Source organism: Fusobacterium sp. SYSU M8D902, from assembly GCF_040199715.1.
GTDB lineage: Bacteria > Fusobacteriota > Fusobacteriia > Fusobacteriales > Fusobacteriaceae > Fusobacterium_A.
The window spans coordinates 56,945-114,615 of sequence record NZ_JBEFNA010000003.1; the positions used below are offsets into that span (position 1 = coordinate 56,945).

55 protein-coding genes (2 of these 55 running past the window's edge) are annotated in these 57,671 nt (G+C 28.0%); 40 read left to right on the plus strand and 15 right to left on the minus strand.

All coding sequences use genetic code 11. The features are described 5' to 3' along the window. Nucleotides 1-47 carry the 3' portion of a mechanosensitive ion channel family protein gene (locus tag ABNK64_RS02805; RefSeq protein ID WP_300341508.1) on the plus strand. 853 nt of this gene lie to the left of the window's left edge, so the window shows 47 of its 900 coding nt (coding positions 854-900); its start codon lies off the left edge, out of view; its stop codon occupies nucleotides 45-47. Nucleotides 48-129: 82 nt separating this feature from the next. On the opposite strand, the gene dhaM is transcribed toward ABNK64_RS02805, so the two are convergent. Genes dhaM through dhaK form a run of 3 tightly spaced genes read right to left on the minus strand, consistent with a single transcriptional unit; the run spans nucleotide 130 to nucleotide 2,147 of the window. Next, nucleotides 130-525 carry a dihydroxyacetone kinase phosphoryl donor subunit DhaM gene (gene dhaM, locus ABNK64_RS02810; protein ID WP_300341506.1) on the minus strand — a complete coding sequence of 132 codons (396 nt, stop codon included), beginning with the start codon at nucleotides 523-525 and terminating at the stop codon, nucleotides 130-132. A gap of 9 nt (nucleotides 526-534) precedes the next feature. Beyond that, nucleotides 535-1,143, minus strand: coding sequence for a dihydroxyacetone kinase subunit DhaL (gene dhaL / locus ABNK64_RS02815; RefSeq protein WP_349763391.1), 609 nt, complete (start codon nucleotides 1,141-1,143; stop codon nucleotides 535-537). Between the two features lie 11 nt (nucleotides 1,144-1,154). After that, nucleotides 1,155-2,147 (minus strand): dihydroxyacetone kinase subunit DhaK, encoded by a 993-nt coding sequence (dhaK, locus tag ABNK64_RS02820; RefSeq protein WP_349763392.1) that lies wholly within the window; start codon nucleotides 2,145-2,147, stop codon nucleotides 1,155-1,157. A gap of 280 nt (nucleotides 2,148-2,427) precedes the next feature. Here dhaK and ABNK64_RS02825 point away from each other — a divergent pair, with 280 nt between their 5' ends. Continuing rightward, nucleotides 2,428-3,930, plus strand: coding sequence for a DUF1846 domain-containing protein (locus ABNK64_RS02825; protein WP_291255758.1), 1,503 nt, complete (start codon nucleotides 2,428-2,430; stop codon nucleotides 3,928-3,930). A gap of 104 nt (nucleotides 3,931-4,034) precedes the next feature. After that, a complete protein-coding gene (locus tag ABNK64_RS02830) occupies nucleotides 4,035-5,072 on the plus strand; it encodes a glycosyltransferase family 9 protein (protein ID WP_349763393.1) in 1,038 nt (345 codons plus the stop codon). 76 nt (nucleotides 5,073-5,148) lie between these two features. Here the strand turns inward: ABNK64_RS02830 and murI are convergent, their stop codons facing one another. From murI to ABNK64_RS02850, 4 genes are all read right to left on the minus strand, one after another. Beyond that, on the minus strand, nucleotides 5,149-5,940 hold the full coding sequence (gene murI, locus ABNK64_RS02835; protein ID WP_349763394.1) for a glutamate racemase: 792 nt from the start codon (nucleotides 5,938-5,940) through the stop codon (nucleotides 5,149-5,151). 24 nt (nucleotides 5,941-5,964) lie between these two features. Next, nucleotides 5,965-7,152 (minus strand): sodium/glutamate symporter, encoded by a 1,188-nt coding sequence (gene gltS / locus ABNK64_RS02840; RefSeq protein WP_291255761.1) that lies wholly within the window; start codon nucleotides 7,150-7,152, stop codon nucleotides 5,965-5,967. A 303-nt stretch (nucleotides 7,153-7,455) separates the two neighbouring features. Next, nucleotides 7,456-8,334: a YegS/Rv2252/BmrU family lipid kinase gene (locus tag ABNK64_RS02845; RefSeq protein WP_349763395.1), complete on the minus strand. Its 879-nt coding sequence runs from the start codon at nucleotides 8,332-8,334 to the stop codon at nucleotides 7,456-7,458. Between the two features lie 8 nt (nucleotides 8,335-8,342). Further along, entirely contained in the window at nucleotides 8,343-8,852 is a 510-nt protein-coding gene (locus tag ABNK64_RS02850) for an Mn2+dependent serine/threonine protein kinase (protein ID WP_349763396.1), read from the minus strand. A 144-nt stretch (nucleotides 8,853-8,996) separates the two neighbouring features. Here ABNK64_RS02850 and ABNK64_RS02855 point away from each other — a divergent pair, with 144 nt between their 5' ends. The 17 genes from ABNK64_RS02855 to rfbD all read left to right on the plus strand — a co-directional run bounded on the left by ABNK64_RS02855 (nucleotide 8,997) and on the right by rfbD (nucleotide 27,232). Further along, a complete protein-coding gene (locus tag ABNK64_RS02855; protein ID WP_349763397.1) occupies nucleotides 8,997-10,136 on the plus strand; it encodes a glycosyltransferase in 1,140 nt (379 codons plus the stop codon). Then, on the plus strand, nucleotides 10,133-11,131 hold the full coding sequence (locus ABNK64_RS02860; RefSeq protein WP_349763398.1) for a polysaccharide deacetylase family protein: 999 nt from the start codon (nucleotides 10,133-10,135) through the stop codon (nucleotides 11,129-11,131). Before ABNK64_RS02855 ends, ABNK64_RS02860 begins: the two co-directional genes overlap by 4 nt. Next, nucleotides 11,128-12,234, plus strand: a complete 1,107-nt coding sequence (locus tag ABNK64_RS02865; RefSeq protein ID WP_349763399.1) for a glycosyltransferase family 9 protein — start codon at nucleotides 11,128-11,130, stop codon at nucleotides 12,232-12,234. Before ABNK64_RS02860 ends, ABNK64_RS02865 begins: the two co-directional genes overlap by 4 nt. Before the next feature lie 9 nt (nucleotides 12,235-12,243). Beyond that, complete coding sequence (locus ABNK64_RS02870) at nucleotides 12,244-13,275, plus strand: glycosyltransferase family 9 protein (RefSeq protein ID WP_349763400.1); 1,032 nt, start codon at nucleotides 12,244-12,246, stop codon at nucleotides 13,273-13,275. Between the two features lies 1 nt (nucleotide 13,276). After that, entirely contained in the window at nucleotides 13,277-14,332 is a 1,056-nt protein-coding gene (locus tag ABNK64_RS02875) for a glycosyltransferase family 9 protein (protein WP_349763401.1), read from the plus strand. Beyond that, nucleotides 14,329-15,516: a glycosyltransferase gene (locus tag ABNK64_RS02880; RefSeq protein WP_349763402.1), complete on the plus strand. Its 1,188-nt coding sequence runs from the start codon at nucleotides 14,329-14,331 to the stop codon at nucleotides 15,514-15,516. Before ABNK64_RS02875 ends, ABNK64_RS02880 begins: the two co-directional genes overlap by 4 nt. Nucleotides 15,517-15,528: 12 nt before the next feature. Continuing rightward, nucleotides 15,529-16,284, plus strand: a complete 756-nt coding sequence (locus ABNK64_RS02885) for a lipopolysaccharide core heptose(II) kinase RfaY (protein WP_349763403.1) — start codon at nucleotides 15,529-15,531, stop codon at nucleotides 16,282-16,284. Then, nucleotides 16,281-17,501 carry an O-antigen ligase family protein gene (locus tag ABNK64_RS02890; RefSeq protein WP_349763404.1) on the plus strand — a complete coding sequence of 407 codons (1,221 nt, stop codon included), beginning with the start codon at nucleotides 16,281-16,283 and terminating at the stop codon, nucleotides 17,499-17,501. The genes ABNK64_RS02885 and ABNK64_RS02890 overlap by 4 nt, the downstream gene beginning before the upstream one ends. Then, entirely contained in the window at nucleotides 17,479-18,678 is a 1,200-nt protein-coding gene (locus ABNK64_RS02895) for a glycosyltransferase (protein WP_349763405.1), read from the plus strand. The genes ABNK64_RS02890 and ABNK64_RS02895 overlap by 23 nt, the downstream gene beginning before the upstream one ends. Before the next feature lie 17 nt (nucleotides 18,679-18,695). Beyond that, nucleotides 18,696-19,742, plus strand: coding sequence for a glycosyltransferase family 2 protein (locus tag ABNK64_RS02900; RefSeq protein ID WP_349763406.1), 1,047 nt, complete (start codon nucleotides 18,696-18,698; stop codon nucleotides 19,740-19,742). Between the two features lie 9 nt (nucleotides 19,743-19,751). Continuing rightward, nucleotides 19,752-20,738: a glycosyltransferase family 52 gene (locus ABNK64_RS02905; protein ID WP_349763407.1), complete on the plus strand. Its 987-nt coding sequence runs from the start codon at nucleotides 19,752-19,754 to the stop codon at nucleotides 20,736-20,738. A gap of 19 nt (nucleotides 20,739-20,757) precedes the next feature. Next, entirely contained in the window at nucleotides 20,758-21,624 is an 867-nt protein-coding gene (gene rfbA / locus ABNK64_RS02910) for a glucose-1-phosphate thymidylyltransferase RfbA (RefSeq protein WP_349763408.1), read from the plus strand. 236 nt (nucleotides 21,625-21,860) lie between these two features. Next, nucleotides 21,861-23,237 carry an AAA family ATPase gene (locus tag ABNK64_RS02915; RefSeq protein ID WP_349763409.1) on the plus strand — a complete coding sequence of 459 codons (1,377 nt, stop codon included), beginning with the start codon at nucleotides 21,861-21,863 and terminating at the stop codon, nucleotides 23,235-23,237. A gap of 5 nt (nucleotides 23,238-23,242) precedes the next feature. Further along, the gene (locus tag ABNK64_RS02920; protein WP_349763410.1) at nucleotides 23,243-23,953 is read left to right on the plus strand and encodes a hypothetical protein; all 711 of its coding nucleotides are present in this window, start codon (nucleotides 23,243-23,245) and stop codon (nucleotides 23,951-23,953) included. Between the two features lie 219 nt (nucleotides 23,954-24,172). After that, the gene (locus ABNK64_RS02925; RefSeq protein ID WP_349763411.1) at nucleotides 24,173-25,252 is read left to right on the plus strand and encodes an AAA family ATPase; all 1,080 of its coding nucleotides are present in this window, start codon (nucleotides 24,173-24,175) and stop codon (nucleotides 25,250-25,252) included. Then, nucleotides 25,239-25,799, plus strand: coding sequence for a DUF6661 family protein (locus tag ABNK64_RS02930; RefSeq protein ID WP_349763412.1), 561 nt, complete (start codon nucleotides 25,239-25,241; stop codon nucleotides 25,797-25,799). Before ABNK64_RS02925 ends, ABNK64_RS02930 begins: the two co-directional genes overlap by 14 nt. 23 nt (nucleotides 25,800-25,822) lie before the next feature. Then, on the plus strand, nucleotides 25,823-27,232 hold the full coding sequence (gene rfbD, locus ABNK64_RS02935; RefSeq protein ID WP_349763413.1) for a dTDP-4-dehydrorhamnose reductase: 1,410 nt from the start codon (nucleotides 25,823-25,825) through the stop codon (nucleotides 27,230-27,232). Here rfbD and ABNK64_RS02940 read toward each other — a convergent pair. Both ABNK64_RS02940 and ABNK64_RS02945 read right to left on the minus strand, forming a co-directional pair. Next, nucleotides 27,220-28,890, minus strand: a complete 1,671-nt coding sequence (locus ABNK64_RS02940) for a BCCT family transporter (RefSeq protein ID WP_349763414.1) — start codon at nucleotides 28,888-28,890, stop codon at nucleotides 27,220-27,222. The genes rfbD and ABNK64_RS02940 overlap by 13 nt on opposite strands. A gap of 323 nt (nucleotides 28,891-29,213) precedes the next feature. Continuing rightward, entirely contained in the window at nucleotides 29,214-30,272 is a 1,059-nt protein-coding gene (locus ABNK64_RS02945; protein ID WP_291255779.1) for an acyltransferase family protein, read from the minus strand. 151 nt (nucleotides 30,273-30,423) lie between these two features. Here ABNK64_RS02945 and ABNK64_RS02950 point away from each other — a divergent pair, with 151 nt between their 5' ends. From ABNK64_RS02950 to ABNK64_RS03025, 16 genes are all read left to right on the plus strand, one after another. Further along, nucleotides 30,424-31,218, plus strand: a complete 795-nt coding sequence (locus ABNK64_RS02950) for a TIGR00282 family metallophosphoesterase (protein ID WP_291255780.1) — start codon at nucleotides 30,424-30,426, stop codon at nucleotides 31,216-31,218. Between the two features lie 10 nt (nucleotides 31,219-31,228). After that, the gene (prmA, locus tag ABNK64_RS02955) at nucleotides 31,229-32,158 is read left to right on the plus strand and encodes a 50S ribosomal protein L11 methyltransferase (RefSeq protein WP_291255781.1); all 930 of its coding nucleotides are present in this window, start codon (nucleotides 31,229-31,231) and stop codon (nucleotides 32,156-32,158) included. 12 nt (nucleotides 32,159-32,170) lie between these two features. Continuing rightward, nucleotides 32,171-32,833, plus strand: a complete 663-nt coding sequence (gene cmk / locus ABNK64_RS02960) for a (d)CMP kinase (protein WP_349763415.1) — start codon at nucleotides 32,171-32,173, stop codon at nucleotides 32,831-32,833. Between the two features lies 1 nt (nucleotide 32,834). Beyond that, nucleotides 32,835-34,061, plus strand: a complete 1,227-nt coding sequence (locus tag ABNK64_RS02965; protein WP_349763416.1) for a 3-deoxy-D-manno-octulosonic acid transferase — start codon at nucleotides 32,835-32,837, stop codon at nucleotides 34,059-34,061. Nucleotides 34,062-34,071: 10 nt separating this feature from the next. Beyond that, nucleotides 34,072-34,767 (plus strand): tRNA (guanosine(46)-N7)-methyltransferase TrmB, encoded by a 696-nt coding sequence (gene trmB / locus ABNK64_RS02970; RefSeq protein ID WP_300343632.1) that lies wholly within the window; start codon nucleotides 34,072-34,074, stop codon nucleotides 34,765-34,767. A 15-nt stretch (nucleotides 34,768-34,782) separates the two neighbouring features. Further along, nucleotides 34,783-36,063, plus strand: a complete 1,281-nt coding sequence (locus ABNK64_RS02975) for an adenylosuccinate synthase (RefSeq protein WP_291255785.1) — start codon at nucleotides 34,783-34,785, stop codon at nucleotides 36,061-36,063. Between the two features lie 95 nt (nucleotides 36,064-36,158). Beyond that, nucleotides 36,159-37,439, plus strand: coding sequence for a hypothetical protein (locus ABNK64_RS02980; RefSeq protein ID WP_349763417.1), 1,281 nt, complete (start codon nucleotides 36,159-36,161; stop codon nucleotides 37,437-37,439). 209 nt (nucleotides 37,440-37,648) lie between these two features. Next, nucleotides 37,649-38,464: a DUF3100 domain-containing protein gene (locus ABNK64_RS02985; RefSeq protein ID WP_291255787.1), complete on the plus strand. Its 816-nt coding sequence runs from the start codon at nucleotides 37,649-37,651 to the stop codon at nucleotides 38,462-38,464. 1 nt (nucleotide 38,465) lies between these two features. Continuing rightward, nucleotides 38,466-38,930 carry a hypothetical protein gene (locus ABNK64_RS02990; protein ID WP_291255788.1) on the plus strand — a complete coding sequence of 155 codons (465 nt, stop codon included), beginning with the start codon at nucleotides 38,466-38,468 and terminating at the stop codon, nucleotides 38,928-38,930. Between the two features lie 10 nt (nucleotides 38,931-38,940). Continuing rightward, complete coding sequence (locus ABNK64_RS02995; RefSeq protein ID WP_291255789.1) at nucleotides 38,941-40,260, plus strand: M20 family metallopeptidase; 1,320 nt, start codon at nucleotides 38,941-38,943, stop codon at nucleotides 40,258-40,260. A gap of 94 nt (nucleotides 40,261-40,354) precedes the next feature. Beyond that, nucleotides 40,355-41,572: an ABC transporter substrate-binding protein gene (locus tag ABNK64_RS03000; RefSeq protein ID WP_349763418.1), complete on the plus strand. Its 1,218-nt coding sequence runs from the start codon at nucleotides 40,355-40,357 to the stop codon at nucleotides 41,570-41,572. 1 nt (nucleotide 41,573) lies between these two features. Beyond that, a complete protein-coding gene (locus ABNK64_RS03005) occupies nucleotides 41,574-42,296 on the plus strand; it encodes a GTP-binding protein (RefSeq protein WP_291255791.1) in 723 nt (240 codons plus the stop codon). A 202-nt stretch (nucleotides 42,297-42,498) separates the two neighbouring features. Further along, nucleotides 42,499-43,305, plus strand: a complete 807-nt coding sequence (locus ABNK64_RS03010; protein ID WP_349763430.1) for an ATP-binding cassette domain-containing protein — start codon at nucleotides 42,499-42,501, stop codon at nucleotides 43,303-43,305. Between the two features lie 73 nt (nucleotides 43,306-43,378). Then, nucleotides 43,379-47,470: an autotransporter outer membrane beta-barrel domain-containing protein gene (locus ABNK64_RS03015; protein ID WP_349763419.1), complete on the plus strand. Its 4,092-nt coding sequence runs from the start codon at nucleotides 43,379-43,381 to the stop codon at nucleotides 47,468-47,470. Nucleotides 47,471-47,637: 167 nt separating this feature from the next. Further along, nucleotides 47,638-48,468 (plus strand): Fic family protein, encoded by an 831-nt coding sequence (locus ABNK64_RS03020; protein ID WP_349763420.1) that lies wholly within the window; start codon nucleotides 47,638-47,640, stop codon nucleotides 48,466-48,468. A gap of 258 nt (nucleotides 48,469-48,726) precedes the next feature. Then, complete coding sequence (locus tag ABNK64_RS03025; RefSeq protein ID WP_349763421.1) at nucleotides 48,727-48,924, plus strand: hypothetical protein; 198 nt, start codon at nucleotides 48,727-48,729, stop codon at nucleotides 48,922-48,924. Nucleotides 48,925-49,169: 245 nt separating this feature from the next. Here the strand turns inward: ABNK64_RS03025 and deoC are convergent, their stop codons facing one another. The 6 genes from deoC to udp all read right to left on the minus strand — a co-directional run bounded on the left by deoC (nucleotide 49,170) and on the right by udp (nucleotide 54,278). Further along, a complete protein-coding gene (deoC, locus tag ABNK64_RS03030; protein WP_300390938.1) occupies nucleotides 49,170-49,838 on the minus strand; it encodes a deoxyribose-phosphate aldolase in 669 nt (222 codons plus the stop codon). Between the two features lie 15 nt (nucleotides 49,839-49,853). Further along, on the minus strand, nucleotides 49,854-51,044 hold the full coding sequence (locus ABNK64_RS03035; RefSeq protein WP_349763422.1) for a phosphopentomutase: 1,191 nt from the start codon (nucleotides 51,042-51,044) through the stop codon (nucleotides 49,854-49,856). A 15-nt stretch (nucleotides 51,045-51,059) separates the two neighbouring features. Further along, entirely contained in the window at nucleotides 51,060-51,770 is a 711-nt protein-coding gene (gene deoD / locus ABNK64_RS03040; RefSeq protein WP_349763423.1) for a purine-nucleoside phosphorylase, read from the minus strand. A 10-nt stretch (nucleotides 51,771-51,780) separates the two neighbouring features. Further along, nucleotides 51,781-52,197: a cytidine deaminase gene (gene cdd, locus ABNK64_RS03045; protein ID WP_291255798.1), complete on the minus strand. Its 417-nt coding sequence runs from the start codon at nucleotides 52,195-52,197 to the stop codon at nucleotides 51,781-51,783. A 66-nt stretch (nucleotides 52,198-52,263) separates the two neighbouring features. Next, nucleotides 52,264-53,466, minus strand: a complete 1,203-nt coding sequence (locus ABNK64_RS03050; protein ID WP_291255799.1) for a NupC/NupG family nucleoside CNT transporter — start codon at nucleotides 53,464-53,466, stop codon at nucleotides 52,264-52,266. Nucleotides 53,467-53,495: 29 nt separating this feature from the next. Next, nucleotides 53,496-54,278: a uridine phosphorylase gene (gene udp / locus ABNK64_RS03055; RefSeq protein ID WP_291255800.1), complete on the minus strand. Its 783-nt coding sequence runs from the start codon at nucleotides 54,276-54,278 to the stop codon at nucleotides 53,496-53,498. 293 nt (nucleotides 54,279-54,571) lie between these two features. Here udp and ABNK64_RS03060 point away from each other — a divergent pair, with 293 nt between their 5' ends. The 4 genes from ABNK64_RS03060 to glmU all read left to right on the plus strand — a co-directional run. Further along, a complete protein-coding gene (locus ABNK64_RS03060; protein WP_349763424.1) occupies nucleotides 54,572-55,324 on the plus strand; it encodes a MipA/OmpV family protein in 753 nt (250 codons plus the stop codon). Between the two features lie 125 nt (nucleotides 55,325-55,449). Beyond that, entirely contained in the window at nucleotides 55,450-56,028 is a 579-nt protein-coding gene (locus ABNK64_RS03065) for a tetratricopeptide repeat protein (RefSeq protein ID WP_349763425.1), read from the plus strand. Beyond that, complete coding sequence (locus tag ABNK64_RS03070; RefSeq protein ID WP_349763426.1) at nucleotides 56,018-56,569, plus strand: J domain-containing protein; 552 nt, start codon at nucleotides 56,018-56,020, stop codon at nucleotides 56,567-56,569. The genes ABNK64_RS03065 and ABNK64_RS03070 overlap by 11 nt, the downstream gene beginning before the upstream one ends. 89 nt (nucleotides 56,570-56,658) lie before the next feature. Beyond that, nucleotides 56,659-57,671, plus strand: partial view of a bifunctional UDP-N-acetylglucosamine diphosphorylase/glucosamine-1-phosphate N-acetyltransferase GlmU gene (gene glmU / locus ABNK64_RS03075; RefSeq protein WP_349763427.1) — the 5' portion only. It continues 337 nt past the right edge of the window; 1,013 of the gene's 1,350 nt are visible here — the first part of the coding sequence; it begins with the start codon at nucleotides 56,659-56,661; its stop codon lies beyond the right edge, outside the window.

The following is a 57,671-nucleotide window of genomic DNA, read 5'->3' on the forward strand; positions in this document are numbered from 1 at the left end:
TCAATGGAGTTTTACTCGAACAGAGAGAGGATAAACAGAGTCAATAATTTGTTCTCTATTGAGAGTCGTATATGTATTGTAAAAAAGGAGTCATCAACTATTTTGTTGGGACTCCTTTTAATATAAGATTTATATTTTACTAAATGTTTTAAGTTCTTGAAGCTCTTCTAGTATAGCTTCAAGAGATGTTTTTCCATCATTTATAGCCATTGCTGCTAGAGTTCCTTCCACAAGTGATGTATCTGCAATTTTAATCTTATCTTTATTGTATGAATCATCTAAAAACTCAATAGCCATTTCACTATTTAGAATAGAGCTACCAAGATCTCCAATGATAAGTACTCCATCAGGTGAGTAAACACTTTCAATAGCTTTTTTGATAATCATAGGATCAGATCCCAAATGATCACCTTCAGTTCCACTTCCATTTACAACTGGAAAATCATATCTTTTCATCTCGTTACAGAGATTAATAACTTCATCAGCTAACTTTTTACTATGTGAAACAATAACAAAACCTACCATTTAAACCTCCTAAAGTGACTCTGCAATAGTTTTTATAATAAGATATGAAGATGTAGCTCCAGCATCAATATGTCCAATACTTCTCTCTCCTAAATAAGTAGCTCTTCCTTTAGTAGCTAACATATCTTTTGTAGACTCCATACCAGCTTTGGCAGATTTTTCTGCAACTTCAAAAGCAACTTTTAGATCTTTACCAGATTCAATCTCACTCTTAAAAGCTTCATAAGCAGGGATTAAAGTATCTAGCATAGTTTTTTCACCCTTTGTAGATTTACCACGACTCTCTATCCCTAAGATCATATCGTTCCAAGTGTTGACAACATCTTCAGGAAGTACCTCGTCTTTTCCTTTCAAAGCAGCAGCTCCCTTCATAAGAGCAGTAGCATATAGGGCACCAGATGCTCCACCTACATTGGACATCAATAGCATTGCACACTTGTTAAGGACTTCAAAAGGTTTTAGTCCTTCCATTTTTGGAATCTCTTCTTTAACTTTTTCAGCTCCTCTAGATAGATTTACTCCGTGGTCACCATCACCTATAACTCTGTCTAATTCAGTTAAGTTATCTCTATTTTCAATAATAATTTCACAAACTTTATTTAAAATATCTAGTCTCATATAATCAGCTCCTAAACTTTTTTGAATGCTGGTGTATCAGCTTTTGCCATAAGAAGTTCTTTTATCTCATCATCTAATTTTAGAATTGTGATAGAGAATCCACCCATATCTAGAGAAGTCATATAGTTACCAACAATTGTATCAGCTACTCTTATATTTTTTTCTTTTAAAACATCAGCAACTCTATTATTGATAATGAATAACTCCATTAGAGTAGTTTCTCCAAGTCCATTTACCAAAACAGCAACCTCTTCACCATTTAATTTAGATTCAGTTAATATTTTTTCCAATAGATAATCAACATGAGTATTAGCATCTTGGAATTTTTCTCTGTGTGTTCCAGGTTCACCATGTATTCCTAATCCAATTTCAACTTCATCTTCAGCAAGTTCAAAACTTAATTTACCAGTAGTTGGAACAAAGCAAGGTTTCAATGACATACCCATAGTTTTTATATTGTTTATAACTTTATTTCCCAATACTTCTAGCTCATCAAGAGAGTATCCTTTTTCAGCTGCAGCACCTACTATTTTATGAACTAAAACAGTTCCAGCTATTCCTCTTCTACCAACTGTATAAGTACTATTTTCAACTGCAATATCATCATTAACTATGATTCTCTTAACAGGAATATCTTCCATACCTGCCATTTCAGCAGCCATTTCAAAGTTCATAACGTCACCACTGTAGTTTTTAATTATTAATAGTACTCCAGCACCACAATTTACAGCTTTGATAGCTTCATAGACTTTATCAGCACTAGGAGATGTAAATACTTCACCAGCTACAGCACCATCTAGCATACCATAGCCAACAAAACCAGCATGAGAAGGCTCGTGACCACTTCCACCACCACTGATCAAAGCAACCTTATTATTTTTTTTCTCTTTTCTGACAATGATAGGCATATCATTAACTGTTTCAAGAGAGTTAGGATAAGCTTTTACCATTCCAGCTACCATTTCGTTTACTATGTTTTCAGGTTTGTTAATCATTTTTTTCATAAAATAACCTCCAAAAATTTTTATAAAAAAAGACTCAAAAAAATCTCCTTAAGAGATTTAATCTAAGCCTTTCTCCAAAATCACCCCAGCATATTCCTTTATCTCATTGTAAGATATTTAAGTATATTTGTCAAATAAAAATAATAAATGAGTTATATGTATACATGTAAAAATAAAGAAATAAATTCCAAAATAAAAAGAGAGTAAAAAAAGTAGAAATAATTTAAAATCTATGGTACAATATAAAGTCGAATAAATTTTAAAAAAAGGAGAAGCGAGAATGAAAATAGGATTTGATCACAATAAATACCTTGAAGAACAATCAAAGTATATTTTAGAGAGAGTTAATAATTATGATAAGCTTTACCTTGAATTTGGTGGAAAACTTATGTTTGATTTACATGCTAAAAGAGTTTTACCTGGATTTGATGAAAATGCTAAAATAAAAGTATTACATAAGTTAAAAGATAAACTTGAAGTAGTAATCTGTGTATATGCTGGAGACATAGAGAGAAATAAGATAAGAGGAGATTTTGGAATCACTTATGATATGGAAGTTTTTAGATTGATAGATGATCTAAGAGAGCATGAACTTCAAGTAAATAGCGTTGTTATAACAAGATATAATGATCAGCCTGCAACTACTTTATTTATTAACAAATTAGAGCGTAGAGGAATAAAAGTATATAAACATAGAGCAACTAAGGGATATCCAACAGATGTTGATACAATTGTTAGTGATGAAGGATATGGACAAAATCCATACATTGAAACAACTAAGCCAATAGTAGTTGTTACAGCTCCAGGACCTGGAAGTGGAAAATTAGCAACTTGTTTAAGTCAGTTATACCATGACTACAGAAGAGGGAATGCAGCAGGATATTCAAAATTTGAGACTTTCCCTGTATGGAATGTACCGTTGAAACACCCGTTAAATATAGCTTATGAAGCAGCAACTGTAGATTTACAAGATGTAAATATGATAGATCCTTTCCATTTAGAAGCTTATGGAGAGACAGCTGTAAACTATAACCGTGATGTAGAAGCTTTTCCACTATTAAAAAGAATTATAGAAAAGATAACAGGAAAGGAATCAATCTATAAATCTCCAACAGATATGGGAGTTAATAGAGTTGGATTTGGAATAATTGATGATGAGGTTGTTAAAGAAGCATCTAAACAAGAGATAATCAGAAGATATTTCAAAACTGGTTGTGAATATAAAAAAGGTTATGTAGATTATGATACATTCAAAAGAACACGTACAATAATGGATGCTCTAAATTTAAAAGAAGAGGATAGAAAAGTCGTAGAAGTAGCTAGAAAGAAATTAGAAGATATTAGATCTAAGCAAACAGAGCCTGCTTCAGCAATAGCTTTTGAATTACCAGATGGTCAGATGATAACAGGAAAGGCATCTCCACTAATGGATGCTCCATCAGCAGCTATCTTAAATGCTGTAAAATATTTTGCTGGAATAAATGATGAGATATTATTAATATCACCAGTAGTATTAGAACCAATTTTAAATTTAAAAGATAAAACTCTTCAAAGCAAGAATATAACTTTAAACTGTGAAGAGATTCTAATGGCATTGAGTATCTGTGCAGCAACAAATCCAATGGCACAAGTAGCTGTGGATAAATTGAGTATGCTAAAAGGAACACAGGCACACTGCACAAATATCGTAGGAAAAAATAATGAGCAAACTTTAAGAAAATTAGGTATTGATCTAACTTGTGATCAAGTATTCCCTACAGAAAATCTATACTATAATGACTAGAAATATTGGAAATATGAGGAAATTTATCCTCTATTTCCTTTTTTTATGGTTAAAAGTAGAAAAAAATGCTATAATCTGAATAGAAATCAATTGGAGGTAGAATTTTGAAAATATTAGTAATCAGATTTAAACAGATTGGGGATTCTGTCTTAGCAGCACCTATTTGTAATACTTTAAAGAATACATTTCCAGATGCTCAAATTGATTATGTTATCTATGAGCATATAGGCCCACTTTTTGAAAATCATAAATATATAGATAATGTAATAACAATTACAAAGGATGAACAGAAAAATATATTTAAATATATAAAAAAAGTATGGCAAGTAACAAGAAATAATTATGATATAATTATTGATATTATGTCTACACCTAAAAGTGAACTATTTACACTTCTATCACCTAAGTGTAAGTATAAGATAGGAAGATATAAAAAAAATAGAGGTTATACATATACTCATAAGATATTAGAACCAGTAGGAGCAAAGAACAAGATTGATAAGTTTTTAAAAATGTTGAAGCCTTTGGAAAAAGAGTATGATATAAAATATACTGAAGATTTTTCTATTGAAGTTACAGATCAAGAGAAGGAGTATATGAAAAAGAAAATGATAGATGCAGGGATTGATTTTCAAAAACCTGTATTAGCATTTGCTATAAATGCAAGAGTTCCTTCAAAAGTCTTCAATATAGAGAAGATGTTAGAGGTTACAAAGGAGATAATCAAAGAGTTTGAACCTCAGATAATATTCTACTACTCTCCAACTGAAAAGGAGTTTGCACTAGAAGCTCATAAAAAATTGGGAAATGATAAGCATATTTTTACAAATATAGAAACAAAAAGTATTAGAGAATTAGCAATGTTACTAAAAAATTGTGATATGTTCTTTGGAAATGAAGGTGGACCAAGACATATAGCACATGCAGTAGGAATACCTACATTGGTAGTTTGTAGACCAAATCTAGATGTAAAAGAATGGTTGATAGCTGGAGATAAAAACGAGCATATAGGACCGTTAGATATAGACCCTAATGCTTATTCATTAGAGGCAAGTGAACAGGAAAAGATGATGACTGTTGATTTAATTGTAGATAAATTTAGAAATTTCTACAATAAGAATGTAAAAAATAGTAGAATCTAAGAAAAAAATTAAGATTTATATAAAATAAAAAGAGTGTTACAAATTTTTGTTGTAGCACTCTTTTCAATAGGTTAATCTATTTTTCAACAGAGTAGATATTTTTAATGGAGAAACCTAAAAATTTTTCAGCTATACTTCTAAAAGAATCTATATTTCCAGAGATAAAGAAATCTAATGAACCTTTTTTTCTAGAGGAGTTAAGTAGCTCCTTTTTCTTTAAAAGCTCTTTTAAATCCATAGCTGTTTCTTTTGCTGGATCAATGATTGTTCCAGAGAAAAATTTTCTAATATCATTTTCAATGATAGGATAGTGTGTACAGCCCAAAATTAAAGTATCTGCAGATTTAGATAGTTTAGAGAGATGTTTTTTTAAAACCTCTTCACGATTAGGGTATAGCTCCCAACCATTTTCAATCATTGGACATAATTCAGGACAGCCCTCTTGGAATATAGAGAGACTACTTGAAAATTTATCTAACTCTTTGATATAACAATGAGATGATACAGTGAAAGGAGTGGCTAGAACATTAATTTTTTTGTTCTTTGTAACCTTTACAGCCCCCTTAGCACCTGGAGTTATAACTCCAATAATAGGGATAGAATACTCCTCAGTAAGTTTATCCAAAGCAGCAGCAGTGGCTGTATTACAAGCTATTACTACAGCTTTACATCTATTCTTAACAAAGAAATCCAATATTTTAGAACAGAGGTTTTGTATCTCTTCAATCGATTTTTCTCCATAGGGAGCATTACCACTATCACCATAATATATAATGTTCTCTTGGGGAAGGAGTAGAAGTATCTCTTTTAAAATCGTAGTTCCACCAACTCCAGAATCGAAAACACCAATACTTAAATTTTGAAACATTTTGATGCCCCCCTTAAATGTAGTTTATTTAAAAATATTCATAAAAAATGTAATTATTGTTGCATTTGTAAAATCTATAAATAGAGCTCCTACTAATGGAAGTACAAAGAAAGCTTTAGCAGAAAATCCATTTATAGCAGTAAAAGTTTCCATATTAGCCATAGCATTAGGAGTAGCTCCAAGACCAAAACCACAATGTCCAGTTGCAATAACAGCAGCATCGTAATCTTTTCCCATCATTCTAAAAGTGATGAAATAAGCATAAAAAGCCATAATTATTGTCTGTATAGTTAAAATGACTAGTAGTGGAATTCCTAAAGATACTAATTCCCATAACTTCATTGACATCAATGCCATTGCTAAAAACAGAGATAGAGAGACATTCCCTATTATAGCCATCTCACTCATAGGAAGTTTTTTCTTTTTAAAATCAGCTATATTTCTGATAATTGCAGCAATAATCATAGGACCAATATATGGTGGAAGAATAAGTCCATATTTTGCAACTAAAACAGGAATAAAGGAACCTATACCCATAGAGACAGAGATAATAACAATAGAGTCAAATAGAACACTTTCAGAGATACATCTAATACTATCATCAATGAAAGAGTTATGTTTTTCTACAACATCTTTAGGTTTAAGATTGTATTTTTGTAGAAGTCTTTTAGCAACAGGACCTCCAATTAAACAACCAGCTACTAGACCAAAGGTAGCAGAAGCAATAGCAACTGAAAAAGCACCCTCTGCACCAGCTTTTTCAAGTATAGGACCAAAAGCTCCAGAAGTTCCATGTCCACCTGTTAAGGGAACTGAACCAGCAGCAAGTCCAATATATGGATGTAATCCAAAAAATTTAGCTAAAAATACTCCAACTAGATCTTGAATAACAACAAGTATTGTTGCTGAGATTAAAAAAAGGACAACCCCTATACCACCCTTTTTCAAGAGTTCAAAGCTAGCTGAAAATCCAATAGTTGTAAAAAATACTATCATTAAAAAATCTTTTAATGTTCCATCAAAAGAGAAACTAAAAAGATTAAAATTATGCCCAATCAACATAAAGATTGAAAAGATAGTTCCTCCAATAACAGGAGCTGGAATAAAGAATTTTTCAAGAAGAGCAACTCTTTTTTTAATCTCCTTACCTATAAGTAGCAATATTACAGCTATTGCCAATGTTTCAGTCATATTAAATGTATATTCAAACATAAAAAACCTCCTAAGAATAAAAAATCTCTTAAGAAGAATATAACTCATTATGAGTTTAAAAGTCAATGATTTACTATATGCATTATTTTTATAAAACGAATAAAAATAATATATAATTGGAAAGGAAAATTACAATTTTGAATAAAATATAGAAAAAATTAATCATTTGAACTGTTTGAAAAGAGAAAAAAATATAAAGAGTGTTTTAAAATAGTTTTTTTTCTCATAATATAACTAATTTAATCAATGATTCATATATAAAAAATATAATTTTCTAAAAAAATATTAAACTGTTAAATGATATTAGAATATAAGTTTTAATCCTCTCTCTACACAAGTGATATGAATAGGAGATATAGGTCCAGTTTCTCCGTCAATATCAGACTTTATAGTAGGGTCAGAGTATTCAACTGTAAAGTTATTACTTTTAAAGTGAATAATATCCTTAGGTTTTTCAAGATGCTCTGATCTAAAAAATTCAAAGAATGAAAGAAGAGCTAGACGAAGATTCTCTCCTTTTAAGATTATGACATCTAAAAGTCCATCATTTATCTCACTTTTATATGATATATTTATATTTCCAGCAGTTTTTCCATTAAAAGTAAAGAAAATTAAGGCATTACCCTCATAGAAAAAGTCATCAGCTACCACTTTAATATTAAGCTTTCTTAGTGAAGGTAACTCCTTAATACCATTTAAGTAGTAAGCTAATTTTCCTAAAATATTTTTTAAATGAGTGGGAGTTTTTTGAGAAACATCTGTAAATACCCCAAAACTAAAGACATTTATAAAATACTTGTCATTTGCTTTTCCTAAATCAATCTCGTGGATATTTCCAGCTAGTATTTTATCACAAGCCTCCCCAATATTAGAAGGCATTTCTATAAATTTAGCAAAATCATTGGCAGTTCCAACAGGTAGAATAGCTAATGGAATATCCAGTTGCTTTCCTTTCATAAGATTGATAATTTGGTTGATTGTACCATCTCCTCCAGCTCCTAGAATATGGTGATAACTATTATCTAGATCTAAAAATGCATCTGCTAAATTTTGCTCCTCAGAGATTCTGAAGGGAATAATAGTATACCCCTTTGCTTGATATTTTTCAATAATTGTATCTAAGTTTTTTGTAACAATTCCCTCACCTGAGAATGGATTGTATATAAATTTTACTTTTTTCATAAAGCACCTCAATTAATGTTTAGATTTTTTTTAATCTCTTCGATTACCCAATCATCAACTTTTCCTTTCATTCTTCTAATTGCTTCATTAGTATTTCTTTTAAAAAATCTTACTTTACGATAATCTTCTAAGTCAAGAGCATAAATACTATTATTTATCACAAAAAAATTATCATAAGAGAGATCTCCACAATATATATTATTTTTAAAAAGAGTAGAAACTACTATAATAAAATTATATAGAATATCTTTATGCTGTTGCAAATATTTATCTAAAGGAATGCCATTTAATTTCTTAGTGGTAACAGAGTAATGTGAGTAATTTAAGATCTGAACTGTAGAAATATTTAATTTTTGTAGTTCTAAACTAATGAAATAAAAATTATTTCCAGGATATTTTCTAAGTCTAAAAAAATACTTGAGTCTGTTGATAAATTTAGGTTTAAAATTTTTAATAAATGTTTCATTATTTTCATCAAAATAAACAATAGATCTTTTCTGCTCACTAATAATCTTCATATAAACTCCCCGCTATAAAATATATTTAAATTATAGCATAAAAATACAAAATTAATATCAAATTTAGTAAATCTAAGTGAAAAATAATTAAAAATTTGGTATAATTTAAAGATAAAGGAAATATTAGTATTTAGGGAGTTATTGATGAAGAGAAAATTGATTGTTCACAATGGAAATATTTCAATCGGTGGTCAGGAAAAAATGTTGATAGAATTCTTGAAATTATTGGATCCTCAAAAGTATGAGGTATTATTATTGATAGAGGAAAATAATGGAAAGAGAAATGATTATATTGATGAGATTCCTAAGTGGGTGGAGTATAAATTTTTAACAACTGAAAGATTCATGAGTTGGATTGAAAAAAATAAAAAGAGTAAGAATCCATTAAGAAAGGTATTATACTCATTTTTATTAAAAATAAAGAAAAAAATATCAGCAAAGGAATTTGAAAAATATTTGAATTTTTCAGATATAATTATAGATTATGATATGGGATTAATGAGAAATTTACATAAAATAAATTTAAGAAACAAAAAATTAATTGGGTGGAGTCATGCTGGAGATGGAAGTTTACATAAAAACAAGAATAAAAGAAAAAATGTAGAGAGATATGACTACATAGTAACTATAAATGAAGTGATGAAAAATGGATATGAAAAAAATACTATTCATCCTCAAATATTAAAGATATATAATTTTATGGATTTTGATTTGATTTTAGAAAAAAGTAAAGAAGCTGTTGAAGAAAATTTAGGTGAATATATAATTTCTGTTGGTTCACTAACTGAAAATAAAAATCAAGCATTGTTGATAAAAAGTTTCTCAAGATTGAAAAAAGAAAAGAATATACTTGAAAAATTGGTAATTATTGGTGAAGGAAAAGAGAGAGAAAAATTACAAATGTTGATAAAAAATTTAAATCTGGAGAATGAAGTTTTTTTGTTGGGACAAAAATTAAATCCATATAAATATATAGCTAATTCAAAATTATTCGTTTTAACTTCAAAAAATGAAGGATTTTCATTAACTTGTATAGAAGCTATGATTTTAAGAAAAATGGTAATAGTAACAGAAACTAATGGAACACGAGAGATCTTAGGAAATAAATCTAATTATGGAAAATTAATTTCAGGAGATGAAACGGACTTATTAAATTTGTTATTTTTTTATTTGAAGAATGAAAATGAACGTAAAAAATATAAGGAAGAAGGATATAAAAGAGCTAAACAATTTGATAAAGGAAATGCAAAATTAGCAATAGAGGAGTTTATTGATAGAATATGAAAATTTATGTAGTAGGAGAGAGAAATATAGAGCTTGAAAAATTAAATAAGCAAAGAAATGAAATATTCTATGTTACTTTATTAGAAGGAATATTAAGATCTTTTTGTGGTAAAGGAAGGATAATATATTCGAAAGAAAAAAATGGAATTTTAGAATTTTGTCAAAAATTATTAAAAACACCTTATCTTTTTGGAGAAATTTCAAATATTTTAGAGTTTGAAAATCATTATTCTAGAATAAAAAAATATGAGATTCCAGTATTGATGTATCATCAATTTGTAGAAAATAAGAAAGATGGTGGAAAAATAAAGCTTTTTGTCACTAAAAAACAATTTGAATTACATTTAAGAATTTTAAAGTTTTTTAGATATGAAACAATAACTTTTGAAGATTTAGATAGAATAGGATTACAAAATAGATTTTATAAAAAATATATAATTTTAACAGTAGATGATGGATATAAAGATAACTATGAAATACTGTATCCATTGTTAAAAAAATATAAAATGAAAGCTGTTATATTTTTAGTCTCTGGATTAAATTATAACAAATGGACTATTGAAAGTAGTAATGAAAAGAGATTTGATTTGATGAATGACAATGAAGTTCTTGAATTACAAGAGAGTGGAACAGTAGAGTTTGGTGGACATACATTAACACACTTAAGTTTTTTAGATGCTGAAGAAGAAAAAGCTAAATATGAAATTGAAGAGGATAAAAAAATAACTGAAAATAGATTAAATAAAATATTAAAAGTATTTGCATATCCTTATGGACATAGAAAAGAAGAGACAAAAGATATGGTAAAAGAAAGTGGATATCTATTTGCTGTTTCTACTGATACAGGAAGCGGAATTATTACTGAGGATTTATTTGATATAAGAAGAACGGCTATTGATAAAACATCACTATTTGATTTTATAAGAAAAATTTCACCAGGATATTTACAATACAAAGCTAAAAAGTATAAAAATAAAAAGAGGAATAATATATGATAAGAAAAATAAATAGAATATTTCAAAACTATATGAGAGAAAAAAGATTAAAAATTGGAAAATGGTTGTGGGATAAAAAAAAGAATAAAGAACAGATAAAAGAAGGAAACTTTATTGAAAATAATAGTATAAAGTCTATACTTTTTTTAAGGTATGATGGAAAAATTGGTGATATGGTTATAAATACTCTGATGTTTAGAGAGATAAAAAAGAGATATCCTGATATTAAAATAGGAGTAGTGGCAAGGGAGGGAAATGCTCAGATAATAAAGAATAATCCCAATGTAGATAAAATTTATATCTATAAGAAAAATAGAAAAGAGATTTTAGAACTTTCAAAAGAGATAGCAGTTGAGAAATATGATTTGTTGATAGATTTTTCAGAGATGTTAAGAGTAAATCAGATGATGTTGATTAATAGATGTTGTGCTAGATTCAATATGGGATTGAATAGAGAAAATTGGGAATTATTCGATATAAGTTATAATTTTCCAATAGGTAGTTTTCATATAACAAAATTATATGAAAAAGTTTTAAATATATTAGGAATAGAAAATGCAAATTTAGAGTATGATCTGTATTTTAATAAAAATGATAAAATAAAAGTAGATAAGTTGCTAGAGGACTTGAAAAATAAAGAAATATTTGTATTGAATCCATTTGCTGCAAGTAAGCATAGAGAGATTAATAGAGAAAATATAAAAAAAATAATAGAATCAATTTTGGAAAAAGAGAATAGGATTATATTTATAATTGGAGAAAAAAGTAAAAAAAATGAAGTTTTAGAGATAGTTAAACTTTATCCAAAAAAAGTTTGTTATCCTGAGTTAGATAATATTATAGAGACAGCTTATTTAATAAGTAAATCTGATTGTGTAATAACTCCAGATACTTCAATAGTACACATTGCAGCAGCCTTTAAAAAGAAATTGATTGCAATATATAGAGTAGATAACTCTGATGAAAATAATATGAATAAAGAGTTGTGGGCACCTAATTACAAGGATGCTACACAAGTTTTCTCTTTAGATTTAGAGGTAAAAAAAGGTGAAGAACCTGATATAAATAAATTTGATATAGAAGAAATAAAAAAAGTATTATAGGGGTTTGGTATGGGAAAGATAAGAATTTTAAAAACTTCATATTTAAAAAGAAAAATTAAAGAATATCTAATAAAACTAAGTTTAGTAGATTATAGACTTCTAAGAAAAAAGAAGGAAAGTAAAAATTTATTGATTATAACATTGGATGCATTAGGGGATAATATAGTTAAAAGTAAAACTATAGAAATATTAACTAATGAATTTAGAAAAGAAAATACTTATATATTATGTAAAAACAAGTGGAAATCCATTTATGAGTTACAGGGTTATAAAAATATTTTTGTAGATGAAACTAAATGGAGTGTTTTTTATAAAATAAAACAGTATAGAAAACTAAATAGAATAGGTTTTAATACAGTAGCTATTATGAATCATTCATATATTCCAGAAGAAGCTGATTATATTTTATCAGGGGAAAAATATGATATGTCAGAAAATGTTGATTATATTTTAGATAAACATATAATCATTTTAAAAAAAATACTGGGAAAAGAATTTAATTTAGAAGATGTAAAACCAGATATGAGAAAATATTTTCTTGAAAGAAAATATAAAAATATAATCAGCATAGCAATAGGAACTGCAGATTATATAAAAACTCCAACATATTTAAACCTAAAAAAGTATATTCAAGAATTATTAAAGTATAAAAAAGAAATTTATGTATTAGGAAGTGGAGAGAAACAAAAGAAAATAGCAAAAAAATTAAAAGAAGAGATAAAATCTGATTTAATAATAGATTGTATAGATACATTGACTTTAAAAGAAGTGATCCAAGTAATTAAAGATTCAGAACTATTTATAGGTGGAGATTCTGGATTATATAATATTGCTTTTTCTTTAGGGGTAAATACAATATGTTTACATTGGAGTAAACAAAAAACACCATGGGAACATAAAGAAGAAAATATAAAAATATTGAAAGGAAAGGGTGGTAGAGAGTTTATTGATAAAAAATATGGTACAGATATTTTAAATAGTATAACTTTTGAACAAATTCAAGATTCAATAGAGAAATTAAATATATTAATGGAGAAATAAGATGATATTAAAAAAAGCTTATATTAGAGATTTAGTAAATAGTTCAGTAATAAATTTTATTTTTAAATTTTGTAATTTTAAAAATGATGGAAAAATAATAGTTAAATCTATGGATGGAATAGGAGATATTTTAGTAAGAAGTAAATTAGCAGATAAGATAATTGAAAAATATGGACATGAGAATGTGTATTTTTTGATGAAAGATCATTATAAAAATTTAGGTATAATGTTGGGATATAATGTAATAGGAATTCCAAGAAAATCAGAAAAAAATTTTTTTAAAAGATTGAAGTTAATGTATAAAATTAATAAAGATTATAGACCAAAAAAATATATAAATATTGAATTTGGTAATGATAGCATTATTGCTAATATTTTTGCTAAAGAAAAAATTGGAGTAGAAGACACTAATAAAATGGCAAAAGTATATAATAAATATTATACAAAAACATTTAATTTTTCAAAAAATAATAAGATTTTACAAAATATTAAAGAAATATCAGAAAATATCTTTGAAGAAAGAATCGAAATAGAGGAGATAATCCCAAATTTAAGCAGTAAATTTACTAAAAAAGAAAATGGAATTGTAGTTGCAGTTGGATCAACAGCTAGAGATAGAGTATGTAGTCCTAAAAGAATGAAAAATTATTTGCTAGAAGCAATAAAATATTTTCCTGAAGAAGAGATTATCTTGATAGGTAATGGAGAGTTACAAAAAAAATATGCGGAAGAATTAGTAAATGATTTACCACAGTTAAAAATAAAAAATATGGTAGATAAAACAACATTGGAGGAAGCGTTTAATATTGTTGCTAATTCTAAATTGTTCATAGGGTTTGAATCTGGATTATATAATTTTTGTTTTGTTACAAGAAAAAAAGGAATTGCTTTATTTAAAAATTTAGATGTTCCGTTTGCTCATAATGTTTCATGGTTGAAAATAGTAGGACCAAGTGAAGAAAGAATGGATGATTTTTATGATGAAAATTATCCAAATGAAAAAATAAATAATATATCTGTAGAAGATTTTAAAAAAGCGGTAGAGGAATTAGTATGAAAAAAAATATAATAATTAGAAGCGGTAGTTTAAGAATGGGTGGGTTAGAAAGAGTTTTAATAGAAGTTCTACAAACTATTGATAAAGAAAAATTTAATATAACTTTGATAATAGATGATGATTGTGGAGAAGATAATATTTTTGAAAAGGATATTCCCAAAAATATAAAGTATTATTTTTTAAAATCACAAAAATTAATAAATAAAACAGAATATTATAAAGAAAAAAGAAAAAATATAGTGTATAAATTAATGTATAACATATATATGAACTTTGAAACTTTTATTATGTGCAAAAATATGAAAAAAATATTAAAAGAAATAGGAAAAGTTGATGTATTGGTAGACTTTGATGCTGGAGCATCAAAGTATATAGATAAATTAGATGTAGGTAAAAAAATAGTCTGGATTCATAATTCAATTCCTAAGTTAAAAAAGAAAAAATCAAAGATAGAGAGATTTGGAAAAAGATTGGAAAAATATGATCAAGTTGTAGCAATCTGTGATGAGATGAAAGAGGAATTACAAGAAATATATCCAAAACTAAAAGGAAAAATAACTAGAATATACAATCCTTTTAATTTTGATAGAATTTTAAAATTGAAAGATAATATTGATGAATTAGATGAAAACAATAGAGAATTATTAAAAAATGATTACGTAATAGCTATTTCTAGATTAGATACAGTTCAAAAAGATTATTTAACTTTGATAAAAGCATTTAAGATTTATAGTGAATATAATAATAGTAAAAAGTTATATATCATAGGGGATGGACCAAGTAAGGTCGAAATAGAAAATTTAATAAAAGAATATAATATGGAAGATAAAATTCTTTTATTAGGAAGATTTAAAAATCCTTATATTTGGCTTAATAATTCAGATTTTTTTATTCATAGTTCAAAATATGAAGGTTTTGGATTGGTATTAGTAGAAGCTGCTTTTTTAAATAAATTAGTTATTTCTTCAAGTTGTCCAGTTGGACCTACAGAAATATTAGAAGATGGTAAAAGTGGAATATTATTTGAAACAGGTAATTATGAAGAATTAGCTAATATTTTGATAAAGTTAGAGAAAAAAGAGTTAATAAAAGAATTATATGTAAATAATATGGAAAAAAGCATATATAGATTTGACAAAAATTATATTATAAAAGATATTGAAACTTTAATAAATAACATATAAAGGAAATATATTATGAAAATAAAAGAGGTAGAATATAAAGAGTGGAAACTCTACTATTCAGAAAAAGATAGAGTTTCAATGGAAAGAATCGGAAAAAATATAGTGGATAAAAATTTTGAAGTTATTCAAACTTTAAAGGATACTAAAAGAAATTATGTAGCTATAATAAAGATAAACAATATAAAATATATTTTAAAAGAATTACGTTCAGAAATAATTATTCCTCAAAGAAAAATTCAAACGTTAGTAAAAAAAGGTGAAGCACTAACTACATTAATAAATGGATTAGAAGCTATAGATGAAGGCTTAATAGAATTGGTTAAACCATTGATAGCATTAGTAAAAAGAGGGAAAATGATTGAAAAGAGCTTTATTCTTATGGAATACATTGAAGGTAAAATTTTAAAAAATACTAAAGATATTATTGAAGTAATTGAAGTAACTAAAAAATTTCATAATTTAGGAAGATATCATGGGGATCTTAATACTTCTAATTTTTTAAGAACAGAAACTGGTTTGAGAATAGTAGATACTCAAATGAAAAAAGAAAAAAAATTATGGTTTAAAAGATCAAATGATATTTTAATACTAAAAGAAGATTTATTAGTATTAGAATTAAAAACAGAAATAGATGAGTATTATCCAGAAATAAAGGAGAAACGAGGATATTTATTAGCCAAATTTTTTAGAAAAATAAAAAAGTTAAAATTAGTAGAATGTATTAGAGAGAAAAAAAAGCAATTAAGAAAAAAAGGGTGGAAAATATGATTAATATAAATAGAGAAAAATATTTAAAATTAGAAGAGATAGTATTATATTTATTTGGAATAAGTTTTTTTACAAATTTTGACATAGCTAAAGGATTATTGTATCTTATGCTACTATTTCTTATGATAGATATTTTTTATTTTAAAGAAAAATTAGATTGTGGTAATGAAAAATTAAAAAAATTTATATTATTTTTAGTATTGGGTGGAACAATTTGGAATTTTTGTGCAGATTTTAATTATAAAGCAGCAAGAGCCTATTTTAAGATAAATAGATATTTTATTTTAGTATTTTATCTATATTCTTTAGTAAAGTATAAAAAAGAAATTTTAAGAAATTTTTTAATTTCTCTGTTAGTAAGTTATGGAATATTATTTATTCAAGGAATTAATTTCTACATAACTCACAGATCATTGAGTTATTATAGGTTAGATGTTTTTGAAGGAGTTATGGATGTAGCTCTTTTAGTTCCAGCTGTAGGAGCTTTTTCTATAGGTCAAATTATCGAAAATAAAAATTATAAATATAAAGCTATAAGCACATTAGTATTGTGTGGTACAATATTTTTATTGATGCTAACTCAAACAAGAGCAGCATTGTTAGCGATTATAATTGCTATTATTGGAATGATTGTGATTTCTAAAAACTTAAAGATAATTTTAATAACTATGCTAGGAGGAGTATTAATTTTATTTTGTTTTTTACAAATGCCACAAGCTAGAAGATTTAAAGAAAATACATTTAATGTAAAAGTAACTACTGACAATATGTCAAATGGATTGAGAGTTGAAATGTGGAAAAATGCAATATGGAGATTTAAACAGCGTCCAATTATGGGAAGTGGAACAAAACAAGGATATGATTTATTTGCAGAGTATGTAAAAAATATGCCTGAGGAGACAGAAACACAAAAAATATATAAAGAAACATTTGAAAATGGTTTTGATGATGCACATAGTATGTATTTAAATTTAATGACTGATAGTGGAATATTTAGTTTTGTTCAATTTAGTTTTATTTTATTAATCTTACCATATATATTATTAAAAAATAAAAACTATCAGTATAGATTATCTTTGCTAGGTAGCTTAATAGTATTTGCTACATATGGTTTAGTTTGGCCACTATGGAGACATAGTTGGAATCCTATGTTATTATGGTTATTAATTTCGTTAATTTTAGTAGGAGTTATTTATGAAGAAACAAATAGCAAGTGATAAAAAAATAAAAATAATTTTTTTGACAAGTGGAATTGGATTGGGTGGAGTTGAAAGAGTATTATTAGAATATATAAAAAAAATAAATTTGAATAAATTTGATATAAAAATAGCATTTCATAGTGAGAAGGATAAATATTTTGAAGAAGAAATTCCAAAAGAAATAAAATATAAATATATGCAATCTTTAAAGATAGAACAAAAAATAGTAGAGCTTAAAAATAAAAATATAATTAAAAGAAAATTGTTAAGAGAAATTTATAAAAAATATAATAGATATTTAATGAAAAAAAATTATTATTCTTTTTCAAAAGACAGAGATATAATAATTGATTTTAAAGATGGAAAATATTTTAAATATTTAAAAAAACTTTCAAAAAAGAAAAAAATTTGTTGGATCCATGGTAATATTGAAGATATTTATAATTTAAAAAAAGAAAAAAATATAGTTGAAAAAAATTTTCAAAAAATGCAGAAAATAGTTTGTATTTGTAATGAGATGTCAAAAGAATTAAAGAATATATTTCCAAAAATAAATGAAAGAAATATTGAAACAATATATAATCCATTTGATATTAAAAATATAAAAATGAAATCAAATATAGAAAAGGAAAAATTGACAGAAGAATATATTTTAATGGTTTCAAGGTTAGATAGTAAACAAAAGGACTTTTTAACATTAATAAAAGCATATAAATATTATACAACTTTAACAAAAGATCCAGTAAAATTATTTATTTTAGGAGAAGGGAAAGATAGAAATATTATTGAAAATGAAATAAAATTTAGGAAATTAGATGAAAAGATAACTTTATTAGGGGCAGATAAAAATCCGTATCCTTGGATAAAAAAGGCAAAAATTTTAGTTCATTCTTCTAATTACGAGGGACTTCCTACTGTATTAATAGAAGGATTGATATTAGGAAAAATAATAGTATCGAGTGATTGTAAAACAGGACCAAGAGAAATTTTAATGGATGGAAAGTATGGTTTATTATTCCCAGTAGGAGATTATTTAACACTTGGAACTATGTTAGAAGATCTCTTGTCAAAAAATTTGGAAAAATATAAAGAAATAGAAAAAAATATTTTAGAAAAAGAGAGTATAGAAAGATTTTCAGATGAGGTGATAATAAAAAAAGTTGAAAATATGTTAGAACAGGTTTATTTAGATTGATATTTAAGGAGAAAATTATGGATATAAGTGTGATAATTCCAGTTTATAATGTTGAGAAATACATAAGGAAATGTTTAGAAAGTATACTGAAACAAACATTTTTAAATATTGAAATTTTAGTTATAAATGATGGAACTAAAGACAATTCGATAAAAATTGTAAAAGAGTATATGGATGATAAAAGAATAAAAGTAATAGAAAAAGAAAATGGTGGATTATCTAGTGCAAGAAATGTAGGAATAAAAGAAGCTAAAGGGAAATATATTTATTTTATAGATAGCGACGATTGGGCAGAGGAAGATATTTTAGAAATATTATATAAAGATAATAAAGAAGAAGATATTATATTTACCAACTATATTTACTATAATGATATAACAGGAAAAGAAAGAAAAAAAACATATAAATTCCCAGATAAATTAACAACAAAAGAAGGAAAATATTTTTTTTATAATGATGCTGAAGTATTAGTATGGAATAGATTATATAAAAGAGAGTTTTTAATAAAAAATGAATTGTTTTTTAAAGAAGGAATTATCCACGAAGATGAAGAGTTTTCATTTAAAACTTTAATGTTGGCAGATAAAGTAAAATATGTGGAAAGTTATAGGTTTTATTATAGAACTTCAAGAGAAGGAAGTATAACATATAAACCAAATTATCCTAGAATAATTACTTCTCTGGAGAAAATAGAAAAAAGTTTTTTTGAATTTTCTTTTAATAATAGATTAGATAAATTTACAAAAATGCGATCATTATTAAGAAAAAATATAATAGGATATAGAAAAAAAAGATATGAAAGAATTATAGTCCCTAAGGAAGAGTTCAGAGAAATTGAAAATTTATTCAAACAATTTTTAATTGAGAACTCTTTAACTAAAATTGAAAGAAAAGTTATAATTAAAGATATACAAAAGTTGTTATTATCTAAAAATTTAGTTTCTATAAATTTTTTTGATAAATTTTATTGGATAAATGGTATTTATTCCTTTAGAGTTATAAAAAGATTAATAAAAAGACAAATAAATTATAAATTAAAAAATAAAATAGACTGGGAAGGATAAAAAATTGTTGTGAAAATATTTTATGTTGATACAGTGTATAGCTTGTTTTTAGGTCTATTATTAGATGGAGATACAGCTAATAATTTATATATTTTTGATATGAGTATTTCAAAAAATATAGTGGAAAAGTTCAGAAATACTTATCAATTTTCAAAAATAGAATATAAAACTAAATATGGAAAATATTGGAAGCATTATAAGCAAAATAAAGAATTTGATGAAATATTAAAAAAAATAAAACATATAGATGAAATTTATTTACAGGATCATTTAAGTCATTCTCAATACTTATTTAATAATTATAATTATCCGATGATTTTATTAGAGGATGGAACTCTAAATTATGATATTAAAATATTAGAAGAGGAATTAAATAAGAAAGAAAAATTAAAAATAAATAGTTTTTTTAGAAGGGTTTGTATTGAAAAAATTCCTCAAAAATATAAGAGATTTGGTTTATCAGACAAAATAAAAAAAATCTATTTGACGGGAACTTTATTCATTCCAGAAGTAATAAAAGATAAAGTAGAAATAATAGATATAGAAACAAAATGGAATTTACTTTCAATAGAAAAAAAGAAAGAAATTTTAGATATCTTTGATATAAATTTAGAAAAGCTAGAAAATTTAAAAAATGAAAAAGAAAAAATACTATTAATAACTCAGCCTTTGTCAGAAGATAATATTATATCAGAAGAGGAAAAAATAGATATATATAGTAATCTTTTAAAAGGAAGAGATATAAAGAAAATATATATTAAACCACATCCAAGAGAGAAAACAGATTATACTAAGGCATTCCAGAATATTGAAGTAGTAATAATAGAAAAAGAATTTCCAATAGAGATATTTATGTTGTTAAATATGGAATTTAAAAAAGTAATAACTCTTTTTTCAACAGCAGCATTAAATTTTAAAAATAAATATGTTGTAGAATTTATAGGAACTAAAGACTATAAAGCATTATATGATAAATTTGGAGATATAAAAATATAGTAAGAAAGGAAAATAAAGTATGAAAGGGATAATATTATCAGGGGGAAGAGGAACAAGACTATATCCATTAACTAAAACAATATCAAAACAGTTATTACCTGTGTATAATAAACCAATGATATATTATTCACTTTCTGTTTTAATGTTGGCAGGGATACAAGATATTTTATTTATTTCTGATAAAGAGAATCAAAAACTATATAGAGAGCTATTAGGAGATGGTCACAATCTAGGGTTAAATTTAACTTATAAAATACAAGAAGAGCCACAAGGAATAGGAGAAGCTTTTATATTAGGAGAAGAATTTTTAGAAAAAGATAGTTGTATGCTCATATTGGGAGATAATATTTTTTATGGGAATGGATTTACTGGGAAGCTAAAAAATAGTTTGTCATTAGAGAGTGGTGCAATGATTTTTCCTATTTACAGTAAAAAGCCAGAAAATTTTGGTGTAATAGAGTTTGAAGGAGATAGAATCATATCTTTAGAAGAGAAACCAGAGATACCAAAATCCAATTATATTGTACCTGGATTATATGTACTTGATAATAGTGTTGTAGAAAAAGCAAAATCTATAGAGAAGTCAGCTAGAGGAGAATTAGAAATAGTATCCATTTTAAATCAATATCTAAAAGAGAATAAACTTTTTTCTAATGACTTAGGAAGAGGAATGGTATGGTTAGATGCAGGAACTTTTGATGGACTTTTAGAAGCTAGTAATTTTATACAAACTATTGAGAAGCAACAGGGAATATTGATAGGGAGCATAGAAGAGATTGCATATAGGAATGGTTGGATAGATAAGGAGAAGTTGTTGAAGTTATCAGAGCCACTATTAAAAATTGATTATGGAAAATATTTAGTTGAATTAGCAAATGAAAAATAAACAAATATTTTAGAAATTTATTCAAATTTAAGGAGGATTTATTAAAAAATAGAAAATTTAAAAAATGAAAAGAAAGGTTTTGAGATTATATATAATAATATGGATAAAATTATTAAAATAGTTAGAGTTATATTACTAGTATTATCAAATTTTATAAAAATATAAATTTTGAATTATATTGTGGGATATCAAATAGAACATTTAGAGATATAGAAATAAAGAAAGTGAGTGATAGTATGAAAATAATATTTGAAAATTTAGGTCCTGTAGAAAAAGGAGAGATAGAACTCAATAAATTAAATATTTTTTGTGGAAAAAATAATGAAGGAAAAACTTATATAAATTATTTGATATATACTATTCTTACTACAATTAATAGCTTAAGTTTTAAAAGAAGCAAAGACTTTATAAAAGAATTCCCAAAAGAAAAAAAAGAAATTAAAATAAGTTTGGAAGAGGTTCTATTCAAAGAAAATTATTTAAAAGAAATATTGTTAAACATAGAAGAAAAAATAATAGAAAGATTACCTATAGTTTTTTCAGTATCAAAAGATTTTTTTAAAGATTTTAAAATAAAATTTGAATATGAATCAATAAAACTAAATAGAAAAGCTTATACTAAAAAATTTTTTTTAGTAGGAAATCATTATGGGATAATTGAAAAAGATGAAGTTAATATTAAAGTAAGATTTGATGAAGAGTTCAAAAATGAAATTGGAGAAATTTTTGATTTAGATTTTGATATTCTTGGAAATCAATCAAGTGAAATAGAGGAAATTAATAGGATTATTACAGATTATATAATAGTAATAATTTTTAATTTAAAAAGAGTATATTCATTTCCGGCAGAAAGAAGTGGACTTGCAATTTTTTATAATGAATTGCTAATAAGAAGAAATAATATTTTAGATTCATTTATTAGAGAGAATAGAGATGAAAAAATTTTAAAAGAAATAGTTTCAAGATATCCGAAGCCAATTAATGACTATATAAATTTTTTAAATCAAATACCAAAAATGATGGAAAGAAGAATAAAACAAGATAATAAAGTCGTTCAATTGGCTAAGAGTATAGAAAAAGATCTTCTTTATGGGGAATATAAGGTTAAAGATCATAAAAAAATCATATACACAACAAAAGATGGAAAAGAATTAGAACTGTATACTAGTTCATCATTAGTAAAGACAGTAATTGGAATAATAAATTATTTAAAATATTATGCTGTTAAAGGAGATTATTTTTTAATTGATGAACCAGAATTAAATTTACATCCAGAAAATCAAAGAAAAATAGCAAGAATTTTTGCAAGGATGATAAATTATGGTATAAATATAGTAATGACTACTCATAGTCCATATATAATTAATGAATTGAATAACTTAATTATGTTAAATAAGGTATCTGATATTGATAAAGAAAGAATTATGAATAATAATGGAATAGTAAAAAATAGTATTATAAAAGCAAAAGATATTTCAGCGTATTTAGTAAATAATCATAAGATAGAAGAGATGAATAAAGGAGAATATGGACTAGAGGTTGAGAGTTTTAATGAAACAATAGATAATTTAAATAATCTAAGTGATGATATTTATTCATCGATTGAGGATTGATAATTATGGAGTTGTTAGAATATTTAGACAGCTGGTTATCAGAAAAGATAAAAATAAAAGAAAATAAAGGAAAAATAGATAGCTATACAATAATTAATATAATTGAATCTGATGATGGAGCAGAATTAAAGGAACTTCCAATTTTATATAAAAATGATGAGTATAGAGTATTAGCTTTTACTTTAGATGAAAATAACTTAAATGGATCACTGAACATATTACCTATATATACAAGGACACTCCATAATTCAAGTGATGCAATACTTTTTGTACAAGAAAAAAATGATAATGAAAATTTATATATATTCTATATTGAATTAAAATCCGAATATGTAGAAGGAATATTAAAAAAACATATTTTTATGAAAGCTTTAAATATGGAGATTTTGAAATTATTTTATTTTAGAAGTAGATTAAGTGATAATAAAGAAGAATCTAAGTTAGAATTTCCTAGAAATATATATGAGGGTATGATCATTTTTAAAAGTTGTTCTTCTTCTCAAGAAATGAAAGGAAGAAAAATAAATTATCAAAATTATGAAACTAAAAAATTTAAAGGAGAATTTATAAATAAAGCTAAAAAATCAATTATTAAAATAAATGTTAAAGATGGAAAACCTAAAAATAGAAAAATATATCTTAAGAGCTTTATAAATAGTTCGGAATTAGAAAAAAGTAGAGTTGATTATTATGAGTGTTTTGATAAGAAACTTTAAAGAAAAATATTTCATAAAAAGTAAAATATATAGAAAAATATATTATTATATAAATATGCAAAAGATATAGCTAATTTTACTTAGATAGTATTTTCACTAAATCTTAAAGCTTAATAGTTGAAGTAAAAAAATTTCCTAATCTATATGGTTTAGGAGATTTTTTTATTTTGTGTTATAATATAGAAAATTAAATTGGACTTAAAGAGAGGAGTGAATCAAATGAAAATATTATCTTTAAAATTAAAGGAATTTATGCTTTTTGAAGATATAGAATTTGATTGGTCATCAAATATTAATATAATTTGTGGAGAAAATAGTACAGGGAAGACATCGTTACTAAAAATTATGTATGCTGGGATGAAACCTCTTTCAAATCTTCAAGGAGAAATAGGAAAAGAAAAAATATCTGAAGGAATTTTAAAAAAGCTTCAAGGTGTATTTAGACCTGAAGATATGAAAATTGGAAGATTAGTTAGTAGAAAGCAGGGAAGTAATACTGCTGATATAGAGATAATATACTCTAACGGAAAGAGAAATTCTAAAAATGAGAAATTAAATATATCATTTGGAAATAGAAAAGAAAAACATTTGAATTTAGAAATAAATTTAAAGGAGAAAATAGATAAATTTGATCCAATATATTTACCACCAAAAGAGATGATATCAGCTACAGAACATTTTCAAACGTTATATGAAGAATATCATTTAGATTTTGAAGAGACTTATTATGATTTGACAAAATTATTAGATAGACCTTTAAAAAAAGGGGCAAATACTACAGAGCAAGCTAGTGTTTTAAAAAATTTTGAAGGAATAATAAATGGGAATATAATTCAGAAAGATAGAAAATTTTATTTAAAAGTTAAGGGTAAGGGCGAATTTGAGATGGGATTAGTTTCTGAAGGATACAGAAAATTGGCTACAATTTTGTATCTTATTTCAAGTGGAAGTTTAAATAAAAATTCAATTTTATTTTGGGATGAACCAGAAACAAATATGAATCCTAAAATGGCAAAAGCAATAGTTGATGCAATAGTGGAATTAGCAAAAATGGGAGTACAAGTCTTTATTACAACACATGATTATTTTATACAACAAACTTTCAATTTATTAGCTTCATATTCAAATATTAATAAAAACAATTTAGATATAAGATTTATTTCATTATATAGTGATGAAAATAATAAGATAAAAGCAGAGATAGCTAGTGAGACTTCTAATTTGACACACAATTCTATATTACAAGAATTTGATGAATTTTATAGAAGGGAGCAAGACTTAATATATGGAGATGAATGAAGGAAAGTTAAAGTTTATTTTTGAAGAAAAATATCAAATAATAAAATTTGATGAAGATCCTTTTTATCGAAGATACTATTCTAAACTTCCTAGAGGAAAAGGAGTTGACTTTTTAGCTAGTGATGATAAAAATATAATTTTCTTAGAAGTCAAAGATTGCTATGGTTATGAAAAAGACAATATTAAAAGAACAATTAATAATAACCCTCAATTAGAATCTTTTGATGTAGAGATATCTAAAAAAGTAGAGAGTACATTGTCTTGCATATTAGGAGCAAAAACTAGAAAAAACAATTGTGAAGTAGCAGAAAATTTAGCAAATTTTTATAATAAAATGGAATTTGACAAAATAGAAAGAGACGAGAAAGAAATATGGGTTATTCTTTTTTTAGAAGGTGAGTTTCAAGCAAAATCAAGAACAAAAAAGATGATAATGAAAAGTATTCAAGATAGTTTAAAAGATAAATTATCTTGGTTAGAATGTAAAGTGTCAGTATTTGATATAGAGTCAAATAGAAAAAAATTTTTTGAAGTAGAACGTTTGTGAGCGAAATTAAGTGAGATATTAATATGGATAAATTTATAGTAGAAAATATAAATATTGAGGGAATAAAGGTAGTAAGACCTAGAGTATTTGAAGATAATAGGGGATTCTTTTTAGAGGTATACAATAAAAAGGAGTTAAAAAAAAGGGGGATAATAGCCGAATTTGTTCAAGATAATCATTCAAAATCTAAAAAAGGTGTCTTGAGAGGATTACATTTTCAAACTAAGCATTCACAAGGAAAATTAATAAGGGTAGTAAAAGGGAAGATTTATGATGTTGTTGTGGATATTAGAAAGAACAGTAAAACTTATGGAAAGTATTTTGGTATAGAGTTAAGTGATGAGAATAGAGTAATGTTGTACATTCCTAAAGGTTTTGCTCATGGATTCTTAACATTAGAAGATAATACAGAGATTGAGTATAAATGTGATGAGTTTTATTATCCAGAATACGATAGCGGGATAATGTATAATGATAGAGATTTAAGTATAGATTGGAAATTAGAAGAGTATGGAATAGAAGAGGTAATACTATCAGAAAAAGATAAAAAACATCAATCATTCAAAGAGTATACTGAAAGTTATCAAGGAGATTATATTTTGTTAACAGGAGCAAATGGGCAACTAGGACAGGATTTTCAAAAGTTATTTGATAGATTGGGAATTAGATATGTAGCTACTGATTACAGTGAGTTGGATATAACTGATAGAGAAAAGGTAAAAAAATTTATAGAGGAGAATAATTTTACCATTGTTATAAATTGTGCTGCTTACAACAATGTAGATAGAGCAGAAGAGGAAGTAGGAATGTGTTATGAATTAAATGCCTATGCTCCTAAGAATTTAGCTGAAATTTGTAAAGAGAGAGGTATAATCTTTGTTACCTATTCTACAGATTTTGTATTTGATGGAGAAAAGGAGATACCATACACAGAGAAGGATACTCCAAATCCGTTGTCAGTTTATTCTAAGGCTAAATTAGAGGGAGAAAAGTATACTTTGGAATATGAAAAGAGTTTTTTAATTAGAACTTCTTGGGTTTTTGGGATGGGAAATAATAATTTTTGTAAGCAAGTTATAAATTGGTCAAAAGATAGAGACATTTTAAAAATTGTAGATGATCAGATTTCAAGTCCGACATATTCAAAAGATTTAGCAGAGTTTTCTTGGGAGTTGATGCAAACTGATAAGTATGGATTATATCATTTTTCCAACAGTGGTGAAGCTTCTAAGTATGATCAGGCAAAATACATTCTAAAAAAAATAGGTTGGCAAGGAAGGATAGAAAGGGCAAAAACAAGTGATTTTCCTTTGCCAGCCAAAAGAGCAAAATATTCAAAGTTAGATAGTAGCAAGATAGAAAAAATAGTAAATAAAAAAATCCCTCATTGGAAAGAGGGAGTTGATAGATTCTTAGAAGACTATTTTAAATAGTCTTCACTAGAAGAATCGTTGTTAGAAGGAAGTTGGGTTGTAACAATATCGAAGATAAGAGATTCTTCACGATATTCCTTCAGTTTATGTAGGTCTGTTTTAAGTCCTAGATACAAGCTATACATCATAATTAAAAGAATTATAGTAAAAGGTAGACCAGATAGTATAACACCTGTTTGTAGGGCATTTAAAGCTTCATTACCACCACTTACAAGAAGTGATACAGCAATAGCTCCCTCTGTTAGAGCCCAGAATATTCTTTGAGGAATAGGTGACTCCAATTTTCCACCAGATGTAAGATTATCAACAACTAATGAACCTGAGTCAGATGATGTTACAAAGAATGATATAACAAGGAATGTTCCAATAATAGAGACGATAGTTTTAACTACGTTTGGAATATCCATACTTTGTATCATAGCAAATAGTGCCGTAGATGTATCACTTTTTACCATTTCTAGTAGTTCACCACCTGTAATCATATTTTGATAGAATGCAGTAGCTCCAAAAGTTGAGAACCAGATAAAACTCAATAGAACAGGAATGATTAAGATTGCAAAGATAAACTCTCTAATTGTTCTTCCTTTTGAAACTCTAGCAATAAACATACCAACAAATGGAGACCAAGATATCCACCAAGTCCAATAGAATATTGTCCACGATCCTTGCCAACTATTTCCATTCTCACTAAAAAAGCTAAGCTCAAAGAAATGATTTAGATAGTAACCAATACTATTTCCAAAGCTTCTAAAGATAAATAGAGTAGGTCCAAGAAATAGCATAACAATTAAAAATATACCAGCTATTTTTATATTTAATTCTGAAAGTATTTTTACACCTTTTCCAACTCCAGATACAACAGATAGTGTAGCTACTAAAGTTATTAAAGTTATAATAATAACTTGAACAGTAGTGTTTTGTGGAATGTTGAAAAGATAGTTAAGTCCAGAGTTAATCTGTTGTGCTCCATAACCTAATGATGTAGCTAGTCCAAAAAGGCAAGATACAACAGCAGTAATATCAATAATGTCTCCTATCTTACCGAAAACTCTATCTTTTAATACAGGGTAGAAGACAGATCTTAGAGATAGTGGTAATCCCCTGTTGTACGTAAAGAAAGCAAGTGCTAAAGATATTAAACTATATATTCCCCAAGGGTGTAATCCCCAATGTAGGAATGAAGTAGCAAGAGCTTGTGTCTGAGACGTAGAGTTTGTATGTGGTAATATTGTATTGGCATGGAATAATGGTTCAGCCACTCCAAAGAAGACAAGACCTATTCCCATACCAGCACTGATTAACATTGAATACCAAGCAAAATTTGAAAACTCTGGTTTTGCTTTAGGTCCACCTAGTCTAATCTCACCAAATTTACTTACCATTAAGAAAATTGGAAAAAGCAGAAAAATATTGGCAGAGAGAACAAAAAACCAGTTTAAATTTCCAGTTATTTTTTCTTGTAACCCCATTAAAAACATATTTGTAGCTTTTGGATTTAGAAGAGTTATTCCAATGAATATGAGCATTAATAATGCTGATACAACTGAAACACTCGGATGTAAATCAAAACCGAATTTATTAAAATTTCGTTCATGTAATTTTTTTGTCTTATGTTTGAGTTTATTAATCTCAAAAATAGGTTTTTTAATTTTTTTCATATATACCTCCTAAAAATATTAAATAAAAAACACCCTAGCTCCACTATCTAAAATTAGATAATAGAGTTAGAGTGCTTAAGTTTCACCATTAAATGATTCACTTTATACCATTCTTTGAATAGTATAATTCATTGCCATTTAGACCCTGAATAAACCCCAGTTCTATAGATATTTTTCAACTAAAATTTCCTCATCAAAGAAAAGTTTGAATCCTTGCTACTAAAGCATCAAGAATCTCACAATTCAAGTACTATTAAAGTTTACTTCACAATATTATTTCTTATATTATACCATAAAAAACAGATAAATGCAAATTTTTATAGTTAACCTCCTATGATTAAACGACTATTTTTCTTAAAAATTAACTTTATGACTTTTGTAAAAATCATAGATGTAGTACAGATAAAAGCTGTAAATAAAATTAAACCTAAATAACTAAAATTAAGAGTGATACTATATTTTTCTAAGAAGTATCTAGTTATTAAAATAGCATAGTTGTGTACAAAAAATATAGGGAAACTATAGTCTGCAAGGAGAGAAAGAGTTTTCTCTAAAAAACCTATATGCCAATCTTGTAACTTATAGAAAAATCCTATAAAAAATAGGCAGACAATAATTTTTTGTACTCCCATAAAATCAATACCATTATATGAGAACATATTTATTTTATGCATGTTCATAAATCTATTTGTATACACTTGAAATAGTCCAATAATAATCCATACAAGAAAAAGAAGAGTATTATATTTTTTTAAATACGGAAGTAAAATCTCCTTTTTTTGTGACGTGTATATTCCTAGACAATAGGCAGGAGTAAAGTATAGTAAAGCCTGAAAAACATTGATGTGTAAATTATGTGCAGGTCTGTGTATGAGCATTCCAATGAATAATCCTAGTATAATAATAAAAATTTGCCCCTTTTTTAATTCAATATATCTTATAAAAAGTGGTGAAGATATAAAGAGAACAAAGGCAAAAGGAATATACCAAGTGGAATCTAAAAGAGCTCCAGAGAGATACATAAGTATAAGTCTTATGATATCTTGAAACTGTATATGCCCATTGGTTAACGTTTCGGGAAATCTAATAAAAATAATTGGAGTAATTATAATTAAATATGGAAGAAAAACATTTTTAAACTTATTTTTCATAAATTTTTTAAAGTTAAATCCTCTTGAATAAAAAATATGATGAAATAAAAAACCAGAAATAAAGACAAAAAGTGATGTTCCACCAGTTGTCATAGTAAAAAATAATTTCCTAAAGAATGGATTTTCTACAGGATTACTTAGATTAAAAAAATTAGTGATATAGAACGAATGTCCTAAAACAATTAAAAATATAGCAAAACCTCTAAAATAATTTAAAAAATTTAGATACATAAATTCTCCTTTTAAAATAGTATATTATTAAGTATAATAACATTTTTTTGTTGAAAATTCATAATAAATTTAATTTACATATGACTTTACATAAAAAATTTAACATGATATAATTTAATGTAAAAGCCTATTGATAGAAAGAGGGAAATTGATGAGAATTTTAGTAGTGGGAGATATAGTTGGTAGCCCAGGAAGAGAGACATTAAAAACTTTTTTAGAGAAAAAAGGAAAAGAGTATGATTTTGTAATTGTTAATGGAGAGAATGCAGCTGCAGGATTTGGTCTTACAGCCAAAATAGCTGATCAACTACAAGAATGGGGTTGTCATGTAATTACAAGTGGAAATCATATCTGGGACAAGAGGGAACTATATGAGTATTTAGATAGAAGTGATAGAGTGCTAAGACCAGCGAACTATCCTGATGAAAATACACCAGGTAAAGGATATACAATAGTTAAGGACAGAAAAGGGAATAAGATAGGTGTGGTATCTATTCAGGGAAGAGTTTTTATGACTCCAATAGATTGTCCATTTAAAAAGGTAAGAGAGATAATAAACGAGATTAGAAAAGAGACAAAGTTTATAATAGTTGATTTTCATGCTGAGGCAACTTCAGAAAAAATAGCTATGGGTTGGCATTTAGATGGATATGCTTCAGTTGTATATGGAACACATACACACATACAGACTGCTGATGAGAAGATATTACCAGAAGGGACAGGTTATATAACTGATATAGGAATGACAGGTTCAGAAAATGGGGTAATAGGAATGAAAGTACAATCTGTTTTACCAAAATTTTTAAATGCATTACCTCAAAGATTTGAGATAGCTGAGGGAAATGAGAGACTTTGTGGAATAGATATAGAGCTGGATGAAGAGACAGGAGAATGTAAAAAAATAGAGAGAATAAGTAAAACTCTTATGGAAATATCATATTTATAAGGAGAGATGAATGAAAGTAGTAGAGATAAAAGTTATATACGAAAGTGATGATATAGATAGAGCCACTAAAGAGATTTCAGATGTATTTTACGGATTTGGAGTTACAGGGCTAAAGATAGAAGAGCCTATGAAAAGTAAGAATCCATTAGATTTTTATAAGAATGAGAAAGAGTTTTTAATGGTAGATCATGCTATTTCTGCTTACTTTCCATTAAATCCATATGCAGAAAAGAGAAAAAATGCGATATTAGCAACATTTGAAGAGAAGTTTGCTGAAAGAGATGACATAGTTTATACTGTGGATTTTTATGAATATGATGAAGAGGATTACCAAAATAGTTGGAAAAAATATCTATTTCCAGAGAAGGTAAGTGAAAAATTTGTAGTGAAGCCAACTTGGAGAGAGTATACTCCAGAAGCTGACGAGTTAATAATAGAGTTAGATCCAGGGAGAGCATTTGGAACAGGTTCTCATCCAACTACATCTCTTTGCTTAAAGTTAATGGAAGAAAATATTAAAACAGGAGATAGTGTTATAGATGTTGGAACAGGATCAGGAATACTTATGATCGCTGCTGATAGATTGGGAGCAAGTGAGGTATATGGTACTGATATAGATGAGTTGGCAGTGGAGTCAGCTAAAGAAAACCTTGAATTGAATAGGATAGGAGAGGATAAAGCTAAGGTCTACAAAGGGGATTTAATCTCAGTAGTAGAAGATAAGAAATTTGATGTTGTAGTGGCAAATATTTTAGCTGATGTTCTATTAATACTATTACATGATATATCAAAAGTTGTAAAAGAGAGTGGAAAAATTATATTCTCTGGTATTATAGAGGATAAATGTGACCTTGTTAAAAGAGAGGTAGAAGCTCTAGGATTTACAGTGGAAGAGATAAAAGCAGATAAAGAGTGGAGAGCTATGTTAATCAGAGCATAATAAGGGGGAGTTATGAAAGAGTTTATAGTAACAGTAGATGGTCCTGCTGGAAGTGGAAAGAGTACAATAGCTAAGATAATAGCTAAAAAGTATGGATTTACATATTTAGATACTGGAGCTATGTATAGAATGATAGCCCTTTATGCATTGGAAAACAGTATTGATTTAGAAGATGGATCTCAAGTTGAAGCTATGCTAGCAAATACAAAATTGGATATTGTAGGAAATCAATTTTTTCTAAATGGGAAAGATGTTTCAGAGGAGATAAGAACACCTAGAGTGAGTGGTGTTGTTTCTCCAGTAGCTGCAATAAGAGAGGTTAGAGTAAAGCTTGTAGAGCTACAAAGAGAGATAAGCAAGGGAAAAAGGATAATCTTAGATGGAAGAGATATTGGTACAGTAGTATTCCCAAATGGAGATGTAAAAATCTTCTTAGTAGCTTCACCAGAAGAGAGAGCTAAGAGAAGATTAAGGGAGTATGAGGAGAAAGGGGTAGAGGCTGATTATGAATCAGTACTATCTTCAATCAAAGAGAGAGATCATATAGATTCTACAAGAAAAGAGAGTCCACTATTAAAAGCAGAAGATGCTCATGAAATAGATAGTAGTACAATGAATATAGATGAAGTAGTTGAAGCTATTTCTAAGTATATAGATGAAAAAATAGGAGAGTAAGATGTTCTATCAGATTTTAAGAATATTGTTACAACCATTTATCTATCTATTAATCCTATTGAATGGGAAAAAGGGGCAGTTTTTAAAAAAAAGATTAAAACAGGACTTTTCAAATTTAAAATCTGGTGAGTATATTTGGGTACACTGTTCCTCTGTAGGTGAGATAAACTTATCAGAAACCTTGATAAAAAAGCTATTGGAAACAAGAAATGAGAGGGTGTTGTTGACTCTATTTACAGATACTGGAATAGGAGTAGCAAAGGATAAGTTTGGAAAAAATGAGAGAGTTGATATATACTATTTTCCATTAGATGATAAGAGGGTCTTAAAGAGTATTCTAAAAAAAATAAAACTAAATTTATTAATTTTGGTAGAGACAGAGATTTGGCCGAATTTGATCAATCAATGTGGGAAACTATCTAAAGTTATAGTTGTAAATGGAAGAATATCAGATAGAAGCTTTAAAAGATATAAAAAGTTATCTGGGTATTTAAAAACTATATTTTTAAATATAGACAGGTTTTTTATGCAAACAGAACAGGATAGTTTGAGAATAGTTGAGATAGGAGCAGAGGCTGAAAGAGTAGAAACTTTAGGAAATTTAAAGTTTGATATCTCTTTTCAAAAATATGATGAGATAGAAAAGGAACAGTTGAGAGAACTTTTGAATATAGATAAGAGAAGGGTATTCACAGCTGGAAGTAGTAGAACAGGTGAGTATGAAGTACTATTAGATACATTTAAGTCTATGAAAGATACACTCCTAATTCTAGTCCCAAGACATATAGAGAGAACTCCTCAAATAGAAAAGATTCTGGGAGAGTATGGATTTTCATATAGTAAATATAGTGAGATTGAAAAGGGAAATACTCTAAAAAGTGATGTAATAATTGTAGATAAGATAGGAGTATTGAGAAAAATATACTCAATAAGTGATATAGCATTTGTGGGAGGAACATTGGTAAATATTGGAGGGCATAGTTTGTTAGAGCCACTATTTTATGGAAAGACACCAATATTTGGACCATATCTTCAAAATGTAAAAGAGATATCTAAGGAGATTTTAGAATTAAATTTAGGTTATAAAGTAAGTAACAGTAATGAATTTTTAGAAGCTATAGAAAAAATTGAACTACATCAGAAAGATTCTCAAGAAAAGATAGAGGAGTTATTTCATAAGAACAGTAAAATAGCAGATAAAATTATAGAAAAAATAGAAAAATTGTAATGGAGGCCAGATGGAAGAGTTAAGAGAGAACTTGTGGAGTCATTTTTTTAAGAGTCCAAGAAAGAACTATAATCAATATATGTTCAAATTGTTGGATTATCCAGAACACATTATTTATGATAAGAAAATAATGGACTCGTATAAGGGAAAATGGAATGAATTTTTTAAAAATGATAATCCAATATATTTAGAGATAGGTTCTGGAAGTGGAAACTTTGCACAGGGAATGGCAAAAAAATTTCCTGAGAGAAATCATATAGGACTTGAATTAAGATTCAAAAGACTTGTACTTTCAGCGAATAAAGTAAAGAGAGATGGATCGACAAATGCTCTTTTCTTAAGAAGAAGAGGGGAAGAGATACTTGAATTTGTAGCAGAAAATGAGATAGATGGAATCTATGTAAACTTTCCAGATCCTTGGGAAGAGAATGAGAAAAATAGAGTGGTACAGGAGAGTTTCTTTAAAACTCTAGATGTGATATTGAAAAAAGGTGGTATGTTTTACTTTAAAACTGACCACGATAAATACTATCAAGATGTAATTGATTTAGCTAATAGTTTAGATGGTTATAAGGTAGTGTATCACACTTCTGATCTACATAATAGTGAAAAAGTAGCAGATAATATAAAGACAGAGTTTGAACAACTGTTTTTATGTAAACACAACAAAAATATAAATTATATTGAAATAGAAAAAATAAAATAAGCTTAGGAGGTAACAATGGCTGGATACGTAGTAGTAGGAACTCAGTGGGGAGATGAAGGAAAGGGAAAGATTATAGATGTATTGGCAGATAGAGCTGATTATGTTGTAAGATTTCAAGGTGGAAATAATGCTGGACATACTGTAGTTGTAAATGGAGAGAAATTTATACTACATCTATTACCGTCTGGGATGTTACATGGAAATGGAAAGTGTATAATAGGGCCAGGGGTTGTTGTTGATCCTAAAGTTTTATTAAAAGAGTTAGATACTTTAGCAGAGAAAGGTGCTAAGATAGATCACCTATTCATAAGTGATAGAGCACATATAATTATGCCATATCATGTAAGAATAGATGAGTTAAATGAGGAAGCTAGTGGTTCAAATAAAATAGGAACTACAAAAAGAGGAATAGGACCTTGCTACTCAGATAAGATAAACAGAGTTGGAATTAGAGCAGTAGATTTCTTAAATATGGATATTTTTGCTGAAAAATTAAAAAGATTTTTAGAGGCTAAAAATGAGATTATAACTAAGATATATGGAGCAGAGCCACTATCTTATGAGCAAATTTTGGCTGATTACACAGGTTATGCAGATAGATTAAGACATAGAATAATTGATTCAATACCTGAAATAAACAGAGCTTTAGATGAGGATAAATTAGTATTGTTTGAGGGAGCTCAAGCTATGATGTTAGATATAAACTATGGAACTTATCCATATGTTACATCTTCATCACCTACAACAGGAGGAGTAACAACAGGAGCTGGAGTTTCTCCTAGAAAAATAACTAAGGGAATTGGAGTTATGAAAGCTTATACAACAAGAGTTGGAGAGGGACCTTTTGTAACTGAATTAAATGATGATTTAGGAGAGAAATTAAGACAGATCGGTGGAGAGTATGGAGCTACAACAGGAAGACCAAGAAGATGTGGTTGGCTAGACTTAGTAGTAGGAAAATATGCTGTGGATATCAATGGACTTACAGATATAGTAATTACTAAGATAGATGTATTGAGTGGATTGGATACATTAAAAATATGTGTAGCTTATGAGATAGATGGAAAGAGATATGACTATGTTCCAGCTTCAACTGAGATATTATATAGAGCAAAACCTATATATGAAGAGTTACCAGGATGGAAAGAGGATATATCTCAAATGAAAACTTATGAAGAGTTACCAGAAAACTGTAAAAAATATATAAAGAGAATGGAAGAGATCTTAAGATGTCCAATATCTGTTGTTTCAGTAGGACCAGATAGAAGTCAAAATATCCATATAAGAGAGATTTAATAATATTTTTGGAGAGAGGAATACACATATCCTCTCTTTTTTTATCTAAAAAAAAATGATATAATAAGAAAAATGAATGCACAGAGGGAATAATTATGAGAATAGCAATAGTAGGAGCAGGTGATTCTGTTGAAAAGATCTACAATATACTATCTAAAAAATATAAAAAAATAGAGTTTATTTTAAAAAAAGAGGATAAGATAGAGAATACATTGAAAATAATAAAAGAGATAGAGAGTGAAGTTGAAGGAATCTATCTCACAGGTATTGGTGTATACTATTCTTTATTAAATAATAAAGAGTTAGAAATAAATAAACCTGTTGTATATACTAAACGTGGAAGTATCGGTTTGATAAAAAGTTTTTGGGAGTTACAAAAAGATAGTTTAATAGAGGATAATATAAGACTGGGATGGGATATTGTAGAGGAGCATATATTCAATGAAGTTGTAAAAGAGTTTGATATAGAGTTAAAGGGAAGTTATTATCAAAAGTATGAGCCTAATAAAACAGAGAATGAGTACCTTGAAAACTATTTAGAAAAGTATAAATCTAAGGAGATAAACTGTATTTTTACAGCTTTTGGTTATATATATAATAAGTTAAAAGAGAAAAAGATACCTGTTTACAGATTACAAGCAACTAATATTGAGATTGAAAATGATTTTGTAGCCCTTTTAAATAAGATAATTTTAAATGAGAAGAACAGTGGTTTAGGTGTGCAAATAATAAAAATAAATTCCAATAAAACTGGTTTTGATAAAAATAATTTAGAATTAAAGATGGAGATAGAAAAAAGTTTATTGGAGTACAGTAAAAAGGTAGAGGGGAATATTCAGATCTCTGATGAAAAAGAGTATATGATAATCTCAAATATAGATATTCTTCAAGGAGATGAGAGTTTAAAGGAGATTTTAGCTTTAAAGAGCAGGTTTGAGGGTCAGAATGAGGAGTTAGCAGTTGGAATTGGAGAGGGAAAAACAATATTCCAAGCTGAAAGAAATGCAAGGGTGGCTTTAAAATTAAGTTTGACTAAAGAGGGAAAAATCTTCTATTCCAATGGAAAAGTAGTTAAAGGACCTTTATTAAATTCAAAAGAGTTGGAGTATAAAAGGGATTCAGATGAGAGAATAAAAACTATGGCTGAAGAGATAGAGATAAGTCCAATATATTTAGAAAAGATAAAAAGTATGATAAAAAAGAAAAAGAAAAATAGTTTTACAAGTATTGAAATTGCAGAAGTTCTCAACATCACTACAAGAAGTGTAAATAGAATTATAAAAAAGATACTTGAGAAAGATTATGCTGAGATAGTACAGGTAGAAAATTCCATAACTGCTGGAAGACCCAGAAGAGTTATAAAATTTAAATTTTAGAAATAACAGGAAAAATATTGTTAAAGATCACAAAATATGACAATAATTTTTTCTTTTTTTATTCTTTATTAAATTAGTAATGTTTAAAAAATAAAAAAATAGTTTTTTTTTAGAATAATAAGTTGACAATTTATAGAGAAAGTGATATATTTATAATGAAATTAAAGTCCTATTAAGGACACGACTTTAATATATAAAAGGAGAAAAGTATGGAAAGAGCTTTATGGAAAGTAACAATTATTTCAGCAATAATTGTAATTATTACAGAAACAATAGGAAAAGTATCAATCCCAGTCTGGAGAGTAAGTGTGATTTTATTTCCTATGTTATATGCAGTTGTTATTGGAACACTGATAACACCAGATCTATTAGGGAAGAGAATTACAGTATTAAAAAAAATAGTTAATTCATCAGAAATAAAATGGGCAAGTGAATTGGTAGGAATGGTACTTCTAATTTTAGGAGTAAAATATGGAACACTAGCAGGACCAAACTTACAAAAGATATTAGCTGCTGGTCCAGCATTTTTAGCACAGGAGACAGGACATATTTTATCACCAATAGTGGCATTGCCAATAGCACTATTATTAGGAATGAAAAGAGAGGCAGTTGGAGCTACTTCAAGTATAAGTAGAGAGCCTTCACTAGGAGTTATAGGTGAGAAGTATGGAATAGATTCTCCAGAAGGAAATGGTGTATTGGGAACTTATTTAATAGGGACAGTTGTAGGAACTATTGTATTTGGAATTTTAGGTTCGGTTTCAATCTACTCTGGAATACACCCATATGCATTAGGAATGGCTTGTGGAGTGGGAAGTGGTAGTATGATGACAGCAGCAGCTGCAGCTTTGACAGAGGTAGCACCAGCTCATATGAAAGATACAATATTAGCATACGCAGCAACAAGTAATATGTTATCAGGAATAACAGGAGTGAACTTCTTAATATTTGTAACTTTACCTTTAACAAATAAGCTTTATGCAATTTTAGAGCCAGTTTTAGGAAAAAGAAAGGGAGAGAAATAGTATGACAATAAATATGGAGAGAATGAAGAGAAATACTTTATTACTGATAATATCAGGAATATTAGTAATGATAACACAGAGAGTTGGGCTAGGAACTCCAATGATAGATACAGTACCTGGAATAATTTTAATAATATTGGTGGCTCTAGTTGCACTAGTAATAAGAGAGATGTTTCCAAAATCTGTATTTCCAGCTTTTGGTTGGGTTACAATTTTAGGATTTATTTTAAGTATGCCACAGAATCCAATGTCAGCAAAATTTATGGAGTATGTAGGAAAGGTTGACTTCATATCAATAACAACACCACTACTTACATTTGCAGGAATTTCTGTAGGAAATAAGATTGATGAGTTAAAGAGAATGTCTTGGAAGATAGTGTTAATTTCAGTAGTAGTATTTATAACAATATTCTTTGCTTGTGCATTGATAGCTCAAACAGTATTAAGAATAACAGGAGATATTTAAGGAGGCCAAGATGACAAAACAGGAATTGAAAGATAGAGTAATAAGAGCTATTGAAGAGAATAAAGATATAATAATCGAAGCAGGAAGAAAGATCTATCACAATCCAGAGTTTGGATATAAGGAGTTTGAAACTACAAAAACAGTTAGAGAATTTTTTAAAAATGAATTAAATGTAGAAACTGAAGATAAGATAGCTTATACAGGATGTAGAGCAAGAATAAATGAGGAGAAAGATGGAATAAAGATAGCTATTCTAGGAGAGTTAGATGGAATATCTTGTAAAGAGCACTGTGATTCCAATTCAATAGGAGCTTCTCATACTTGTGGGCACAATGTACAGATAGCTGGAATGTTAGGAGCAGCAGTTGGACTTATAAAATCTGGAGTATATAAAGAGCTAGATGGAAAAATAGACTTTATGGCTACACCTGCTGAGGAGTTTATTGAATTAGCTTATAGAAGTGAATTGAAAAAAGAGGGGCATATAAAGTATTTTGGTGGAAAACAGGAGCTTATTAGAAGAGGAGCTTTTGATGATGTAGATATGTCTATGATGTTCCATGTTTTAGATACTGGAGATAGAAAAGTATTAACTGCACCTGAAAGCAATGGATTTATTGGAAAAGAGATAAAATTTATAGGGAAGGAAGCTCATGCTGGATCAGCTCCATATGAGGGAGTAAATGCTTTAAATGCCGCTATGTTAGCAATAAATAATGTTCATGCTCAGAGGGAAACATTTAAAGAGGCAGATAGAGTAAGATTTCACCCTATCATCACAAAAGGTGGAGATATTGTAAATGTTGTTCCTGCTGATGTAAGAATGGAATCATATGTTAGAGCAAGAACAATATCAAGTATGATTGATGCTAATAAAAAGGTAAATAGAGCTTTAATAGCAGGAGCTATGGCAGTAGGTGCAGAGATAGAGATAACAGAGTTACCAGGATATTTACCAATTTTAAAACATGATAATATGGAAAAAGTTTTGAGAGAGAACTTGGAATATATTGGATTGACTAGTGAAGATATAATTGAAGGGGGAGATTTCACAGGATCATTTGACTTTGGAGATGTATCTCATATTATGCCAACACTTCATCCTATGTTTGGTGGTGTAAAAGGAGCTCTTCATACAAGAGAGTATCAAATAGTAGATGAGGAGTATGCATATTTAGCACCAGCTAAGGCTATGGCATTGACTGTTGTAGATCTATTATTTAATAATGCAGAGAAAGGAAAAGAGATATTAGATAACTTTACTCCTGTGATGACAAAAGAGCAGTATTTAGAGTTTATGGAGTCAAATGACAAAATAATAAAAGCTTAATAAAACTCGATTAAATCAGTAACATATGTTACTGATTTTTTTTATATTATATAGTATAATAAGCTTAAAAGAAGAGGACAATTGGAGGATAATTATGAAATATATAGATGAAAATATGAGTGTATTAGAGATTTGTAAAAAATATCCAGAGAGTATAGATTTTTTTGAATTAAAGGGATTTAAAAACCTAAAAGATGAGAATATATTAAAAATAATGGGAAGTTTAACTTTAAAAAATGTACTTTTAACAAAGAAAATAGATGCAAAGATATTTGTAGAATTTTTAAATGAGTATATAGATAATAGTAGAAAAAATGTGGATATTACAATGGTGGAAAAAGAGAGCACATCACAAGAGATAAGTGTTATGGGATTGTTACCTTGTCCTATAAGAATACCGCTATTAGAGGGATTTAATAAATTTTTAGAAAAGAATAGTGAATTAAAAGTAAAATATGAATTGAAAGCAGCTTCAGCAGGTTTAGATTGGTTAAAAGAGGATGTAATAAGAGCTAATCATCCAGAGAAATTAGCAGATATATTTATATCAGCAGGATTTGATCTATTTTTTGAGGATAAGCTTATGGGAAAATTTAAAAAAGAGCATATATTTAAAGATATAACAGGGATAGAGAGATACAACAGAGATTTTCAAAATGACGAGATCTCTTTAAAAGATCCAGATGGAGATTACTCTATGTTAGGAGTTGTTCCAGCTATATTTTTAGTAAATAGAGATATGCTAGGAGATAGAGAGGTACCAAGATCTTGGAAAGATATATTAAAATCAGAGTTTAAAAAATCAGTAAGTTTACCAATATCTGATTTTGATCTTTTTAACTCAATCTTAGTAAATATTAATAAAAATTATGGAGAAGAGGGAATTGAAAAGTTAGGAAAAGCTTTGTTACAGAATTTACATCCAGCTCAAATGGTAAAGTCTGATAAATTAAAAGAGAACATACCAACAGTTACAATAATGCCTTACTTTTTTACAAAAATGATAAAAGAAGATGGTCCAATGATACCTATTTGGCCAGAAGATGGAGCTGTTATCTCACCAATATTTATGTTGACTAAGAAAGAAAAAGAGGAAAAAATAAAAAAAATAGTAAACTATCTAGCTGGAGAAGAGGTTGGAAAGATATTTTCTCATCAAGGATTATTTCCAACTGTAAATCCAAATGTTGGTAATAGACTTGAAGATAAAAAGTTTATGTGGTGTGGTTGGGATTACATACACGATAACAATATTGGTGAAATTCTAGAAAAATGTAAGAGTATATTTTTTAAAGCGAGTGAGGAGGAGTAAGATGAACTTAATAACAGTTTCAGGTCCACCTTCATCAGGTAAAACCTCTCTTATTATAAAAACAATAGAGAGTTTGAAAAAGCGTGGAATAAAGATAGGAGTAGTCAAATTTGATTGTCTATATACAGATGATGATAAGCTGTATGAAAAAATAGGTGTTCCTGTAAAGAAGGGACTTTCAGGATCATTATGTCCAGATCATTTTTTTGTAAGTAATATTGAAGAGGTTGTAAAATGGGGAGTAGAACAGAAGTTAGATCTTTTGATAACAGAGAGTGCAGGTCTATGTAATAGATGTTCACCATATATCAAAGATGTAAAAGCTATCTGTGTCATTGATAACCTAAGTGGAATTAATACACCTAAAAAAATTGGACCAATGTTGAAAAGTGCAGATATTGTTGTAATAACAAAGGGGGATATTGTTTCACAAGCAGAAAGAGAGGTATTTGCTATGAGGGTTATGAATGTAAATCCAAGAGCAATAATTATGCATGTAAATGCTCTAAATGGTCAGGGGGCTTATGAGTTTGGAAGTTTGATATATGATGAAAATGATAAAATTGAAAGCTTGAAAGGAAAGAGTTTAAGATTTTCTATGCCTTCTGCACTCTGTTCATACTGTTTAGGTGAGACTAGAATAGGAGAGGAACATCAGATGGGGAATGTAAGAAAGATAGATTTAAAAGATTCTGATTGTAGTGGTGATAGTTGTGGTAAATAGAGAGTTTTTATTGAGAAAACCTTTAAATGAAGTGATAGAAAAATACGCTTTTATTGAGGATTTTTTAAAAAATAATAGTATTGAATTTAAAAAAAATTTGAGTATTGAAGAGATAATATTCTCATATGATGAGGATATTTTAGAAGAAAAGGGACTAAATAGAGAGAGCTTTGTAGAGAATTTGGTAGAATTTTCAGAGCAGATGATAGATATATTAGGGTTGGATAGTAGTGTCGCAGAGGAGATAACAATATTACCTGGAATCAATAAATTTGGAGAAAAGGAGAAGTTTGATAAGATAGTAATAAAAAAAGGTGAGATAGTTTCTATAGTTGGTCCAACAGGAAGTGGAAAGAGTAGATTTTTGGCAGATATAGAGTGGGGAGCTCAAAATGATACACCTACTAAAAGAACTATATTAGTAAATGGTGAGCCTCTAGATAAAAAGAGTAGGTTTTCATCAAGTAATAGTTTGGTAGCACAACTTTCTCAAAATATGAACTTTATAATGGATTTAAGTGTGTATGAGTTTTTAGAGATGCATGCTAAAAGTAGAATGGTTGAAAATATAGAGTTAATAGTTGAAAAAATATTTAAAAAAGCCAATGAGTTAGCTGGTGAGAAGTTTGAAATGAGTACTCCTGTAACTAGCTTGAGTGGTGGACAATCAAGAGCATTGATGATCGCTGATACAGCTATTTTAAGCACTTCTCCAATAGTTTTGATAGATGAGATTGAAAATGCAGGGATAGATAGAGAGAAGGCATTGGAATTGTTGGTTGGAGAGGAAAAAATAGTGTTGATGGCTACACACGACCCATTATTAGCTTTGATGGGAGATAAAAGAATCATAATAAAAAATGGTGGGATATATAAAATAATGGAAGTATCAGAGAACGAAAAGGCTATTTTAGGGGATTTGAGTAAGTTAGATAGCATTGTTCAAAAGTTGAGAGATCAGCTTAGAGCTGGAGAGGAATTAAAATTTAAAATAAACGAATTATTGTAAACTATATTTATTTGATTTTGTTTAAAAAATATGATATAATACCCTTTGTAAAAAAATCAAAAAGGGGAGATAAATGCTTAATAGGATCGAAAAATTATTAAAAAAATGTAACAAAAAGAAAACAAGGATAACTTTAGGATTAGTAATATCTTTTTTAATGTCAGCAAATCTATTTGCTGAAGGGAATGAAATCAAAAAATTAGAGGATTTCTCTGAGATAAAAGAAATATTTAAGGGTAATAAAAGAATAGAGAAAAAATTAGCAGATGGAACTAAAATTACAATAAGATTTACAGATAGTAAAATAATAGTAGAACAAGAAAATAAAGAAACTTTTGGAATAAATTTAAACGATATAAAAAATATAAATAATTCTGATTTAGCAAAAAAAACTTATCTTAATTTAGTAAAGTCTTTAAAAAATTTAGAGACAAATACTGAAAAAGTAATAGAGGGAAGTTTTAATAGTATAGAAAATAATAATTTAGCTTTAGGAGCACAATTAATTCAGTCTAATAATATTGGAATAAATAATGGGATTATAAAATCTACCGATCAAGGACAAGCAGTAGATGGAATAGGAGTTAATAATGGAGTTATTTATAGTGATTTTGGACAGGTTATCTGGGATAAAGCTTTAGGAATAAATAATGGAATCATAAAAGTAAAAACACAAGGACAATATTCAAGTGTGGGAACTGCTGTAAATAATGGAGTTATTTATAGTAATAATTGGGGACAAATTTCAGATTTTGGAGTAGGAATAAATAATGGAATTATAGATAGTAATAACAATGGACAAAATATTAGTGAAGGAATAGGAATAAATAGTGGAATAATTAAAGGAGAAGAGGAAATAGGTCAAGCGTTGGAAGAATATAGTATAGGAATAAATAATGGAATTATAGAAAAAAATATGGGACAAAGTTCTAAAAAATATTCAATAGGATTTAATACAAACTCTATAACTTCTAAATATGTAGGACAATTTTCAGATAACAAAAGTATAGGAATAAATTTAGGAGAAATAATTAATAAAAAAGGACAATATTCTGGAATGGGTCAAGAAATACTAAATTTTGGAGTAAATAATGGAATTGTAAAGAGTATAGGAGGAATTGCACAGAAAGTTAATAATGGATTAGCTATTAATAATGGTATTTTAATGGGAAATACAGGACAAAGAATAGGTTATTATGGAACAGTTATAAATAACGGAATAATAATAGCAGAAAGTGCATATGAAACAGGAAAAAAAGAGAATAATAGAGATAAAGATTTTTATGCAAATGGAATAGCTTTAAAAAGAGATGAAAAAGGTAATTTAGTTATAAATAATAATTATAACTATAATGCAAATATTCATGTTTATGATAGGAAAGATTCAAATAAATTAAGTGAGTTATCATTAGTTTCTAAAAAGGTTGGACAGAATAAAAATGGATATAATATTTTTATTGATAATCTTAAAGAAAAAAATAATCAATTAGTATTAGATATTAATTTAGTAGATAATAAAGATAAAAAAAATAATTATGCAAATACTCATGTTACAACAGCAGTAGCTAAAGATAGTACAATAACAACTCCAGTAATAAAAGTAGAGCTTGATAATGCTAAAGATAATACTTCATTTACAATGGATAAATCAACAATTGTTGGATATTTTGAAAAAGATGGAACACTTGTTGATATGACAAAAAATAAAAATATAACTCTTAATAATAGTGTTATATCAGCAATTGGAGAAGATAGTACCAATGTAACAGCTCTTCAAGTAAAAGATGGAACAACTATAACTCTGAATAATAGTGTTGTAAATGGTAAATTAGTATTTGAAAATTCTAATACTGAAAATAAAGAGAATACATTAAATTTAAATTCTAAATATAATGGTGAAGATAAAAATATCTATGAAGATGGGACACAATTTATGACAAGTGTTTCAGATGTAGAATTTAAAGGAAAAACAAATGATACTATTGTTGTAAAAACAGAAAATAATAGTCAATTAACTACAACTGATAAGAATACAAAAGGATTTATCTCTATTGGAGATATAAGTTTTGGTGAGGGAAATGATAATCTAAAGATAAATTTTGAAGATTATAAAACAGGTCATTTAAATGTAGCTGGAACTATTGATTTTGGTAGTGATGAGGATAAATTAGAGTTTTCTGAAAAATTAGATACAACAAATGATTCTTTAACAAGTTTAGTCTTATTAAATAGTCTATTAGCACATACAAAAAATCTTGAAACTTTACAATTATCGAATGGGAATAATAGTGTTGTAGTAGGAGAGAATGGTATATCTCTTGAGTTTGCTGGAACATTAAAAGGTGGAACAGGAAATGACACATTTATTGTAAAGGGAAATAGTTCAGCTATAAATAATATTGATGGTGGATTAGGAGATAATACATTAAAACTTGGAAGAGTAGAAGCTACTGATAAGATAAATGAAAGTCAAACATATGACTCTAATTCATATGTTTCTATCAATGGAAATGTTTCAAATTTTTCTACTGTTGACATAAATACTAATATCAAACTTGGAGAGAAGGCTAGTTTTAGTGGTATAAAGGATAATACTCTAAATTTAAATAATAACTCTTTAATACTGGATATAAATAAAAACAATAAAGATAGTAGTGGAAATATTATTGGAAATGCTTTATATAATGATAAAAATAAAGATATGATATTTAAAGATATGGATAAGATAGTTTTTGATGTATCTGATTTTAACCAGAATGAAACTATTTTAACTAATAATTCAAGTATTAAAGATCATAAAGGTAAAATACAAGCAAACTCTTCAGTTCATGATATAGTTATCGGAGAAAATGGAAGTATAAAAGTAGAAGTAAGTGAAAACTTACCAAAACCACCAGTAGTAGAACCAGAAAAACCATCTGTTCCAGATAATACAACTCCAGAAAGTGGAACACAAAAGCCATCTACTCCAGATAACAATGTAAAACCAGATGAAAAACCACAAGCAGATTCAAATAAAGTGTATGAGCTTGTACCAAACTATAATTACCTAAATAAAATTTATCAAAGTGTAAAATCAGCAGGTATAGATTCAATGCAAAAAACTACTCAATTAACTGAGAACCCAGTAAAAGGAATTGTAAGTAAAACAGAAAGAGAGTCAATTATGGCTCAATTAGAGTTTTATGGAAAAATATTTAATAGCACACCATATGCATACTCTCATAAAATTTCTAAAAAATCAGCTATGGCTATAACAGATGATATTTTAGCTTCAGATAGAAAAGTAAATGAGAAAGAATGGATATTTGGTGGAAAAATATTAGGAGAAAATTCTGATAATAAGAATGAATTTAATGGAAAAAATCTTCATGGTGTAGATAGTGCTGATTCAGAGGTAAAAATAGATAGTCATATCTATGGAGCATATGCATATGGAGAGTATGGAATAAGAGAGAATACAGTTATAGGTTTTGTAGTTGGAGGAACTAAGAGTTCAACTGATATTTCAGGAAATTCAAAATTAAAAGGAAATAGTGCAGTGCTTTCAACTTACACTAAAAGAGATATAGGAAATGTAGAGTTAAAAGCAGGATTAGGATATCAATATGGAGAATATGATAGTAAGAGAACTGTAAGCAATGCATATCAGAGTATGAGTGCAAATAAAGATTACAATGATAATACTTTTGTATTATTCAGTGGAGTAAAATATTCACATTCATTAGATAAAGATCTTCATATAGAACCATATTTTAATATTTCTTTATCACATGTAAAACAAGATGGTATAAAAGAAAAAGAGGATCAACCATTGACTCTTGATGTTAAAGGTAAAACTTTTACAGCAGTAGATACAGAAACAGGAGTAGATTTAGTTAAGGAGATAAAGTTATCAAAAGGAAATCTAAAGGCAAAGGCTGGAACTTCTATAATGTATGCTATAGATGGGTATGAAAAAGAGTATATAACAGGAAAAATAAATGGAGCTTCAAGTGATTTCCAAATGGTAGCTGCAGAAAGTGATAGAACAAAAATTAAATTTAAAGTGTCAGCTGAGTATGAGATGGAAAATGGAATTTCATATAGTGTTAGCGGAAATTATAGAGTTTCATCAAATGAAAAAGATTACACTGTTGGAATGGGTATAGGATATAAATTTTAATAGATTTTAAAATGCAAATTTATTATTTTTAAAAATTTGTATTTTAAGGAGGAACATTGATGAATGAAAAGGATTTAGAAAAATTATCTCCTGAAGAACTAAAGAAAAAATATGGAATTATTGATGAAGGAGATATAGTTAGTTCAGAGGACTTAGAGGGATAATTGATGATAAAAAGTACTTATGATGTAGTTGAATATGAAAAAGATAAAAAAATAAAAAAAGAAAATTGGGAAATGGCAGTAGGTTTAAATGAAGTTGATGGATTGAAGCCTTCAAGCTATTTAAAAGAACTTATAAATGATTCAATAGAAGGTAAATCAACTTATTTAGAAATTGAAACTAAATTACATAATTATTATAAATCTCAAGACATTACTAAACAAGAAATTAGAGATAATAAAGAATGTGATATAGTATCTACAAGAATAGCAGAAATACTAGAGGATGGAAGTTTTACTTTTAGTCCAATTTATTTAAAAAGTATTCATAGAAGGCTTTTTGAAAATATATTTGAAGGAGAATTAGAAGGTTGGGCTGGAAAGTTTAGAGAGATAAATATAACTAAAAAAGAGCCAATATTAGATGGAGATACAGTAACTTATGCTAATCATTTTGATATTTTAGATTATTTAAAATATGATTTTGAAGAAGAAAAATCTAAAGATTATACTAAATTATCTCAAGAACAACAAGTTCAAAGAGTAGCAAAATTTACATCAGCTATTTGGCAAACACACCCATTTAGAGAAGGAAATACGAGAACAACAGCAGTATTTATAGAGAAATATCTTAGAACAAAAGGGTATAATGTCAATAATGAATTATTTAAAGAAAACTCTGTATATTTTAGAAATGCCTTAGTTTTATCAAATTATACCAATATTTCTAAAGGAATTAATAGTAATTATGAATACCTTTATTCATTCTTTAAGAAATTACTTATTAATAGAGAAATAAAACTAGAAAAAATGAATATTTCTCAAAAGAAAAAATAATAAAAGGAAGAAGAATTATAAGTGCAAGGGACAGATTTGCCCCCTGCAAAATAAAAATAAATTAAGAAGCTATATTAATTATAAATTAAATAATTGATATAGCTTTTTATATATAAATAAGGTATAAAGTTTATAAAAAATTTTTAAATTATTCTTTTATTTTCAAAGGATTGTAAAAGAAAATAGAGTTGATATGATACCAATAAAGTACTTACATATATTATCAACAAATATTAATTTTAAGAAAGTTGGTAATATATGTCTAAAAAAGTTAAGGTTAGTCCTAATCTAAAAGAATTTCTTGTTTTGAAATTTAAAGAATTAAATATCTCTTTATCACAATTTTGTAGAATTTACAATATTGAAAGAACTGCTATCATTAGATGGTCTATTAAATATGAACTTGGTGGTAAAGAAGCTCTCTTTGAAATTACTAGTAGAACTCTTACACTTTAATTAATTCTGTTAAAGATTATCTCTCTGGTAATTTTTCCATTCAGTATTTAATCTTCTGAAAAGATTGAGCAGGGATGAAGATGTTTTAAGATTTTTTGAAGAAATAACGTAAAATTTTTTACCGATAATGCAGCAGAACGAGAAGAGAAGAATGTAAACTATTTTTATTTTTTGTAAAACTCACAGCTAGGTAGTTACAATTCTAATGTAACAGAAAGGGAAGTGTCAATCACTTCCCTTTTGTATTAATACATATTTTCAGCATTTTCACCTTTTATAAGTTTAACAATTCTACTAGTACCAAGTCTATCAGCACCTAATTCAATAAATTTAGCTGCATCATCAAGAGATGAGATTCCACCAGCTGCTTTTATTTTAACATCTTTTCCAACGTGTTTTTTCATAAGGATTACATCATCAAAAGTAGCTCCACCAGTAGAGAAACCAGTAGAAGTTTTAATATATTCAGCTCCTGATTCAGTAACTATTTCACACATTTTTATTTTTTCTTCTTCAGTTAAAAGGCAAGTTTCAATGATAACTTTAAGAATTTTTCCATTACAAGCTTTGTGAATAGCTTTTATTTCATTTAAAATAGCATCATATTTTTTATCTTTAAGATCACCAATATTGATAACCATATCTATCTCATCAGCACCATTTTTAATAGCATCTTCAGTTTCAAATACTTTAACAGCAGTTGTAGAGTAACCAGTAGGGAATCCTATAACAGTACAAATAGGTAATTTATCTCCTACATATTCTTTACAAGCTTTAACGTAAGAAGCTGGAATACATGCAGATGCAGCTTTGTATTTAATTCCGTCATCAAGGATCTGTTTAATATCAGCCCAAGTAGCAGTTTGAGTTAAAAGAGTATGATCAACAGTACTTAACATTTTATTTCTATCCATAATAAAACCTCACTTTTAATTAAATTTATCTAAAATAGAGTGTCCAATTGTATTTTCAGGCATTTGAACATCAAAGTTATCTGCAATAGTAGCACCTATTACAGCAAAAGTATCAAATTCTCCTAAACTTCCATTTCCTTTAAAAGATGGAGAGTAAACAATAAACGGAACTTGCTCTCTTGTATGGTCAGTTCCTGTATATGTAGGATCATTTCCATGGTCAGCAGTAAGAATTAAAAGATCATCCTCTTTTAATTTAGAAAGTAGTACTCCTAAATTTTTATCGAATTTTTCTAACTCTTCAGCATAACCTTGAGGATTTCTTCTATGTCCCCATAAAGCATCAAAATCAACTAAATTAACGAAACAAAGCCCTGTAAAATCTTTATCAGCTAATTCAATAGTTTGCTCCATTCCATGAACAGAGCTCTTAGATTTGTGAGACTCAGTCACTCCTTCACCATCAAAGATATCATTGATTTTTCCAACAGAGATAACATCTAAATTAGCATTTTTAAGAGCATTAAGAGTAGTTTGTCCATAAGGCTTTAAAGCATAGTCATGTCTGTTACTTGTTCTCTTAAACTCTCCTTTTTTTTCACCAATATATGGTCTAGCTATGATTCTACCAACTTTCCATTCATCTTTCATAGTAAGTTCTCTGGCTATTTCACAATATTTGTATAAATTTTCAAGTCCCATATGCTCCTCATGTCCACAGATTTGTAAAACAGAGTCAGCACTAGTATAGACAATCATGTCACCAGTAGCGATTTCATGCTCTCCATACTCATCAAGAATTTCAGTACCACTAGCAGATTTATTACCTACAACTTTACGTCCACATCTTTTTTCAAGCTCAGAAATCAATTCTTTTGGGAAACCAGTATCAGTAAAAGTTTGGAATGGTTTTTCAATATGAAGTCCCATCATTTCCCAGTGTCCTGTCATGGTATCCTTTCCAACACTAGCTTCGTTAAGAGCTGCAAAATATCCCAATGGTTTTTCTACAGTTGCAACATGTTGGATAGGGTGTAAGTTAGCAATTCCTAAGCTTTGTAAGTTTGGAATATTAAGGCTAGGAACAGATTTAGCAATATGTCCAAGAGTGTCTACACCAATATCTCCGTATTTAGCAGAATCACCCATAGCACCAATTCCAAGTGAATCTAAAACTATAGTAAAAATTCTTTTGTATTTTTTCATAGTTGTTCTCCTTTATTAGTCAACAAATGTTTCTAAAGCAATTTCCATCATTTTAGTAAATGCAGTTTGTCTCTCCTCTGGAGTTGTAACTTTGTGTGATGTAAATGAGTCAGATATAGTTAAAAGACAAGCAGCCTTTTTACCTAATACTTTTGCATTGTGGAATAGAGCGAAACTTTCCATCTCAACACAAGTACATCCATGCTTAGCAAAGTGTTCTTTATAGCTGTCTACATTTGGTTCAGTATAGAAAACATCACTTGAGTGAATTTTTTCAACATGTAAAGGAACACCTAATTTTTCAGCAGTTTTAATGATTTTTTCATTTAACTCTTTATCAGGATAAGTAGTGTCACTTTCATATCCATTTTGTGTATGTGCGAATGTAGATTGGCTCCAAGCAGAGTCAGCTAAAACAACATCATAAACATCTAATTTATCAACATAAGCTCCAGCAGAACCAACACGTACAATATTTTCTACTCCATAAACATTGAAAAGCTCGTAAGAGTAAATTCCTATTGAAGGCATTCCCATTCCAGAAGCCATAACAGTTATATCTTTTCCCTTGTATTTTCCTGTATAAGCAAGTGTATTTCTTACAGAGTTAACTAATTTTATATCCTCTAAGAAAGTTTCAGCTATAAATTTAGCTCTTAAAGGATCTCCTGGCATCAATACATTTTTTGCTATTTCTCCGATTTTTGCGTTATTATGTGGTGTCATATAATTCCTCCTATTTTAAATCATCACTAGTAAAAGAAAATGGTAAAAGTTCAGCAATAGTAGTTACCATAGCTTGTGAATTTGTATTAGCAATAACTACAGGTGTGTCTCTATTTAAAAGTTCAACCATAACTTGTCTACAAGCTCCACAAGGACTACCTAAAGTGTTACCTCCAGTGACAAGAGCCATAGATACAATGTCTTCTTGTCTATATCCTAAAGAATATACATGGAATAGAGCACTTCTTTCAGCACAGTTAGTTAATCCATAAGAAGCATTTTCAACATTTGCTCCAACATGGTATTTACCATCTTTAGTTTTAACACAAGCTCCAACATGATAGTTTGAGTATGGAGCATAGGCTTTTTCCATAACTTCAAAAGCTTTATCTAATATATCTTTGTATTCAGTAAATATTTTTTCCATATTATACTCCCTTATGTAAATTGAGGTTGAAAAATCAACCTCAATTTCAACATTAATTTTTTAATTTTATATAATTGTAATAAATCCAACAATCATAGCACTTAAAAGACTTACAGTAAATCCACCTATCATAGCTTTAAAAGCAAGTCTAGCTAGTACGTTTCTCTTCTCTGGACAAAGAATAGAGATACCAGAGATACAGATACCCATACTAGAAATATTAGCAAAACCAGCCATAGCAACTGTTAACATAAGTCCAGTTCTGTAATCTAAGCTAGCAATACGTTGTCCTAAGCTTTGGAAAGCTACGAACTCGTTAAGTACTAATTTGAATCCAAGTAACTCACCAGCATAGAAAATATTGTCTCCTTCTAATCCCATAAAGAATCCAAATGGAGAGAATAGATAAGAGAAGATCTTTTCTAAACTAAATCCAAAATGTCCTAGTACACCGTTTAAAAGTGAAACTATTGAGATAAAAGCAACTAATGAAGCTGCAATAGCAATAACGGCTTGGATACCATTAACTGCTCCTTCAGTAACAGCAGAGATTATATTCTCATGGTGTCCTTTTCTATCCATACTTACATCTTCAATAACTTTAGCATGCTCAGTCTCAGGTAAAAGAATTTTTGAAATAGCAATACTTCCAAAAGGAACTAAAGCTGACGCAGTTAAAAGGTATTCCATTGGAATTCCAAGAGCAGTATAACCACCTATTATAGTAGCTGACATACTTCCCATTCCAGAAACAAGTACAACCATTATCTCACTTTGAGTCATATTACCTAAGTATTTACTAACAAGTATTGGACTTTCAGTTTGACCTAAGAACATATTAGCAACAGCAACAAAGCTCTCTACTTGAGTAGTTCCTAGAATTTTTCCAACTACTTTTCCTATAATTTTAACGATAAATCCTAAAATTCCAAGGTAAAAAAGTGCAGCAACAAATGCAGAAAGGAAAATGATATTTCCAAGAGCACCTATGATAAAGATAAATCCAGTAGCTTGACTTGGGTCAGCAAGACTACCAAAAACAAATGATAACCCACTAAATCCATAACTTAGGATCTGAGTAACAACATCAGATACCTTTAGTACAGCAGTTCTACCTAATGGGAATTTAACTAAAACTAAAGCGATAATAAACTGAACTATAATAGCTTTAACAACTATTGATAACTTAACCTCTTTTTTGTGAGATGATAGTAGATACATTAATCCTAGAACTAATAGTATACCAACTAAAATAATAATTCCTTTCATGAATCCTCCAATATAAAATATAATAGTAACTATAAAACTCCTGCTTCTTTATCTTGTTTGATTAGATTACGAATCGCTTGTATAGTAATTTCAATAGCAGATTCTGTATCGTGTATTACTGGATTTTCTAATCCTAATTTCTCTCTCTCTTGGTTAGCTACTACTAAGAAAGATGAACCAACACGAACTCTTAAGTAATCTCCAACTACGAAAAGAGCAGCCGACTCCATTTCAGAAGCTTTACATCCAAGACGTACCCAAGCATTCCATTTATTGATTAATTCATAATCAACAGGTTTAGTTTCAGGTTCGTGTTGTCCATAAAAAGCGTCCTTACACTGAACAATTCCAACATGATATTTTTTGTTTAAGTCTTTAGCAGCTTGAACTAAAGCATTTGTTATATCTAAATTTGCAACAGCTGGGAATTCGATAGGTGCATACTCTTTACTTGTTCCTTCCATACGGATAGCCCCAGTAGCAATAACTAAATCTCCACCCATTATGTCAGTTTGCATTCCACCACAAGTTCCAACTCTTAAGAAAGTGTCAGCACCAGATTTAACTAATTCTTCTAAAGCGATAGAAGCAGATGGACCACCTATACCAGTAGAAGTAACACTAACTTTAACTCCATCTAAATAACCAGTATATGTAACATATTCTCTGCTATCAGCAACTAGTACTGCATTATCAAAATGTTTAGCTATTTTAGCACAACGTTTTGGATCTCCAGGTAAAATAACATATTTACCAACATCACCTTTTCTTAATCCAATGTGATATTGTAAACCTTCTTCTGCATATTTCATAAATAAAACCTCCTAAACAAATTTTTATGATGTCTATCAAGTTGTATAATTTATAACTAAAATATATCATATCTATATGAAAGTGTCAATTATTAAATTAAATTTTGTATAGAAAGATGTCTAAGAAAAGAAACCTTTGATTGGAAATAAATTAAAATGAATACATAGTAATAAAAAATATATAAATGTTTATTTTTTTTTAAAAATATGATAAAATTAGTTGGGATATTAGGATATTGAAACATAAAATTTTAAAATTAAATGTATGAAAATATTTATTAGGAGGAATTTTTATGAATAAAAAATTGGCTATGTTAGGAGCTTTATTTATTTTAGGACAGAGTGCATTAGCAGGAAATATTGGAATAGGGTATGGAGTGACAACTCCACTTTATCATAATGATAAAAATGACTATGTATTACCAATAGTTGATTTAGAATATGACAAGTTTTTCATAAAGGGTGGAAGTACATATGGACTATCATTAGGTTACAAATTAATAGAAGAGGATAATTATGTATTATCACTATATGGAATGCCTTTTGGTGGATATGAAGTAAAAAATAGTGATATGAAATCTGGATATAAAGGAATTGACGATAGAGATACTCATGTAATGGGAGGAGCTGAATTAGTATACTATCCAGGAATATATAGCTTAGAGACATCAGTATCTGCTGAGTATGGAGAAGAGGGAGGACATTTTACATTTAGAATAAATAGACCTTACCAAATTTCATCTAAGTTGACAATAATCCCTTCAATAAACTATGTATATTATGATTCTAACTTCGTGGATTACTATTTTGGTGTTGACTCAAGAGAGGTAGGAAGACCTGGTGGAGAGAAGATAAATAGTACATTTAGTGGAGAGGGAGCACATAGATTTGGAGCTGGAATTTTAGGAAATTATAAAGTAAATGATGCTATCTCTATAATGGGATTCACAGGTGTTGCTAAAGTTTCTGGAGAGATTGCTAACTCACCAATAGTAGATAATGATGTTATCTATATTTTAGGAACAGGTGTAATGTACACATTCTAATTAAATAAAACTCAAAAGCTGTTATAAGGAGAACTTTATAACAGCTTTTTTAAAAAAGTTTTTGTATCGATAAAAATTATGTTATAATAAGGTATAAATTCTATCAAAAGGAGGTTAGAATTATAGTGGAAAATGATCTATTAAAAACACAATTATTTGCTGAATTTGAGGTTGAAAAACTAAAACAAAAGGAAGAAGAAGTAAGAATGTCACTCTTAATCAATCCAAATGATTTTGAACTCTTGAGAGAATTAGCTATTATTTTATATCATAAAAATGATTATGCAAGTGCGATAAAAGTTTATAAAAAAGTTTTAGAGTATAAAGAGAATAAAGTGGAAGGATATGCTTTTTTAGGACAACTTTACTATGAGAATGAAGAGTATAAAAAAGCTATAGAGATGTTTGAAAAAGCACTGGACATCAATCCAGATTTCGCATTTGGACATTTTTTACTAGGAAATGCATATTCTAGGGCTGGAGATATTATGAATGCTATTACTAGTTATGACTTTGCAATATTTTTGGATTTAGATATCTACAAAGCTCATTTGGATTTTGCTGAAAAATATGAAAAGATGGGAGCTTATGAGAGAGCTATAAGAGAGTATAGATTAGCTTATGATATAGATCCTAGAGAGAAGAGTGTAAGAGAGAAGATAAAAGATTTAGAAGGAAAAATAAGGAGAACAGATGATTTATAGTATTTCGTTAACATTTATACTGATACTATTTCTATTCATTGGCTTGACTTTTGGATTTAATAGAGCAGTAGGAATGATTCCAGTATTATTCATAGTATTTTTATTAGTAGCTTTTTTAGGATGGTTTGCTGTTAATTTTTTCTGGGTAATACTACTTGTTGTATTGATAAATTACTTAAAAAATAAAAATCAGCCTAAGAGCACGAAGAGAAGAACTTACTATTATAGATATGACAGTAATGGTGCAAGTGATTTTGAGGAGTTTTTTCGTCAGGCTAGTGGAAACTATAGCAGACAACAGTATAGTGGAAACTATGAAAATCCCTTTGGTTATGCTGAAGACAAAAGCAAGTATTATACTATATTAGGTGTTACTAAAGATGCTGGAAAAGATGAGATAAAAAAGGCTTACAGAGATCTGGTAAAACAACATCACCCAGATAAATTTACAAATGCTAGCGAGTCTGAAAAAGAGTATCACGAAAATAAATTAAAAGAAATAAATGAAGCTTATGAAAAACTTTCAAAAGATTTTTCTTAAGCTTGAAATAGTTAAATAAGTATGATATAATTTAACACGTATGAGATGTTTTTAGTAATTGTACAGTATAACTTAAAGGAGTGTAGTTTATGAAACTTAAAACATTAATTTTAGCTGCAGGAAAAGGGACTAGAATGAAGTCAGATCTTCCTAAAGTAATTCACAAAGTGAATGGAATCCCAATGATATCTAAAATAATAGATGTTTTATCAGGACTAGAGCCAGAAGAAAACATATTAATTTTAGGACATAAAAAAGAGGAAGTATTAAAAGTAGTAGGGGAGAATTGTGACTATGTTCTACAAACTGAACAGTTGGGGACTGGACATGCAGTTATCCAAGCTAAAGAAAAATTATCTAATTATGATGGAGATGTAATGATTTTATGTGGTGATACTCCACTTTTAAGAGAGAGCACATTAAGATCTTTATATGAATATCATCAAAAAAATGGAGCAACAACAACTATACTTACATCTATTTATGAGAATCCTTTTGGTTATGGAAGAATTGTAAAAGAGAATGATCTTGTAAAAGCTATCGTTGAGGAGAAAGAAGCGAGTGAAGAGATCAAAAAGATAAAAGAGGTAAATGCAGGGGTATACTGCTTTAATTCTAAAGAGTTATTCAAAGCATTAGAGAAGATAAATAACAACAACGAAAAGGGAGAGTACTATCTTACTGATGTAATTGGTATTCAAGTTTCAGAGAATAAAAAGGTTCAAAGTTTCATATTAGAGGATAATATGGAGATTTTAGGCGTTAACTCTAAAGTTGAATTAGCACAGGCTAATAAAGTTTTAAGAGCTAGAAAAAATAAGGAGTTAATGGAAGAGGGAGTTATACTTATTGATCCTGAAAATACATATGTAGAAGAAAGTGTAAAAATAGGAAAGGATACAGTACTATATCCAGGAGTATTTTTACAAGGAGATACAATTATTGGAGAGAATTGCGAACTAATTGGCAATGTTAGAATAATAGATAGTAGATTAGGAAATAACATAAGAATTGAAAGTTCTGTTATAGAAGAGAGTATTATAGAGGATGGGGTTACTATGGGACCATATGCACATTTAAGACCTAAATCTCATCTAAAAGA

Coding starts and splice junctions, on each gene's coding strand:
- dhaM (WP_300341506.1), bottom strand. CDS start 525: ATGGTAGGTTTTGTTATTGTTTCACATAGTAAAAAGTTAGCTGATGAA.
- dhaL (WP_349763391.1), bottom strand. CDS start 1,143: ATGAGACTAGATATTTTAAATAAAGTTTGTGAAATTATTATTGAAAAT.
- dhaK (WP_349763392.1), bottom strand. CDS start 2,147: ATGAAAAAAATGATTAACAAACCTGAAAACATAGTAAACGAAATGGTA.
- ABNK64_RS02825 (WP_291255758.1), top strand. CDS start 2,428: ATGAAAATAGGATTTGATCACAATAAATACCTTGAAGAACAATCAAAG.
- murI (WP_349763394.1), bottom strand. CDS start 5,940: ATGTTTCAAAATTTAAGTATTGGTGTTTTCGATTCTGGAGTTGGTGGA.
- gltS (WP_291255761.1), bottom strand. CDS start 7,152: ATGTTTGAATATACATTTAATATGACTGAAACATTGGCAATAGCTGTA.
- ABNK64_RS02845 (WP_349763395.1), bottom strand. CDS start 8,334: ATGAAAAAAGTAAAATTTATATACAATCCATTCTCAGGTGAGGGAATT.
- ABNK64_RS02850 (WP_349763396.1), bottom strand. CDS start 8,852: ATGAAGATTATTAGTGAGCAGAAAAGATCTATTGTTTATTTTGATGAA.
- ABNK64_RS02855 (WP_349763397.1), top strand. CDS start 8,997: ATGAAGAGAAAATTGATTGTTCACAATGGAAATATTTCAATCGGTGGT.
- ABNK64_RS02860 (WP_349763398.1), top strand. CDS start 10,133: ATGAAAATTTATGTAGTAGGAGAGAGAAATATAGAGCTTGAAAAATTA.
- ABNK64_RS02865 (WP_349763399.1), top strand. CDS start 11,128: ATGATAAGAAAAATAAATAGAATATTTCAAAACTATATGAGAGAAAAA.
- ABNK64_RS02870 (WP_349763400.1), top strand. CDS start 12,244: ATGGGAAAGATAAGAATTTTAAAAACTTCATATTTAAAAAGAAAAATT.
- ABNK64_RS02875 (WP_349763401.1), top strand. CDS start 13,277: ATGATATTAAAAAAAGCTTATATTAGAGATTTAGTAAATAGTTCAGTA.
- ABNK64_RS02880 (WP_349763402.1), top strand. CDS start 14,329: ATGAAAAAAAATATAATAATTAGAAGCGGTAGTTTAAGAATGGGTGGG.
- ABNK64_RS02885 (WP_349763403.1), top strand. CDS start 15,529: ATGAAAATAAAAGAGGTAGAATATAAAGAGTGGAAACTCTACTATTCA.
- ABNK64_RS02890 (WP_349763404.1), top strand. CDS start 16,281: ATGATTAATATAAATAGAGAAAAATATTTAAAATTAGAAGAGATAGTA.
- ABNK64_RS02895 (WP_349763405.1), top strand. CDS start 17,479: ATGAAGAAACAAATAGCAAGTGATAAAAAAATAAAAATAATTTTTTTG.
- ABNK64_RS02900 (WP_349763406.1), top strand. CDS start 18,696: ATGGATATAAGTGTGATAATTCCAGTTTATAATGTTGAGAAATACATA.
- rfbA (WP_349763408.1), top strand. CDS start 20,758: ATGAAAGGGATAATATTATCAGGGGGAAGAGGAACAAGACTATATCCA.
- ABNK64_RS02915 (WP_349763409.1), top strand. CDS start 21,861: ATGAAAATAATATTTGAAAATTTAGGTCCTGTAGAAAAAGGAGAGATA.
- ABNK64_RS02920 (WP_349763410.1), top strand. CDS start 23,243: ATGGAGTTGTTAGAATATTTAGACAGCTGGTTATCAGAAAAGATAAAA.
- ABNK64_RS02925 (WP_349763411.1), top strand. CDS start 24,173: ATGAAAATATTATCTTTAAAATTAAAGGAATTTATGCTTTTTGAAGAT.
- ABNK64_RS02930 (WP_349763412.1), top strand. CDS start 25,239: ATGGAGATGAATGAAGGAAAGTTAAAGTTTATTTTTGAAGAAAAATAT.
- rfbD (WP_349763413.1), top strand. CDS start 25,823: ATGGATAAATTTATAGTAGAAAATATAAATATTGAGGGAATAAAGGTA.
- ABNK64_RS02940 (WP_349763414.1), bottom strand. CDS start 28,890: ATGAAAAAAATTAAAAAACCTATTTTTGAGATTAATAAACTCAAACAT.
- ABNK64_RS02945 (WP_291255779.1), bottom strand. CDS start 30,272: ATGTATCTAAATTTTTTAAATTATTTTAGAGGTTTTGCTATATTTTTA.
- ABNK64_RS02950 (WP_291255780.1), top strand. CDS start 30,424: ATGAGAATTTTAGTAGTGGGAGATATAGTTGGTAGCCCAGGAAGAGAG.
- prmA (WP_291255781.1), top strand. CDS start 31,229: ATGAAAGTAGTAGAGATAAAAGTTATATACGAAAGTGATGATATAGAT.
- cmk (WP_349763415.1), top strand. CDS start 32,171: ATGAAAGAGTTTATAGTAACAGTAGATGGTCCTGCTGGAAGTGGAAAG.
- ABNK64_RS02965 (WP_349763416.1), top strand. CDS start 32,835: ATGTTCTATCAGATTTTAAGAATATTGTTACAACCATTTATCTATCTA.
- trmB (WP_300343632.1), top strand. CDS start 34,072: ATGGAAGAGTTAAGAGAGAACTTGTGGAGTCATTTTTTTAAGAGTCCA.
- ABNK64_RS02975 (WP_291255785.1), top strand. CDS start 34,783: ATGGCTGGATACGTAGTAGTAGGAACTCAGTGGGGAGATGAAGGAAAG.
- ABNK64_RS02980 (WP_349763417.1), top strand. CDS start 36,159: ATGAGAATAGCAATAGTAGGAGCAGGTGATTCTGTTGAAAAGATCTAC.
- ABNK64_RS02985 (WP_291255787.1), top strand. CDS start 37,649: ATGGAAAGAGCTTTATGGAAAGTAACAATTATTTCAGCAATAATTGTA.
- ABNK64_RS02990 (WP_291255788.1), top strand. CDS start 38,466: ATGACAATAAATATGGAGAGAATGAAGAGAAATACTTTATTACTGATA.
- ABNK64_RS02995 (WP_291255789.1), top strand. CDS start 38,941: ATGACAAAACAGGAATTGAAAGATAGAGTAATAAGAGCTATTGAAGAG.
- ABNK64_RS03000 (WP_349763418.1), top strand. CDS start 40,355: ATGAAATATATAGATGAAAATATGAGTGTATTAGAGATTTGTAAAAAA.
- ABNK64_RS03005 (WP_291255791.1), top strand. CDS start 41,574: ATGAACTTAATAACAGTTTCAGGTCCACCTTCATCAGGTAAAACCTCT.
- ABNK64_RS03010 (WP_349763430.1), top strand. CDS start 42,499: ATGATAGATATATTAGGGTTGGATAGTAGTGTCGCAGAGGAGATAACA.
- ABNK64_RS03015 (WP_349763419.1), top strand. CDS start 43,379: ATGCTTAATAGGATCGAAAAATTATTAAAAAAATGTAACAAAAAGAAA.
- ABNK64_RS03020 (WP_349763420.1), top strand. CDS start 47,638: ATGATAAAAAGTACTTATGATGTAGTTGAATATGAAAAAGATAAAAAA.
- ABNK64_RS03025 (WP_349763421.1), top strand. CDS start 48,727: ATGTCTAAAAAAGTTAAGGTTAGTCCTAATCTAAAAGAATTTCTTGTT.
- deoC (WP_300390938.1), bottom strand. CDS start 49,838: ATGGATAGAAATAAAATGTTAAGTACTGTTGATCATACTCTTTTAACT.
- ABNK64_RS03035 (WP_349763422.1), bottom strand. CDS start 51,044: ATGAAAAAATACAAAAGAATTTTTACTATAGTTTTAGATTCACTTGGA.
- deoD (WP_349763423.1), bottom strand. CDS start 51,770: ATGACACCACATAATAACGCAAAAATCGGAGAAATAGCAAAAAATGTA.
- cdd (WP_291255798.1), bottom strand. CDS start 52,197: ATGGAAAAAATATTTACTGAATACAAAGATATATTAGATAAAGCTTTT.
- ABNK64_RS03050 (WP_291255799.1), bottom strand. CDS start 53,466: ATGAAAGGAATTATTATTTTAGTTGGTATACTATTAGTTCTAGGATTA.
- udp (WP_291255800.1), bottom strand. CDS start 54,278: ATGAAATATGCAGAAGAAGGTTTACAATATCACATTGGATTAAGAAAA.
- ABNK64_RS03060 (WP_349763424.1), top strand. CDS start 54,572: ATGAATAAAAAATTGGCTATGTTAGGAGCTTTATTTATTTTAGGACAG.
- ABNK64_RS03070 (WP_349763426.1), top strand. CDS start 56,018: ATGATTTATAGTATTTCGTTAACATTTATACTGATACTATTTCTATTC.